The following is a 54,365-nucleotide window of genomic DNA, read 5'->3' as shown; positions in this document are numbered from 1 at the left end:
AGATGTGTATAAGAGACAGGGCAAGGGTGGTTCCCTTGCCAAGCGGCGCGGGTGCCTTGGCGGCCCTTCCTGACGTCACCCTATCTACAGATATCTTTCGTGACGGCCGAGCCTGTCTGTCCGCAGGTCTTCGGTCCGCCGGCTCAACAGACGGCCAGTCTGCCTTCGCCGACGGCCCTGTGACCTGCGAACAGACAGGCTCGGTGGTGGCGGCGATAATTAATCAGAGGGTCCCCCTGGCTTCCAGCCAGGCGAGGTACGGCGCATGGCCTTCCACGAGGGGCAATGCGACCACCTCGGGTACCTCGTAGGGATGGTTGGCGAGGACGAACGCTTCGACCTCCGGGAACGCCTCGCGGACCGTTTTCACGATCAGCAGGTCCTCGCCTTCGGTCACCACCTCGCCTTTCCAGCGGTAGGTGGACCGCATGCCCGGCAGGTGGTTCACGCAGGCGGCCAGTCCGGCCTCCACCAGGCCGCGCGCCAGGGAGGCTGCAGGTTCGCCTTGCGGGCAGGCAATAAGGACGGCGATGGGTTGGGACATGAGGGTATTTTGCACCGATGCCCTTGAACGAGTGTCGCGCGGCGCCATCTGTCGGTGATCGAAGGGGCCTTCCGGTTGGGAGGTTCCTTTGGCTAGAATTCTGGCACTCACCCTGGCCAAGTGCTAACAGGGTGTACTTATTTCCTTGTCTGTCAATTACATGGTTGGAGAAGTCATGAGCAAACTGCGCCCGCTGCACGATCGCGTCATCGTCAAGCGCCTCGAGGAAGAGCGTGTTTCGGCCGGTGGCATCGTCATCCCCGACAGCGCCACCGAGAAGCCGACCCGCGGCAAGGTCATCGCCGCCGGTACCGGCCTGCTGCTTGCCAGCGGTCAGCTCCGCCCGATGGGCGTGAAGGAAGGCGACGTGGTCCTGTTCGGCAAGTACGCCGGCCAGGAGATCAAGGTCGACGGCGAAGAGCTGGTCTTCCTGAAGGAAGACGACATCGTGGCGATCCTGGAAGGCTGAGCATCCGCTCGCTCCGGTCCCTACCGAACATCTCAAGCATTCAAATAAGGATTCACAGTCATGGCAGCTAAAGAAGTCCGCTTCGGCGAAGACGTGCGCGCTCGTATGCTGAAGGGTGTCAACACCCTCGCGAACGCCGTCAAGGTCACCCTGGGCCCGAAGGGCCGCAACGTCGTGCTCGAGAAGAGCTTCGGCGCCCCGACCGTCACCAAGGACGGCGTCTCGGTCGCGAAGGAAATCGAACTCGCCGACAAGTACGAGAACATCGGCGCGCAGATCGTGAAGGAAGCCGCCTCGAAGACGTCCGACGTTGCCGGTGACGGCACCACCACCGCGACCGTCCTCGCTCAGGCGTTCATCCAGGAAGGCCTCAAGGCCGTTGCCGCCGGCATCAACCCGATGGACCTGAAGCGCGGTATCGACCAGGCCGTCGCCGCCGCCGTCGGCGAGCTGAAGAACCTCTCTAATCCGACCGCCGACGACAAGGCCATTGCCCAGGTCGGCACCATCTCGGCCAACTCCGACGCCGACATCGGCGACATCATCGCGAACGCGATGAAGAAGGTGGGCAAGGAAGGCGTGATCACGGTCGAGGAAGGTTCGGGCCTCGAGAACGAACTCGACGTCGTCGAAGGCATGCAGTTCGATCGCGGCTACCTGTCGCCGTACTTCATCAACAACCAGCAGTCGCAGCAGGTCGAGCTGGATGACCCGTTCATCCTGATCCACGACAAGAAGATCTCGAACGTCCGCGAACTCCTGCCGGTGCTCGAGGCTGTCGCCAAGGCTGCCAAGCCGCTGCTGATCGTTGCCGAGGAAGTCGAGGGCGAAGCCCTGGCCACCCTCGTCGTCAACACGATCCGCGGCATCGTCAAGGTCGCCGCCGTCAAGGCGCCGGGCTTCGGTGACCGCCGCAAGGCCATCCTCGAAGACATCGCGCAGCTCACGGGCGGCACGGTCATCTCCGAGGAAGTGGGTCTGGCGCTCGACAAGGCCACGATCAACGATCTGGGCCGCGCCAAGCGCGTCGTGATCACCAAGGAAAACACCACGATCATCGACGGTGCCGGCGATGCCGAGGGCATCCAGTCGCGCATCAAGCAGATCAAGGCGCAGATCGAGGAAACCTCCTCCGACTACGACCGCGAGAAGCTGCAGGAGCGTGTTGCCAAGCTTGCCGGCGGCGTGGCCGTCATCAAGGTCGGCGCCGCGACGGAAGTCGAAATGAAGGAAAAGAAGGCTCGCGTCGAAGACGCCCTGCACGCCACGCGTGCGGCGGTCGAGGAAGGCGTGGTCCCGGGCGGCGGCGTGGCCCTGATCCGTTCGCTCAAGGCTCTCGACGGCCTGAAGGGCAAGAACCCGGACCAGGACCTCGGCATCGCCATCACCCGTCGTGCCCTGGAAGCCCCGCTGCGCGCCATCGTCGCCAACGCCGGCGAAGAGCCGTCGGTGGTGCTGAACAAGGTCAAGGAAGGCCAGGGCAACTTCGGCTACAACGCCGCGAACGGCGAGTTCGGCGACATGATCGCCTTCGGCATCCTGGACCCGACCAAGGTGACCCGTTCGGCCCTGCAGTTCGCCGCCTCGGTGGCCGGCTCGATCATCACGACCGAAGCGGCCGTGACCGAGCTGCCGAAGAAGGACGAAGGCCACTCGCACGGTGGTCCGGGCGGCATGGGTGGCATGGGCGGCATGGACTTCTAAGTCCTTCCGTTCCTAGCCATAGCGTTCGAACGAAGAGCCCGGCGAAAGCCGGGCTTTTTTTATTCCGATATCCGCCGCTACAGGCTCGGTTTCGCCATTGCGTTTTGCTTGTGCGCGTAGCGGCGGGGAGCCGTCGTGCGCCATTTTCGTCACTAAGTCCTCCTCCGGCCTTCGCCTCCGTGCGGAATCGTTCCGAAAACGGCACCCGACGGCTCCTCCCAACGACGCGGTGTCATGCGGGCATGGCTAAAAGCAGGCTTTGTAGGAGCCGCTATAGCGGCGAGAAGACCTCGCGACGACCTCGTGACAGGTTGGGCCTCCGGCTTCTTACTGTCCGGCGCCTGCTGCTGCGCTCTCTTCGGCGGAGCCCGGTTGGCGTGCGATCGCGCTCGCGTCGGGTACCGCGTACTGCGCCATCAGCGGATCGAGCTTCTTCTTCAGCCGCAGCATCGCGATGTTGCGCATCGAGACATCCGCATATGTCTGCACGGCGTCTTCCGGCGGCGTAGGCGCGTCGGGGGCGTGAGTGAGTGCGGCGAGCTTCGGTGCCACCACCTGGGTCAGGGCGAAGTAGGCGTCGTCGTGTACGCCCGCCTGTTCGAGCAGCTTGCCCGGAAGCATCCACGCGGCGACGTCTTCCCGCTCGGGCGGCGGGCCGTCGCCGTGCGCGTCGATGAGGATGTACGGCACCGTCTGGTTGAACATGCTGCCGCCGCCCGCGAAGCCCACCTTGTCGAAGGTCTCGGTGAGGGCCGGTAGGTGATCGCCGTAGAACAGCAGCAGCGTCGGGCGCTCGCGATGCTTCAGCAGGTCGGCGAGCCGGCCGAGTTCCGCGTCGGCGTGGCGCATGTGATAGACGTAATTGCGGAACTGGAGCTTCGCGTCGTCGCTGATGCCATCCGGTGCCGGAATCGCATCGCGTTCCTTCGCATCGATGTTGGCGGAGCTGTCGTACGGCCCGTGCGCTTCCATGCTGATGGCGAAGACGAAGCGCGGCGGCCCCGAATCGTGGAGCTGGCTCATGATTTCATCGGTCATGGCGCTGTCCGCCATGTACGCGCCGTCCTTCCGGTAATCCTTCGGGAAATCGGGCTGCGACACGAAACGGTCGAACCCAAGCGACTTGAAGGCACCCGTGCGGTTCCAGAACCCTGCATCGTTGCCGTGCACCGCGATGGTTTCGTACCCATGCGAACGGAGTGTGCGCACCATGCTCGGCACCACGCCGCTGTGCATCTGCAGGTAGGGGAACTGCATGTCCGGGAAATAGCGGAGCGAAAGACCGGTCAGCACTTCGAACTCGGTACGGATGGTGCCGCCGCCGAACGTCGGTACGTGCAAGCGGCCGCTGCTCGCGTGCTTCGCCAGGCGGTGGAGGTTCGGTGTGAAGTTCTCGCCTTCCAGGCCGCGGATGACGGAGGGATCGAAGAACGATTCGCTCTGCACGACCACGATGTCGGGCGTCTGCCGCTGGTTCGCGGCCGCAGAGTCCATGTGCTGGCGCAGGTCGCCGTCCGTATCGGCGATGAAGCGGCTGGCTTCCGCGGCATCGGGCTTCGATTTCTTTCCTGCGTTCTGCAGGCGGAACTGCATGATCGTGGTGACGACGCCGTTGTAATGTGCGTTGCCGGCCGCGGACCACGGCTGGAGGCCGAGACGATCCTTGTCGTACAGCGTGGACCACGCCGGCATGCCCGCCAGCAAGGTGCCGATCAAGGTGACGAGGGCGGCACCGGCGACCAGCCGCCGGCCACGTGTGCGGCGCGCGAACAGCGGCGGTTCGAAACGGGCGACGAGCACGACGATTGCGACGACCGCGAGGATGGCGAGATAGGGCAGCGGGTTCGAAGGCAGATAGCCGCCGAGGAGGTGCGCGCCGCCATTCTTCAGCTGGCCGACCATGCGGAAGTCGGCGGGAAGCAATGGCGAGCCGAGATTCTTCATCTTGATGTCGCTCACCACGAGCACGGCGCCCTGCGCCATGAAGGCGATGCCGAACGACAGCCAGGGGCGGCGGGTGAGCACCAGCAGGAGCCCGGCCAGCAGCAGGCCCGGGAAAGCGTTGGCGAGCAGGTGAAGCGGGCGCGACGACCATTCCAGGCTGGCCACGCCGGGATTACCGTCGAGGAAGCCGGTGTAAAGAACGAACGCGACGGCGAGGCACAGGAGCAACGCCACGCGGCCCGCGACATCTCGCCAATGGGTCGATTCAGCCGTCATCACATCCTCTTATCAACTGCGTCTTGCTGTCCGGACATAAGACTGTAACGCGACTGACATGAATAGGTTGTCCGGACGACGGTGCGGGTTCATGCGGGGTTTTGCGGCCCGAAAACCGCGGCATAGGTGCCGCGCGGGGCTTGAGGCACAATGCGTCGGATGACCCCATCCGTCCCAGCCCGGCGTGAGAGCGACCCGCTACGCACGCTCATCGACCAGCGCTACGCCGATCTCATGGCGGCCTGCCGCGCGGCCCGCATCCCGGTACATGACGACGCGGGCGTCGCGGAGCGCATCCGCCGCACCTTGCTCGCGTCGGACTTCGCCTTCGACATACTGCGACGGCAGCCCGAGCTCCTTTCGCCGGCCGGGCTCGAGCGCCTGCGTGCGAACACCGACGCCGCGACGCGCGGTGCCACGCTGGAACTGCCGGAGGACGAGGAGCGCTGCATGGCCGTGCTGCGCCGCTTCCGGCATGCCGAGGCCGTGCGCATCGTGTTTCGCGACGTCAACGGCCTGGACGAACTGGACGACACCCTGTCCTCGACCAGCGCGCTCTACGAGACGTTGCTGGAGGCGGCCCTGCGCTGGTCGGAAGCATCGCTGCACGCGCGATACGGGCAGCCCCGCGATGCTGCGGGCCAGGCCCAGCGCATGGTGATCCTGGGCTTCGGGAAGCTCGGCGGCAACGAGCTCAATTTTTCATCGGACATCGACCTCGTGCTCGCCTATGCCTCGGGCGGGGAGACGGACGGGGCGCGTCCGCTGGACAACGGCGAATACTTCGTGCGCGAGGCGAGACAGCTCGTGCGTCTGCTTGCCGAACCCACCGTGGATGGCATCTGCGCGCGCGTGGACTTGCGCCTGCGGCCGTTCGGCCAATCCGGGCGCCTGGCATTGCCCTTCTCGGCGATGGAGCAGTACTACCAGCGCGAAGGACGGGACTGGGAACGCTATGCGTGGATCAAGGCGCGCCCCGTCGCCGGCGACCGCGTGGCGGGGCGCGAGCTGCAGGACATGCTTCGACCCTTCGTCTACCGCCGTTACCTGGATTACACGGCCTTTGCGGGCCTGCGAGAAATGAAGGCACTGATCGACGCGGAAGTGGCCCGCAAGGATCTTGCCGGCAACCTGAAGCTCGGCCCGGGCGGCATCCGCGAGATCGAATTCATCGTGCAACTCACGCAGATGATCCGTGGCGGGCGCGACCCGGCGCTGCGCGTGCGTGGCCTGCTGCCCGCGCTGCGGGCTTGCGAAGCGCGAGGTTACATACCCGCTGCTCGCGCCAGGTCGTTGCGGGCGTCGTATGTCTTCCTGCGTCGTCTCGAGAACCGCGTGCAGATGCTGCGCGATGCACAGACGCACGACATCCCGGACGACGCGCTGTCGCGCGAGCGCCTCGCGCTCGGCATGGGCCATGCCAGCTGGGACGAACTGGCACTGGAACTGGCGAAACACCGCGACGCGGTCTCCGCCGAATTCGCGGCAGTGCTCATGCCGGATGCGGGCGACAAGGCATCCGTGCCGGTGGCCGACGTCGTCCTGTGGCAGGCGGCGCGCGACGAGACGCTGAGCGCCGCCATGATGGAAGCCGCGGGTTTCGTACCGGGCCAGGAAGTAGCCGACGAACTGGTCAAGCTTCCCCGGGCGGCGTCCGTGCGCTCGATGTCGGCGCGGTCGGCGGAACGGCTGCAGCGCCTGATGCCGCAGCTGATCGACGCGGCGCACGAGTCGGTGGCGCCTGCCGCGAGCCTCCTGCGCCTCCTGCGGCTCGTGCAGGCGGTGGCCCGCCGCTCGTCGTACCTCGCGTTGCTCGACGAGCAGCCGAACGCCCGCCGCCGCGTCGCCACCGTGTTCGCCGACAGTGCCTTCCTCGCGGAGCGAGTGATCGCGCAACCCCTCCTGCTCGACGATGTGCTGGACCCGCGCATCGACCAGCTTCCATTGAAGCGCGCCGACATTTCCGCCGAGATCGCGCGAACCCTCGGCGCGCTCGACGAGCGTGACGCGGAGCGGGAACTCGAGCGCATCAACGAATTTCGCTCCAGCATCGCCTTCCGTCTCGGGCTGGCGTTCAACGACGGTCGTGCCGACGCGACCGCGACGGCACGTCGCCTCGCGGGTCTTGCCGAGGCCGTGGTCGCCGCGATCCTCGCGCTCGCGACGCGCGAACTCACGGCGCAGCACGGCCGCCTTCCGGGCGAAGGCAGCGGCTTCGCCGTGCTCGGGTATGGCAGCCTCGGCGGAGAGGAGCTCGGTTTCGCCTCCGACCTCGACCTCGTCTTCGTCTACGACGGGAAACGCGCCAACGCGATGAGCGACGGACCGCGGCCGGTGGACGGCACGCGCTGGTACCAGCGCCTCGCGCAGCGCGTCATGCATTGGCTGAGCGCGCAGACGCACGCCGGAAGCCTCTACGACGTGGACACGCGCCTGCGTCCCGACGGTTCGAAGGGCCTGCTCGTGGCGAGCGTGGATGCCTTCGAGGCCTACCAGCGCGACCGCGCATGGACGTGGGAGCACCAGGCGTTGCTGCGCGCGCGACCGGTCGCGGGCGATCCCGCCATCGGCGACGCGCTCGCGGCGATCCGCCGCGACATCCTGGGCACGCCGCGCGACCCCGAGCGCGTGCGTGCCGAAGTCGGGGCGATGCGTGCACGCTGGCGCGGCGAACGCGACCGTTCGGATGCCGCGCGCATCGACCTGAAGCAGGGCAGGGGCGCGCTGATCGACATCGAGTTCATCCTGCAGGGGATGGTGCTCGCGCATGCATCGGCGCATCCCTCGATCCTGGACACACCTGCCAGCAGCGTGCTGATCGATGCGCTGCGCGACGTGGAACTGCTATCAGGACCGCAAGCCGACACCCTGCACGTCGCACACGCCGACCTGCTCCAGGCGGGCCTGGCCTGCACGCTCGACCTGCGTTCCCGCATCGCGGCGCGTACGCCGGCACTGGAGGCGCTTTGCGCGGGCGTGGAGCAGGTCGCCGGGGAACTCGGCTTCGACTTCGGTGCGCGCACCGAACCGGCGGCGCAAGGTGCCTGATCGCGCGGCGGGCGCTATGCTGTGCGGCCTTCACGGAAAGCCACCCCGATGAACCGAGTTCCGTTGCTGATCGACACCGACCCCGGCGTGGACGACGCGCTGGCCATCCTGATGGCGCACGAGCACGCGGACGTTGCCGCGCTGACCGTTGCCGCGGGCAATGTCGGCCTCGGTCATACCGTGCGTAACGCCCGCACCCTTGTCGAGCTGCTCGGGGCGCGCACGCCCGTCTATCCCGGTTGTCCGTCGCCCCTCGTGCGCGAACCGGACGAAGATGCGGCCTTCGTCCATGGCGCGGACGGTTTCGGCGATGTGGGCTTCGCCGAGCCCGCGCACCCGGCCGAGGCCGAACATGCGGTGCTGGCCCTGGTCCGGCTGACCCGCGAGCGCCCGGACGAGCTCACCCTCGTCGCGCTCGGCCCGCTCACCAACCTCGCCCTCGCCGTGCGCCTGGACCCCACCCTTCCGCAGCGCGTGAAGCGCCTGGTGATCATGGGGGGCGCCGTGACCGGCCATGGCAACACGGGCAAGGTGCCGGCGGAATTCAACATCGGTTTCGACCCCGAGGCCGCGCACGTGGTCTTCGAGGCGTTCCCGATGTTCGACCTGGTCGACTGGGAAGCCACGGTGCGCCATGCCTTCCCTGACGACATGTACGAACGCTGGGTCGCTTCCGGTGACCGTCGCGCCACCTTCTTCGAGAAGATCTTCGGCACGGCACGGCGCTTCAACGCCGAGCATGAACGCACGGGCTTCATCGCGGCCGATGCGCTGGCGATGGCCGTGGCCCTGGACCCGGCCATCGTGCAGAGGGCCGAGGCCCGGCACGTGGCCATCGAACTGGACGGCCGGCTCACCCGCGGCGCCACCGTGGTGGACTGGCATCGCCGGCTGGGAGGTCATGCCAATGCCCGGATCGTGCTCGAGGTGGACCAGGCCCGTTTCGGCGACCTGATAGCCCGGGCCCTGGGCGTTTCCTGATCCCCGGCCGCTGGCGGCGGGTTGCCAAGCGCTGGGCCGCTGGCTACAATGCCGCTCTTTTCACCCCGCTATTTCTCAGGTTCAAGCCATGAAAGAGAACATCCACCCGAACTACCACCCGGTGGTCTTCCAGGACCTCTCGTCCGACTTCGCGTTCCTTACGCGCTCGACCATGTCCAGCAAGGAAACCGTCAAGTGGGAAGACGGTAACGAATACCCGGTGATCAAGCTCGACATCAGCAGCCACTCGCACCCGTTCTACACGGGCAAGCAGAAGACGCTGGACGTCGGCGGCCGCGTCGACAAGTTCCGTCAGCGTTACGGCAAGAAGTAATACCGAGACATCCGCGCGCCGCCTGCGGGGTGGCGTTTCGCGAGGATCGAGGACACGGGGCGAGCCGAGGCTTGCCCCGTGTCTTTTTGCGTCCGGCGCACACGAACCTCTAACGGACGTTTGAACTACCTCTGTGCGATAATGGGGAACTTCGGCCGCACGCAGTGGCCGGTACGACGCCTTCCCCAGGGCGCCGTTTCCCAATATCCCTACGTCGTTTCGCCTGGCGGGACGGCGGGAACAGAGAGAAAGAGGAGCTCGCCGTGTCCGACGCCAAAACCGTCAAATTGGTCGATGAATCCAACAAGCCCGTGAGCGAACTGCCGGTCATCGGCGGCACGCTCGGCGCCGAGTGCGTCGACATCGGCACGCTGTACAAGGACACCGGCTACTTCACCTACGATCCGGGCTACGGCAGCACCGCCAGCACCAAGAGCGCCATCACCTACATCGACGGCGACAAGGGCGTGCTGCTGTATCGCGGCTACCCGATCGAACAGTTGGCCGAGAAGTCCACCTTCCTCGAAACCTCGTACCTGCTGCTCAATGGCGAACTGCCGAACAAGGCCGAGTTCGCGAAGTTCGAGCACGACATCACGCATCACTCGATGATGCACGAGAACCTGAAGTTCTTCCTGCGTGGCTTCAACCACGACGCGCACCCGATGGCCATGCTCGCCGGTTCCATCGCCTCGCTGTCGGCGTTCTACCACGACAAGCTCGACGTCGATAATCCGGAAGACCGCAAGCTCGCCGCCATCCGCCTCATCGCGAAGATGCCGACGATCTCGGCGGCCATCTATCGCCATTCGATCGGCTGGCCCACGCGCTATCCGCGCAACAACCTCGAGTACGTCACGCGCTTCCTGCACATGATGTTCGAGGTGCCGAGCGAGCCGCTGGAACTGAACCCGGTGGTCGCCAAGGCGCTCGACCTGCTCTTCATCCTGCACGCCGACCACGAACAGAACGCATCGACCTCCACGGTCCGCCTGGTCGGCTCGACCGGAGCCAACCCGTATGCCTCCATCGCCGCCGGCATCACCGCGCTGTGGGGTCCTGCCCACGGCGGCGCGAACGAGGCCGTGCTGAAGCAGCTCGAGGAAATCGGCTCGGCCGACAAGGTCGAGACCGCCGTCAAGCGCGCGAAGGACAAGAACGATTCGTTCCGCCTGATGGGCTTCGGCCATCGCGTGTACAAGAACTTCGATCCGCGCGCGAAGATCATCCGCGAGATGTGCCACAAGGTACTGAACGAGCTGGGCGTGAACGACCCGCTGCTCGACGTGGCCATGAAGCTGGAAGAAGCCGCGCTGAAGGACGACTACTTCGTCGAGCGCAAGCTGTACCCGAACGTCGATTTCTACTCGGGCATCATCTACAAGGCCCTGGGCATTCCCACCGAGATGTTCACCGTGATGTTCGCCATCGCGCGCACGTCCGGCTGGATCTCGCACTGGATCGAGCAGCACGAAACCCCGGGATCGCGCATCGGCCGTCCGCGCCAGATCTACACCGGCGCCGACGTTCGCGACTACGTTCCGGGCGACAAGCGCTAAGCGTTAAAACGTCAAATATCGTCATCGAGCCCCGCGAAAGCGGGGCTTTTTTTCATTGCCAGGTTACGGGCGTCGCTTGCTGTAGCGGCATCAGCTCGATGCGTTGAACGCCTCGATGTCCTCTTCCGCCAGCAACTCCTGCACCATCGCCGCCGTGGCCCGGCGCATGGGGCGTTCGTCCACGCGGTCGAGCGGGGCCTGGCGCAGGGCGTCGAGCGGCAGCACGGTCAGGTCGAACGGAATGCCGTCCGCGCCGAACAGCAGCACGGGATGTTCGCTCTGTTCCGTGGGCGACCAGCGCAGGCGGCGCGTCTGGATTTCCAGGGGAATGCCTTGCTCGCGCAGGAATATGCCGGGCGCGTCGGGATCGTCGCTGAAGACGTGCAGGCAGACGGCGGAGTGTTCGTCCGCGGTGCCTTCGAGCACGGCGCCCACGAGGCGCGCGTCGAATCCGCGCAGGAAACGCATGGCCTCGACAGCGGCCTCGCGGCGCGCGCGCAGCGCCTGCGGTTGGGTGTCTGCGTGGAAGAGGCGCTGGTGTTCGCGCAGCGCGTCTTCGATCTCGTTGTTGCGGGGCAGAGCCTGTGTGTCGACGATGCCGAGCCGCTCCGCGGCCTTCAGCTTCGCGTGGTGGAAGTCACGGATGCCATGCTCGCTCATCAGGCGCGCCGCCTCCTGGGCGACGAGGACGCGGTTGCGTTGCGTCCGGTCCTGGGCATGGATCCTGTGGTGTTCGCCTCGTGCCATGACTCACCCCCGTATGGTGTGTTCGTGTGCCGGACGCGCCGAAAGTTCGGGGACGCGTCAGAAGATGTCGTAGGCGTGTTCCTGCTGTTCCTCCTGTTGCTTCTGCGTCGCCTGGTCGCGAAGACGATCGACGTCTTCGACCTTCATGATCTCGTTCATGCCGCCGGGCGAGGGCAGCCCCGAACCTGGATCGACCTGCACGGTGGCAATGCCGGGCGGCATGGCCAGTGCATGGGACGGCTTGTCCTTGAGGACGGCGCCCATGTAATCCATCCAGATCGGCAGCGCCGCCTTCGCGCCGAACTCGCCGCGGCCGAGCGAACTGAAGTCGTCGAAACCCACCCAGACCGCCGTAGACACGTCGCCGTTGAAACCGACGAACCATGCGTCGCGATGATCGTTCGTGGAGCCCGTCTTGCCGGCGATGTCGTCGCGGCCGAGTGCCTTGGCCGCGGCGCCGGTGCCGCGCTTCACCACGTCCTGCATGAGCGAGGTTACGAGGTAGTCGTTGCGCACGTCGATGACGTGCGGCGCGAGCTTCGGTGCTTCCGACGCGTCGGCGTGCGCATCCGCCGGCAACACGGCGTCGCCGGTGCCGCTGCCGGCGGCGGTGCCCGCCGTGGCGGGACGCGCAGGGATCAATGCCGTGGACGCCTGTGTCGGCGGGCCGGGCGGCGTCGGGTTGAGCAGGCGCTCCTGGCAGTCGGCGCAGGCACGCTCGGGGTTCGCCACGTAAACGGGATTGCCGTCGCGGTCGTCGATGCGCGAGATGAAATAGGGCGTGACGAGGTAGCCGCCGTTGGCGAACACGGCATAGCCGCGCGCCATGCTCATCGGCGACACCGAGGCCGTGCCCAATGCCAGCGAGAGGTTCTGCGGCAGGGCGTCCGGCGTGAAACCGAAACGCGTCATGTACTCGCGCGCGTAGCGCAGGCCTATCGCGTCGAGCAGCCGCACCGAGACGAGGTTCTTCGACTTCACCAGCGCTTCGCGCAGGCGCATGGGGCCATCGAACTTGCCGTCGTCGTTCGAAGGGGTCCACATGCCGTCGGGGCGCGACGGATCGGGGAAGGCCACGGGCGCATCGTTCACGATCGACGCGGGCGTGAACCCGCGGTCGAAGGCGGCCGAATACAGGTAAGGCTTGAAGCTGGACCCTGGCTGGCGCGCCGCCATCACGGCGCGGTTGAACTTCGAGCGCACGAAGCTGAAGCCGCCGACGAGGGCGCGCACCGCGCCGTCTTCCGGATCCAGGGAAACCAGTGCGGCCTGCACCGCCGGAATCTGCGTGAGACGCCATTCGAGCTTGGGCTCGGGCTTTGCCGCGGCAGCGGCGTTGCCGTCGGTGGCGACGTCTTCATTGACCTCGTCCTTGGCGGCGCGGAACAGCCGGACCACATCGCCGCGCTTGAGCACGGCGTCGACCCGTGTCGGTGCGGCGCCGGCGCGGCCTTCGTTGACGTAGGGCCGCGCCCAGGCCATGGACTCCAGGCTGAGCGTGACCGTCTCCTTGGGCGAGAGGTACACCTTGGCCTCCTTCGCGCCTGTCTCCGTGACGATGCCGGGAATCATGCCCGCGACGCTTGTGTAGCCCGCGAGAACGCGGTCGAAATCCTCGGGGCCGGCCTGGGCCGGCAATTCCTCGTGTCCCTCGGGGCCGCGGTAGCCGTGCCGGCGGTCGTAGGCGGAAAGCCTGCCGCGCAGCGCGTCGTTGGCGGCCGCCTGGCTGTCGCTGGGCACGGTGGTGTGCACGACGTAACCCTCGGTAAGGGCGTCGTTGCCGAGTTTTTCCAGCACCTGCTGGCGAACCATTTCGGCCAGGTACGGCGCATCCACCTCTATCTGCTGCTCGTGCGGGAAGGCGTCGTTGGGTTCCTGGATGGCCTGTTCGTATTCGGCCTGGGTGATGAAGCGGTTGCTCAGCATCTGCCCGAGTACCCAGTTGCGGCGGGCGAGCAGCCGCTTGGGGTTGTTCAGCGGATTGACCACGGACGGCAGCTGGAACGTGGACGCGAGCGCCGCGCACTCGGCGACGGTGAGCTGATCCAGTGTCTTGCCGTAATAGTAGGCCGCGGCCGCGGCCAGCCCGTACGAACGATGCCCGAGGAACATCTTGTTGATGTAGAGCTCGAGGATCTGGTCCTTGCTGAGTTCGTTCTCCATCCGCAGGGCGATGAACATCTCCGTCAGCTTGCGCGAGTAGAGCTTCTCGGGGCTGAGGAAGAAGTTGCGCGCCACCTGCTGGGTGATGGTGGAACCGCCCGGGCCCTTGTCGCCGCCGGAGACGATGACATGGATGCCGGCGCGGGCGATGCCATGCCAGTCCACGCCCGGATGGCTGTAGAAATCGGCATCCTCGGCCGAGAGCACGGCGTTCTTCAGCCGGGCAGGCACATCGGCGATATGGACCGGAATGCGCCGGGTCTCGCCGAAGGAGGCGACGAGGCGCCCGTCGGAGCTCAGTACGCGTAGGGGTACCTGCATGTGGTAGTCGCGGAGCACCGCCACGGAAGGCAGGCGCGGGGCGAGCAGCCAGTAGGCAACGCCCACGGCGCCAACCACGAAGAGGATGCCGGCCAGGGCCAGGTACAGCGCGTAGCGCAGCAGACGCTTGAGAATTCGCATGGAGGGGAAGGGGTCACCGCCTTGTGTGTCGGGGCCGAGTATAGAGCCAAGCCGCCGGCCGGGCGGGGGTCCGGGAATTCGACCGAGTGTTAAGGGCGTCCGCTAACCCAGTGACTGGATTTGTGAATTAGTGCCGGTAAGCCCCCCTATGCGCCCGTTGCCAATCCGTTAAGGTTTAGGTTTAATGCCTTCGCGCCGAAGACTAATTCCGACAAGGCGCGGGGAAGGGGGACATCGTGGGGCTCTTTACACCGAAAGCGGCGCCGTTGATCGGCGTCGATATCAGCTCGACCGCGGTAAAGCTGCTTCAACTCAGCCAAGCCGGCGGGCGCTATCGCGTGGAGCATTACGCCGTCGAGCCATTGCCGCCCAACGCGGTGGTGGAAAAGAACATCGTCGAGGTCGAGGCGGTCGGCGAGGCCATCCGCCGCGCCCTGGCCCGGTCTGGGGCCAAGAGCCGGCACGCGGCCGCCGCGGTGGCCGGGTCCGCCGTGATCACCCGCGTCATCCCCATGTCGGCCGACCTGTCCGAGGACGACCTCGAAGGGCAGATCCAGGTCGAGGCCAACCAGTACATCCCTTATCCCATCGAGGAAGTCAGCCTCGATTTCGAGGTGCTGGGCCCGGTCCGCGACAATCCGGAAATGAACAACGTGCTCCTGGCCGCGTCGCGGACGGAGAACGTGGACATGCGCATCGCCGCGCTCGACCTGGGTGGCCTGACCGCCCGGGTCATCGACGTCGAGGCCTTCGCCATGGAGAACGCCTTCGGCATGGTGGCCGACCAGTTGGCGGTGTCCCGCGATGCACTGGTGGCCGTGGTGGACATCGGCGCCACCATGACGACGCTGGCGGTGCTCAAGAACCAGCGCACCATTTATTCGCGCGAGCAGGTCTTCGGCGGCAAGCAGCTCACCGACGAGATCATGCGGCGCTATGGCCTGTCCTATGAGGAAGCCGGCCGCGCCAAGCGCAAGGGTGGCCTGCCGGAGTCCTACGAGGCCGAGGCCCTGGAGCCGTTCAAGGAGTCGCTGGTGCAGCAGGTGAGCCGCCTGCTCCAGTTCTTCTTCGCCGGCAGCGAGTACAGCCGCGTCGACCAGGTGGTGATCGCCGGCGGCTGCGCCGCCATCGACGGCATCACGGAACTTCTCGAACAGCAGCTGGGCGTGCCCTGCGTGGTCGCCAACCCGCTGGCCCGGATGTCGCTGTCCAGCAAGGTGCAGGCCCAGACCCTCGCCCAGGACGCGCCCGCCTTGATGATCGCCGTCGGCCTGGCCATGAGGAGCTTCGACTGATGGCACGCATAAACCTGCTCCCCTGGCGCGCCGAGCGCCGCAAGCAGCGCGAGAGGGAGTTCTACATCCAGCTTGGCCTGGCCTTCGGTGCCGCGCTCGTGGTGCTGATCGCCTGGTCGTTTTGGATGGACGCGCGCATCAGCAACCAGGGCGATCGGAACACCTACCTGCAAGGCGAGATCAAGCAGCTCGACGATCGCATCGCGAAGATCAAGGACCTGGAGAAGGTTCGCGCCGACCTGCTCCAGCGCAAGCAGATCATCGAGCAACTGCAGGCCAACCGCTCGCAGATGGTCCACCTGTTCGACGAACTGGTGAAGACGATCCCGGCCAGCGCCCGGCTGTCGGGTATGAAGCAGTCCGCCCAGTCGATGTCGCTGGACGGCGTGGCGCAGTCGAATTCGAGCGTGGCGGAATACATGCGCAACATCGAAGCCTCCCCATGGATGGGCCATGTCGACCTGCGCAAGACAGAAAATACCCACGACGGTTCCCGCATGCCGTATCGCTTCGGTCTCGACGTGCGCCTGAACAGCCCGGCCGACACCGCAGGGGACGCCGCCCCGGCGGCCGGCGGCACGTCCGCAGCAACATCTGCCGGCCCGGCCGCCGTGCCGGCGCCGCTTGTCCAGGCCGCCCAGTCCGCTACCGGCACACCGACGCCCGCCGCAGCGACCCAGGCGTCAGCCAAGCCTGACGCCGCCGCTCCGGCCGCGCCGCCTGCCGCGTCCGCGCCAGCGGGAGCCAAGCCATGAAATTCCTTGACGATCTGCGCAACCTCGATCGCCATAACGTCGGTGGCTGGCCGAAATCGATCAAGCTCTTCTTCACGGGCCTGGTATTCGTGGTGGTCCTGCTCGCCGGCTGGTATTTCCAGATCAGCTCCCAGCAGGACGACCTGGCCAATGCCGAAAGCCAGGAAGAACGGCTGAAGAGCGAGTTCTCGACCAAGCAGGCGAAGTCGGCCAACCTCGAAGCGCTGGAGCAGCAGCTCGCCGACATGCAGGACATGCTGCGCACCCTGCTGCGCCAGCTGCCCAGCAAGACCGAGATGCCGGAACTGCTCATCGACATCTCGCAGACGGCGCTTGCTGCCGGCATCGAGAACGAACTGTTCCAGCCCGGTCCCGAAACGCCGAAGGACTTCTACGCCGAGAAGCCGATCACGCTGCGCATGGTCGGTACGTACCACCAGTTCGGAACCTTCATCAGTGGCGTGGCCTCGCTTCCACGCGTCGTGATCTTGACGCTGCACGACGTCTCGCTGAGTCCGAAAGACCTCGGCAAGGATGGCAAGGGTGGTTCGGGCCTGCTGGTCCTGCAGGGCACGGTGAAGACCTACCGCTACCTCGACGACGACGAACAGCCGAAGAAGCCGGCGAAGACGGAGAAGGGGAAGAAGAAGTGATGACCCGCCCCTCCACCATCCTGCGCCCCCTCGCTCTCAGTGCGTTTGCCCTGCTGGCCCTGGCCGGCTGCACGCGCGGCACGTCCGACCTGCGCGAATGGGTCGATGCCGAAAAGCACAAGAAGGGCGTGCCCATCCCGCCGTTGCCGGTGATCCGCACGTTCGAAACGTTCGCATACCAGGACCAGGGCGCCCGCGACCCGTTCAGCCCAAGCTCGGCCGAGATGGACACGGCGGCCTCCAGTGGGCCGCGGCCGGACGAGAACCGCCCCAAGGAACCGCTGGAAATGTTTTCGCTGGACAGCCTGAAGATGGTTGGCACGGTTGGTGCTGGTTCCCGCCTCGAAGCACTCGTGAAAGACCCGGGCGGGGTGATCCATCGGGTCCACCGAAATGAATACATGGGGCAAGCCTACGGCCGTATTACCGCCGTCGGGGAGGACCGTATCGATCTGGTCGAGCTGGTGCCGAATGGCGCCGGCGGTTGGATGGAGCGTCCGGCAAGCATCGCGGTCGGTGAGAAATAAAACTCGGGGATGACGCACATGACGACCAATTTCAATCATCTGCCGGGTAGCGCGCGCCATCGGTCGCGCCGCTGGATCCTCGGCGCCACGCTGGCCTTCGCGGGTGCCTTCGCCGGTAATGCCGCGGCGGCCAACGCATTGCAGAAGGTCAGCTACGACGCGCAGCCAGGCGGACGCGTGGAGCTGACCCTGGCTTTCTCCGAAAGGGCGCCGGATCCCAAGGTCTTCACGACCAGCAATCCGCCGCGCATCGCCATCGACCTTGCGGACACCACCAACGCCTTCAGCACACGTCACATCGATATCGGCAAGGGCGCGACCTCCGGTGTTTCCGTGGTGTCCGCCGGCGGCCGTACCCGCGTCACCGTCGAGCTGTTCCGTGACTCCGCCTACAAGACCCGTGTCGACGGCAAAAACCTCGTCGTTACGGTCAACAACGGCCCGTCGGGCGCTACCACCACGACGGCCATCGTTTCCGATCCGACGAAGGCCCTCCCGTCCAGCGCCGGCGCTCCGCTGTCGAACATCGACTTCCGTCGTGGCCAGAACGGCGAGGGCCGTGTGCTCGTTACGCTCGGTTCGGCCGCTTCCACGCCGGAGATGCGTCGCGAAGGCGACCATGTCGTGGTGAGCCTGCCCGGTACGTCGTTGCCTGCAAAGCTCAACCAGCGCCTCGACGTGCTCGACTTCGCCACGCCGGTACAGTCGATCGAACCCAGTTCGCGGCCGGGCGGCGCCCGCCTCGATATTCGTACCCGGGGCGAGGTCGAGGTCTCGGCCTACCAGAACGGCACCGAATATGCCGTGGAGATCGCGCCGAAGAAGGCTGCCGCACCGACGGGCAAGGCCGCCAAGGGGCAGGAACCGACGTATTCGGGTTCCCGGCTGACCTTCAATTTCCAGGACATCCCCGTCCGCTCCGCGTTGCAGCTCATTGCTGACGAAGCCAAGCTCAATCTCGTCGCTTCCGACAGCGTCGGCGGCAGCGTCACCCTCCGCCTCGTGAATACCCCGTGGGATCAGGCGCTGGACGTGATCCTGCGCGCCAAGGGCCTGGACAAGCGGCGTAGCGGCAACGTCATCTGGATCGCCCCGCAGGCCGAACTCGCCACTTACGAGCAGAGCCTCGCCGACGCGCGTCAGAAGGCCGAAGACTCCGCCGAACTGGTGTCCGACTACATCCCCATCAGCTACGGCAAGGCCGAAGATATTGCCAAGCTGCTTACCCAGGGCAGCATGCAGGGCGGTGGCGGCTCGGGCGGCGGCGGTAGTCGCGGCTTCCTCTCGCCGCGCGGCAGCGTGTCGTTCGACGACCGCACGAATACCCTGCTTATCAACGACACGCCGGACAAGATCCGCGACCTGCGCGAACTCATCGGCACGCTCGACCGTCCGGTACAGCAGGTGTTGATCGAATCGCGCATCGTCGTGGCCACCGACCAGTTCAGCCGCGAACTGGGTGTCCGCTGGGGTGCCCAGGGTTTCAATCACAACAACGCCAATCAGATCATCGGCACTACGCCGGACCTGAGCAGCGGCGGCACCGGTACGACCGGCGGCGGCACGGGCGGCCTTGTCACCAGCGTCCGCAACAGCGACGTCAACTACGCCAACGCGGTCAACCAGTACCTCGCCAACGGCTCGACCGGCACCTTGCCGACCCGTCAGCCGTATACGCTACCGGGTGGCTACAACGTGAACCTTCCGGTCTCCAATCCGGCGGGTAGCATCGGTCTTGCGATCCTCGGCGCCAACTACATGGTCGACCTGGAATTGTCGGCAGCGCAGACGGAGGGTCGCAGCGAGGTCGTTTCCAGTCCGCGCGTCATCACGGCCAACCAGCAGGAAGCCGTGATCAAGCAGGGTACGCAGATCGGCTACGTGACCTACCAGGCATCGGGTTCGGGCGGTGGTGCGCAGAACGCCACGGTGCAGTTCAAAGATGCCGTGCTCGAACTGCGCGTGACGCCCACGATCACCGCCGACAGCCGCGTCTACCTGAAGATCAATGTGAAGAAAGACGCCCTCGCCGGCAACACGCCGTCGCCGGGCGGTGGCTTCGTCCCGTCGATCGACACCCGTGAAATCAACACGTCGGTGCTTGTCGACAACGGACAGACCGTGGTGCTGGGCGGTATCTACGAGATCACCAAGACGAACACCACGAACAAGGTGCCGGGTCTTGGCGATATCCCCGGCCTGGGTGTCCTGTTCCGCCGCACCAACCGTGGCAACAACAAGGCCGAACTGCTCATTTTCGTAACGCCGCGTATCCTCAGCGATACGCTGCAATAAGCCGCTCATCGTTGCAGTGAGAATGCAGAACGCCCGCGCAAGCGGGCGTTCTCTTTTCAACCGGCGGGATGAAATGCCGAAAACGGGCTACGGTCGAATCTCCCAGTAGGATTGGATGTGAGGTGTGTCTCATTAGCTCAAGGATGCATCACGTAGCTTCTCGGATGCCCACTACAGGAGGTTCGCAATGGCATTCAAGAAGTTCGGCATTTACGTCACGCTGTGTGCCATTTCTTTGTTCGCGATTTTCTGCTCCCCGCACGCCCGAGCGAATGGGGAAACGACCAACGCAACCGCGCTTACGATTTGTAGCAACCAGGGACTTCCGGCCGGTTATGTTGTGACGGCCTCCGACATAAATGGTGCCTGTCCAGGCATCGCGGTCTATCGATGGACGATCGCTCCGGCGACCAACGGTATTCAGGCTTGTTTTGGCTCGGGATACCCCGCGCCATATGTCATTACCGGCATCAATACAGTGAGTTCGATCTGCGCGGGCTTTCAGGGGGCGATGACGCTCAGTCTTCCAACCAACAACATCGCGATCTGTTCCCCCAGTGTCATCTGGAATCCCTGGGTGATCACAGGCAACGGGATTACGACAAACCAGTGCGGTGGCTATGGGATTTCCACCATCGCTCAAGCATCGGAAGGACTGGCTGTATGCAGCAACACGCCGATTCCCGCTGGTTGGACGGTGACAGGCGGCACGCCGTCCGTACAGTGCCAGCCTTATCTCATCCAGACATTGCATAGGGTGGCAGCGCGCCAAGACGGCATGGAATCAATGCATTACCTGCCGCGCGGGGATGTTGCCGCGCCGGATAAGGCTGGGGGGGCTTAAAAGCGACCCGTGCCTCTCGGCCCCGGCCGTTTCCGGGGCCATTTTCTGATACTTCGCTTCACACGTCGCCCCGGCATACACTACCGGCGGATGACGGGCGGAAGCGGTGAACTGGTTCAAACGCCCTCGCGTGACGCTGCGGATATGACGCAGGCGAACTTGAGCCCCTGACCTTCAGCCCTAAACTTCTTGGCAACTCTGTGGTCTGATCGGGCCTTCGCCTTGTCCGGGATTCCCTCAGATGTCCGCCACACCGATCGCCGCCACGCCGCTCCAGGACGCCTTCGTCCGCCTGCGCGAGGACCTGGCCCGGAGCATCATCGGCCAGCCGCACCTGGTCGAATGCCTGCTCATCGCGCTGCTGGCCGACGGCCACCTGCTGGTGGAAGGCGCCCCGGGACTGGCAAAGACCACGGCGATCAAGGCGCTGGCCACCCGCGTGGAGGCCGACTTCCATCGCATCCAGTTCACGCCCGACCTCTTGCCGGCCGACCTCACCGGCACCGACATCTTCCGGCCGCAGACCGGCGGGTTCGAGTTCGAGCGCGGCCCGCTGTTCCACAACATCGTGCTGGCCGACGAGATCAACCGCGCCCCGGCGAAGGTGCAGTCGGCGCTGCTGGAAGCCATGGCGGAGCGGCAGATCACCATCGGGCGACGCACCTGGCCGCTACCCGACCTCTTCATGGTCATGGCCACGCAGAACCCCATCGAACAGGAAGGCACGTTCGCGCTGCCCGAGGCGCAGCTGGACCGCTTCCTCATGCACGTCACCATCGGCTATCCCGATGCCGACGCGGAACTGGCGATCCTGCGCCTCGCCCGCGAACAGGCACGCGCGACGTTGCATCCGGCAGCCACAACCGTGCACATGCTCCGCCCGGCGGACGTGTTCGCCGCTCGCGACGCCGTGCTCGCGGTACACATGGCCGAACCGCTGGAGCTGTACATCACGCAACTCGTGGTCGCGTCCCGCGAGGCCGGGCGCTACGGCCAGGAACTGGCGCGCTGGATCGCCTGGGGCGCCAGCCCCCGTGCCACCATCGCGCTCGACCGCTGCGCGCGTGCCCATGCGTGGCTCGCCGGCCGCGACTACGTGGTACCGGAAGACATTCATGCCATCGCGCACGAGGTACTCCGGCACCGCGTGCTGCCGAGTTACGAGGCGGAAGCCGAAGGCGTGCGCATTGACACCGTGATCGACCGCCTGCTGGACCTCGTGCCGCTGCCGTGAGCACCGTGGCTCCCGTCGCCGATGGGCGCGTCCATGTGTCGCTCCCCGAACTCATCGCCCTGCGTTCGCGCGTGGCACGGGCGCCCGCGCCATCCGTCACGTCGCGTGTGCAACGCAGCGGGCAGCGGCCCAGCCGCCTGCATGGCCGTGGCATGGATTACGCCGAATCGCGCGTGTATCAGGCCGGCGACGACGTGCGCCGCATGGACTGGCGCCTGACGGCGCGCAGTGGCGTCGCGCACACGAAACTGTTCCAGGAAGAACGGGAAGGGCGGCTGCTGATCCTGCTCGATACCAATGCCAGCATGCGCTTCGGCACGCGTACGCGGTTCAAGTCCGTGCAGGCGGCGCGAACTGCTGCCATGGCCGCGTGGTATGCCGTCCGCGGCGCCGACCGCGTGGGCGTGCTGGCTTTTGGCGGACAGCGTCAGTTGTTGCGTCCGCAAGGCGGATCGCGGGGCGCGCTCGCCGTCGCCGGTGCCCTGGCCGCGTGGGACGCCCTGCCGCCTGGCGAGGACGAAACCCTCTCGGCAGCTTTGCAGCGCGCCGGCAGGCTCATGCACGGCGCATCGCGTGTGTTGCTCGTCAGTGACGGCTTCGCGGTGGACGCTGCGGCGCGCGGGCGCATGCTTGGCCTCGTGGCCAAGGCGGAAGTCTCCGTGCTTACCGTCGCCGATCCGCTCGAATTGTCGGAGCCCCCCGCAGGCCGCTATCCCTTCGCCCACCGCGGGGTGCACTACGACGTGGTGTTGCAGGGCGAGCGTCAGCGCAGCGACTTCGCACGCAGCCTCGGCGAAGGCCATCGCCGCCTGGACGAGTTGTGCGACGGTCTCGGTCTGCGCCATCGCACACTCGACACGAGTGCCGATCCGCTCGACGCCATCGTGGCCCTGCTTGGCACGGCAAGGGCACGCTGATGCCAGGCAACGGTCCCGAGCTGCGCGACATCCACGTGCCACAGGTCTCCCTGTGGTGGCCCCTCGCGCCGGGCTGGTGGCTGCTGCTCGCGCTGCTGGCGGCTGGCGCCGTCGTGCTGGTCGTTTTCCTGCGCAGGCGGGCGGCCTGGCGCCGGTTTGTCGAGGCATCGCTCGCCGACCTGCGCGACGCATCGGCACGGCATGCGCGCGATGGCGACACCCTTGCCTTCGCCGCAAACGTAAGCCAGCTGGTGCGTCGCGTGGCGCGCTTTCGCGATCCGCGTAGCGTCACGTTGTCCGGCAGCGCGTGGCGCGATGCACTTGCCGCGATCGGCCCCGATCGGGACGTGTCGCGGCTCGTGGCCCTGGACGAAGCCAAGTACCAGCGCTCGGCGGATATCGACGTGCGCGAGACGTCGGCGGCGGTCGAGGCGTGGGTGCGCAAGGCGCTGCAGCGGAGGCGACCACATGTCGCTGCCTGAATTCGCATGGCCCTGGATGTTCCTGGCGCTGCCGTTGCCCTGGCTGCTGCGGCATGTGTTGCGTCCGTTGAAGCCGGCGCAGGCGATGAACCTGCCGCAGCCCGGGCTTTCCCTGGTACAGGCGTCGCTCACCCGCGCGCCGTTCGCGGCCACGTTGCTGCTGGCGCTGGCGTGGCTCTGCCTCGTCGCCGCCGCCGCGCGTCCGCAGCACCTCGGGCCACCGGAACCGCAGCGGCGCAGCGGCCGCGCGCTCATGATGGCCGTGGACCTCTCGGGCAGCATGTCGCTCGACGACATGCAGCTGGCGGGGCGGCAGGTCACGCGTTTCGCGGCCGTGGAAGCGATCGCCGGCGACTTCATCGACCGGCGCGCGGGCGACGAACTCGGACTCATCCTGTTCGGTTCGCAGGCCTATCTCGTCACGCCGCTCACGTACGACCTGGATGCCGTGCGCGCGCAGTTGCACGGCGCCGTGGTGGGCCTGCCCGGTCGGGAGACGGCCATCGGCGATGCCCTCGCCGTAGCCGTGAAGCGGCTCGCCGACATGCCGGAAGCGGCGCGGGTCGTGGTACTGCTCACCGACGGCGTGAACAACGCCGGATCCATCGCACCCCGCGAGGCGGCGCGTGCCGCCAAGGCGGCGGGTGTGCGTGTGTACACCATCGGCATCGGTGCGAACGCCATGCGCGTGCCCGACTTCTTCGGTACCCGCGTCGTGAATCCTTCCGCCGACCTCGACGTCGGCATGCTCACCGACATCGCCAATCAGACTGGCGGGCGTTTCTTCCGGGCTACCGATACGAACGAACTGGCGAAGGCCTATCGCGCCATCGACGAACTGGAGCCGGTGCCGCAGCAAGGTGCCGCATTGCGGCCCCGCTTCGAACTCTTCCGCTGGCCGCTTCTCGCGGCGCTGGTTCTGTTCGGACTCGCGGTGCTCCCGCGGTACGTGGGGAGGAGGGCGGCCGCATGAAGACGTGGCTCGCCAACTTCCATTTCATCGAACCGCGCTGGCTCTGGCTGCTGCTTCTCGTACCGGTGCTGGCCTGGCTCGTGGCGCGGCGAAAGATGGGGGAGCGCATGCTCGCGCGCCTCGCCGACCCAGCCCTGCTGCCCTACCTGCTCGACGGCACGCCGTCCGCGTCGCGTGGGCCGGTGGCGGCGTTCGTCGGCGCGGCGATACTGGCCATCCTCGCGCTGGCAGGCCCCACGTGGGACAGGCAGTCGCAGCAACTGTTCGCCGAGCGGGCCGCCCAGGTCGTGGTCGTTTCGATGTCGCCGCATATGCTTTCGCACGACATCGTGCCCGACCGCCTCAGCCGCGCGCGCTACAAGGTGCGCGAGCTGTACGCGGCCAACCGCGACGGCATGAATGCGCTGGTCGCGTATACCGGTGAAGCCTTCACCGTCGCGCCGCTCACGACGGACGCCCATAGCGTGGACGACCTGCTCACCGCACTGGCACCGGACACGATGCCGGTGGACGGCGACGATCCCGGCAAGGCGATCGACCTTGCCGCCGATCTCATTCGCCGGGCGGATTTGCGTGGCGGCTCCATCGTGCTGGTGACAGACCGTGCGGATGCCAGCGCGGTGGCCGCGGCCCGCCGCGCGCGTGCCGCCGGCGATCGTATCTCCGTGCTCGGTATCGGCAGCGTGCGCGGCGGCCCCATCGCCACGGACGATGGCGGTTTCCTGAAGGATGCGCGTGGCGACATCGTGATGGCACCACGCGACGACGCGTCGCTTGCCGCCGTGGCGGATGCCGGAGGCGGGCGCTTCGTCGCCGTCGCCAACGACGCTTCGGACGTGACCGCCCTGGCGGGCATGGCACGCGGCGAAGGCGACAGTAAGGCCGTGGAAGGTGCCACCTCGGGCCAATGGCAGGATCGCGGTCCGTGGTTGTTGCTGCCCTTGTTGCCGATCGTGGCGCTCGCGTTCCGGCGCGGCTGGATGCTCGTGGTCGCGCTGGCCCTGTTGCCGCTGTCGCCCGCGCGCGCGGATGGCGTCACCGATGTCTTTCGCACGCGCGACCAGCAGGCCGCCCGCGCGCTTGCCGCCGGCGACGCGCATCGTGCGCAGGCATTGGCGCAGGACCCGGCATTGCGTGGTGCCGCCGCTTATCGTGCGGGCGACTACGCCTCGGCCGAGAATGCGCTCGCGCAGCGCGGCGACAGCGATTCGCAATACAACCTCGGTAACGCGTTGGCGAAGCAACAACGGTACGAGGACGCCATCGCCGCCTACGACCGCGCGCTGAAGGCGAATCCGCATAATGAAGACGCGGCGGCGAACCGCAAGGCCGTGGCCGATTTCCTGAAGCGGCAGCAAGAACAGAAAAAGCAGCAGGACAAGCAGAGCGGGCAGGGCGACAAGGACAAACCCCAGAAGGGCCAGTCCGGCGACAAGGATCAGCAGCAAGGCCAGCAGGACGGCAAGGATGGCAAGCAAGGCGAAAGCGGCAAGCAGTCCGGCGCCGATGGCAACGAGAACGGCCAGCAGCAGGGCGATCCGAACAAGGCCGGCGAAGGCGAAGGCGGCGACCGCGGCAAGGACAACGGGAAGGCGCAGGCGCCGCAGGGCGATGCGGAGAAAAAATCGCAGGCGGAACGCGCACAGGCGCGTGAAGCGCAGCAGGCGTTGAAGCAGAAGATGGACGAAGCCCTTGCGGGAAAGAAGGCGGGCGATGAAGGCAACCAGGAGCACGACCTGGGCGCCGTCTCCAGCGACGATGCTTCTTCGAAGCTGCCTGCCGACGTGCAGCGCGCGTTGATGCGCGTGCCGGACGATCCGGGCGGCCTGCTACGGAGGAAGTTCATGCTCGAATACCAACGCCGCCACGGCGCGGAGCCGGAAGAATGAACATGCGCGGGATCTTGCTCGGCATCATGCTGGGATGTTTGCCATGGCTCGCCTGGGCGCAGGACGCGTCGCCCGTGGCATCGCTCGACCGCAGCAAGGTCGGCGTGGGCGAGACGGTCACGCTCAATATCGAGATAGCCGACCAGACCACGGAGTCACCGGATCTCTCGCCCCTCACGCCGGACTTCGTGGTGCTGGGCACCTCCACCAACCACACGCTGAGCATCGTCAACGGCAGGCGCGAATCGCGCACCATCCTCGGCATCGCGCTGCGCCCGCGACGCGAGGGCCACCTCACCGTACCGGCGCTGACTATCGGCGGACAGCAGACCCAGCCCGTGTCGCTCGACGTGGTGGCCTCCACCGACACGAACGCCGCACCCGCCGATCGGCCCATCGTGCTCGAGGGAACGGCCGATCCCGCGAAGGCCTATGTGGGCCAGCAGATCGACTACACCTTGCGCCTCTATTTCGCGGTGAACCTCGCCGACGGCCAGCTGGGGGATCCTTCCGCCGAAGGTGCCGAGGTACGGCGCATCGGTCAGGATGCGAACTATCAAGCGACGCGTGGCGGCCGCCGGTTCAACGTGGTCGAGCGGCATTACGCCATCTTCCCGCAGCGCCCCGGCACGCTCGAGATCCAGCCGCCGACGTTCCAGGGCACGGCTGTGGATCCTACGGACGCGAACTCCTTCTTCGGTGCCGGCGAGCCGGTGAATGCCGTCGCGGAGAGGCTGCGTGTCGAGGTGAAGGGCCGCCCCGCGCCGGTCACCGACGGTGCCTGGATTCCGGCCCGCGATCTGAAGCTGTCGCTCGACGGCCTGCCCGCCGACGGGAAGGGTCGCGTCGGCCAGCCCATCACGCTCACCATGCGGCTGACCGCCACCGGCATGCCTTTCGAAGCACTGCCTGCGCTGTCCCTGCCGAAACTCGACGGCGCCGACGTCTACCCCGACAAGGCGGTGACCGGCGGCGGTACCAGCGGCTCCTGGATCACAGGCCGGCGGCAGCAGGGCTTCGCGGTCGTTCCGACGCGAGCAGGCACATTGCATATTCCCGCCACCACGCTGCACTGGTGGAACGTGGTCACGGACAAGCCTGAAGTCGCCACGGTACCCGCGCACGACATCGTGGTGGAGGCGGGAAGCGTGACGGGTGCCGCTCCAGCGGTAGGCCCTGCCGCGAAGGCGTCCGTCGCCGGAGCGCCTGCTTCCGCGGCAACGACCGGGACCGTCGCCCCGGCGGCCGACAGCAACATCCCCTGGCGCTGGTTGTTCGTCGGCGTGCTCGCCCTATGGCTCGTGACGATCGCCGCGTGGTTTGCCATCGCGCGCCGCGGCCTATCACGCAAGGTGAAGGTGCCGGCGGCCGACACCGAGGCACCCGTGCGTGAGCGCACGGCGCACCAGCGGTTCCTGCAGGCGGCGGCGGGTTCCGATCCCGTGGCCATGGAACATGGGCTGCTTCAATGGGCGCGTGCGGTCCGGCCATCGGTCCGTTCGCTGGGCGAGTTGTCCAGCCAACTCCGCGAGGGCCCGCAACGCGACACCATTGCGGCGCTGCAACGCGCGCGCTTCGCGGACGGAGCCGTTCCCGGTGCCGCTTTGCGCGACGCATTCGCCCATGGATTCGACTGGATGCCGTTGCCATCGGCTCATACAGGGGCCAGCCTGCCGCCGCTTTACCCGCGCTAGGTGCGCTGCAACAAGGCTTGGTAAATGGCGGTCATGCGCGCGCCGAAGGTGCAGAAGACTACGCGTCCGGGCGTCCAGGCGGCGTTGCGAACCGTCGTCACGGCGATGGCCGCCGCCGCGTCGGGCGGGTAGCCGTAGATGCCCGCGCTGATGGCCGGGAACGCGATCGAATCCAGCGCCAGTTGCCGTGCCGTTTTGAGGCAATTCGTATAGCAATCGGCCAGAAGGGCGGGCTCGCCGCGGTCACCGCCGTGCCAGACCGGGCCGACCGTGTGGATCACGAAGCGGGCGGGCAGGTCGAATCCGGGCGTGTAGCGAGCCTCTCCCGTCGGGCACCGCACGCCCCTGCGCACTTCCGGCAGGGCGCGGCATGCGGCGAGCAGCGCCGGCCCGGCGGCGCGGTGAATCGCGCCATCCACGCCACCCCCGCCAAGAAGGGATTCGTTCGCCGCGTTCACGATCGCATCCACGTCCATTGTGGTGATATCCGCCTCGATCACTTCGACTTTCATAGGAAAACTCCTTGTGACGGCCAGGTGGCATTTGGCTACGATGTCCTGGACAACCAAACGATCCAACCGAAGGCCATGGCCGAACTCAAAGTCGAAGATATCTCGTTCGCATACCTCATCAACGATGTGACCTTGCTTTTCCGCAAGCACTTCGACCGGCGGGCGGTGCGCTTTGGGCTCACGCGTGCACAGTGGCGCGCGCTCAAGGCGCTGCATCGCCGCCCCGGCATGCGCCAGAACGAATTGGCCGAGCAACTGGACATGGAGCCCATCGCGGTGGGCCGCGTCATCGACCGCCTGCAGTCGGCGGGCTTCGTGGAACGGCGGGCGGATCCGAAAGATCGCCGCGCCTGGCGCCTGCACGACACCGACCAGGCCCGCGGTGTCATCGACGACATGGAAGACATCGCCCGCGGCCTTCGCCGCGATGCCACCCAGGGCATTTCCACGGCAGAATTGCAGACCATGCTGGCCGTGCTCGACCGCATGAAGGAAAACCTCCAGGGGCTGGACGGTCCGGCCGAAGAAAGCTGAACGGCAGTCAACCCATTGTAGGCATGTGCGTTAGCTTCTACGGATAACCGCCCCCTGAACCCAAGGCCGCGCCTCCCCAGCGCGGCGACCGAACCGGAAGGATTCGGCCGGAGCCCACATGCAGCGATCCCCCGGGAAGAAACTCCTCCTCATCGTCGGCCTCCTGGTCGTCGCTGCCGTCGTATTCGGCATGTGGCGCCAACACGGAGGCGGCAGCAAGACCGCGGGCGCCAACGCCACTGCGAACGGCGCCGCGTCCGGCGTGCCCGTGACGGTTGCGGTGGCGACGCGGGGTGAAATCGACCTTTCCCTCAAGGTGATCGGGCGCGCGGAGGCGTATTCCACGGTGAACGTGCGGTCCCGTGTCAACGGCCAGCTGGAATCGCTGGCCTTCACGCCCGGAAGCCACGTGAAGAAGGGCACGCTGCTGGCCAAGGTCGACCCGCGCCCGCTGCAGGCCGCCTACGACGAAGCCATGGGCAATGTGGCCCGCGACCAGGCCCAGCTGGCGAAGGCCGAGGCCGACCAGGCCCGTTATCAGAACATGCTTGGCAAAGGCTTCGTCAGCCGGGCCGACTTCGACCTCTACAAGGCCAACCTGGGCGTAGCCCGCGCCGCCCTCGAGAGTGACCGGGCCGCCGCGCGAGCCGCCAAGACCCAACTGGATTTCACCACCATCGTGGCGCCCTTCGACGGCGTGACCGGCGCGCCATTGGCCTATCCCGGCGCCACACTGAGCGCCGACACCACCGACATCGTGGTGCTCAACGAGGTGGACCCGATCCGCGTGGCCTTCTCCATCCCCGAGGACAGCCTGGCGGCGGTGCGCAACAGTGCGCGGCGCGGCCCCCTTCCCGTGCACGCGAAGATTCCCGGCGACGATGGCGAGCCGCTGAAGGGCGAATTGGAATTCATCGACAACGCGGTGGACGCCACGACGGGAACCATCGTCCTCAAGGGCCGCTTCGCCAACGCCGACGGGCGGCTTACGCCAGGCCAGTTCGCCGAAGTGACCTTGCCGACGACGCGCCTCTTCGACGCCGTCAGCATTCCGGTAGTGGCGTTGCAGAGTTCGACGGAGGGCACGTTCGTATTCGTGGTGAAGGCGGACGGTACGGTGGAACAGCGTGCGATCGCCACCGGCGCCACCAGTGCGGACCGCGTGGTCGTCGACAAGGGCCTGCAGGCAGGGGAGCGCGTCGTCACGGAAGGCCAGATGCTGCTCGTCGACGGCGCGCGCGTGCGCGTCGACAAGGGTTGAGGGCTCGCCGATGAACCTGCCGGAACTCTGCATCCGCCGGCCGGTGATGACCACGCTGCTGATGGCGGCGCTGGTGATCTTCGGTATAGCCGCCTATCCGAAGCTACCGGTGAACGAGCTGCCCAACGTCGACTTTCCGACGATCAACATCAGCGCCAGCCTGCCCGGCGCCTCGCCGGAAACGATGGCGTCGTCGGTGGCCACGCCCCTCGAGGCGCAGCTGTCGACCATCGCCGGCATCGATTCGATGACCTCGTCCAGTTCGCTGGGCTCTACATCCATCACCGTCACCTTCGCGCTCGATCGCAGCATCGACGGCGCGGCGCAGGACGTGCAGGCGGCGATTTCCGCCGCGACGCGCCAACTGCCGCGCGACATGCCCACGCCGCCGACCTACCGCAAGGTGAACCCGGCCGATGCGCCGATCCTCTACCTCACCATGCAGTCCACCACGCTGCCGCTTTCCACGGTGGACGACTACGCCGAAACGGAACTGGCGCAGCGCCTTTCGATGGTCGACGGCGTGGCACAGGTGAACGTGTATGGCTCGCAGAAGTATGCGGTGCGCATCGCCGTCGATCCCGACCGCCTCGCCGCGACGGGCATCGGCGTGGACAAGATGCGCGACGCCATCGCCGCCGCCAACGTGAACAAGGCGACTGGCTCGCTCAACGGAAAACGCCAGTTGCTGTCGATCCGTTCGGACGGCCAGCTGATGCGCGCGGCGGATTACGGACAGATCGTCGTGGCATACCGCAACGGCGCGCCCGTGCGCCTTTCCGACATCGCCACGCCGCACGACAGTGTGCAGGACGACCAGAAAGCCAGCTGGTTCAACGGCGGCCGTTCGATCACCCTCGCCATCCAGCGCCAGCCGGGTGCGAACACGGTGGAGACGGTGGACAACATCCTCGGCCTGCTGCCCGGGTTCACCGCGACGTTGCCGCCCTCGGTGAAGTTGAACGTGATGTACGACCGTTCGGAGTCCATCCGCGATTCCGTGCACGACGTGCAATTCACGCTGGTGCTCGCGGGCGTGCTCGTGGTGCTGGTGATCTACCTGTTCCTCGGTAACGCGTCCGCTACCCTCATTCCCGCCGTGGCGCTGCCCATTTCCGTATTGGGCACCTTCGGCGCGATGTTCGCGCTCGGCTACAGCCTGGACAACCTGTCGCTCCTGGCGCTCACGCTCGCGGTGGGTTTCGTGGTCGACGACGCCATCGTGATGCTCGAGAACATCATGCGGCACATCGAGGCCGGCGAGGCACCGTTCGACGCGGCCGTGAAGGGCGCCAACGAAATCGGCTTCACCATCTTCTCGATGACCTTGTCGCTGGTGGCGGTGTTCATCCCCGTGATGTTCATGGGCGGCATCGTCGGCCGGCTGTTCCACGAGTTCGCGGTCGTCATCAGTGTGTCGATCCTCATCTCGGGTTTCGTGTCGATCACCCTCACGCCGATGCTGTGCAGCCGCTTCGTCAAGGCGCATGCGCACGAGAAGCGCAGTTTCATCGTCCGCTGGTTCGACCGGGGCTTCACGGCCGTATCGAACGGTTATGCGAGTTCGCTGGGCTGGGGCATGCGGCATCCGCGCACCGTCCTCGGCGTCTTCGCGCTCAGCCTTGTCGCGACGGGCGTGCTTTTCGTCATCACCCCCAAGGACTTCATCCCCGCGGGCGACAGCGGCCAGTTGCGCGTGACCACGGAAGGGCCCACCGACATTTCCTTTGCCGCGATGTCGGTTCGCCAGCAGGCGCTGGCCACCATCGCGCAACAGGACCCGAATATCGAGGCGGTGATGTCGAGCGTCGGCGCGGGCGGTCCGCGTGCCACCGCGAACGCGGGTTCCATGCTCCTGCGCCTGAAATCGCCGGCCGATCGTGGCCACACCACACCCGATGAGGTCACTCAGGACCTGCGCCGCAAGTTCGCCGAGGTGCCGGGCATCCGCACCTACATCCAGAATCCCCCCGCGATCCAGGTCGGTGGCCGGCAGTCGAAGGCGCAATACCAGTACACCGTGCAATCGACCGACCTGCATGCGCTCTACGATTGGTCGGGCCGACTCGCCGTCGCATTCCAGAAGCTGCCGGGTTTCCAGGACGTGACCACCGACCTCGACCTCAACAGTCCATCCATGGTCGTTACGGTGAATCGCGACAAGCTGGCGCCGCTGGGCCTCACCATGGACCAGGTGCAGACAGCGCTCGGCTCCGCGTTCGGCGAGAACCAGATCTCGACGATCTATGGCGCCGCCACGCAGTATTGGGTGATCCTCCAAGTAGAACGGCGCATGCAGGACGACCCCGCCGTGCTGTCAAGACTCTATGTCACCTCGGACAGCGGCAAGCTCATTCCCCTGAACACGGTGGCGAGCTTCAAGCGGACACCGCAGGTACTCACCGTGAACCACCAGGGGCAGTTGCCTGCGGTCACGGTGTCGTTCAACCTCGCGCCCGGCGTGTCGCTGAGCGACGCCGTGTCGAGCATCGATCGCGCCACCACCGAGATGAAGCTGCCGCCCACGCTGAGCGGTGCGGTGCAGGGCACGGCGCAGGCATTCCAGGATTCCGTGAAGGGCATGGGCCTGCTGCTCCTGCTGGCCGTGTTCGTGATCTACCTCGTGCTGGGCATCCTCTACGAGAGCTTCATCCACCCGTTGACGATCCTTTCCGGATTGCCGGCGGCGGCGGTGGGCGCGCTGCTCACGCTGGTGATCTTCAACGCATCGCTCGACCTGTTCGCGTTCGTCGGCATCATCATGCTGGTGGGCATCGTGAAGAAGAATGCGATCATGATGATCGACTTCGCGCTGGAGCGTCAGCGCGAGCCGGGCCTGGCACCGTTCGACGCCATCTACGAGGCATGCCGCGTGCGTTTCCGCCCCATCATGATGACGACGATGGCGGCCTTCGCGGGCACGTTGCCGATCGCGCTGGGCATCGGCGCCGGTGCGGAAACGCGCCGCCCGCTGGGCCTGGCGGTGGTGGGCGGATTGATCGTTTCGCAGATCCTGACGCTGTACCTCACGCCGGTGATCTACCTCTACATGAATCGCCTGCAGGACAGGCTGGCGCCGGCGAAGAAGCTGGAAACCACGCCGGCGCACTGAGGCGCTCCAGGGCCTCTTGCATCTGTGGGAGCCGCTTCAGCGGCGATCCCGCGGCAGCGGGCAGCTTGCCGTGAGCACCCATCGCCGCTGAAGCGGCTCCCACATCGCGTCACGGGCCGACTGTCTCAGTCGTGCGCGCCGTCGTTCTTGAAGGCGCCCGGTGCGGAACCGAAATCGCCGTTCGCCTGCGCGGCCATGTATGCGAACGCCGCATACACCGCCACGTTCTGTGCGAGCGCCTTCGGGTCGATCTTGTCGAGCGTGTCGTTGGCGTTGTGGTGGTAGTCGAAGTAGTCCGTACCGTCCTGCGTGAGCGACAGCGCAGCCATGCCCTTCGCATGCATCTGCGACAGGTCGGAACCGCCGCCACCCGGCTTGGATGCGTCGTACGCCACGCCGATCGGCTCGATCACCTTCGCGATCTGCTCGATGGCGCCGCGCGCTTCCGGCTTCACGCTGGCGGTCATGCGCCAGATGCGGCCGGCGCCGAAGTCGGACTCGGTGCCCAGCTGGAACTTCGAGACTTCCTTCGCATGCGCCTCGGCGTAGGCGCGGCCGCCCCACAGGCCCATCTCTTCGTTCGCGAAGGCGATGACGCGAATGGTGCGATCCGGACGCTGCGGCATGTCCTTGATCAGCTTCGCGGCGGCCGCGGCAATCGCCACGCCGGCGCCGTCGTCGATGGCACCGGTACCGAGGTCCCACGAATCGAGGTGGCCGCCGATGGCGACGACCTGGTCGGGATGCTTGCGGCCGGTGACTTCCGCGATCACGTTCTCGCCTTCATACGTACCCGCGAAACCGACGTCGAGGTCGAGCTTCAGCGACACCGGCTTGCCTTCCTTCAGGATGCGCTCGAGCTGATCGGCGTCCGGCAGCGAGAGCGCCGCGGCGGGAATGGCCTCCTTCGGGTCGCGGAAGCCCGTGACGCCCGTGTGCGGCGTGCGGCTGTGCGGATCGGTGCCGGCGGAGCGCAGCAGGTACGCCGCGGCACCCATCTTCGCGGCGATCACCGCGCCCATCGTGCGCGTGGCCGAGCCCATGCCGTAATCGTGGCCGTCCTTCTGCCGCTGCATGTGCGTGCCGACGTAGACGATCTTGCCCGTGACCGAGGCCGGGTCGGCTTTCTTCAGGGCGTCCAGGTCGTCGAAGCCGACCACTTCGGCGGTGAGGCCGCCCTTGGGGGTGCCGGCGGAATAACCCAGCGCCGTGAGCAGCAGCGGCTGCGGGAACGGCGCGACGATCTCGGCGTGCTCGCTGTGGCGCTGCCAGAGCGGGTAGCTCACCTTCTCCGTATAGACCTTGTCGAAGCCCATCGCCTTGAATTTGGCCACCGTCCAGGCTACGCCACGCGCATCGGCGGCGCTGCCGGCCACGCGGGGGCCGACCTCGGTCGTCAGCTGGCTCACGAACTCGTAGCCGGTGTTGTCGTTCATCGCCCGGTCGCGCAGTTCGGTGGCGGCGGCGACGGCCTTTTCCGGAATCGTGGTGGCCTTGTCGGCGGCGTGGGCGGAAAAGGCAAGCGCAAGGCACGCGGCCAGCGCGTGGAGACGGAGCGTATGACGCATGTGTAACCCCCGGGGACGGAAACGTCGATTATTGCGCCGGGGCAAAAACGGCAGATAGGCCGGAAGTCATGGAATGCGGACCTGTGGGAGCCGCTTCAGCGGCGATCCCGCGGCAGCGGGCAAGCTCCCATCGCCGCTGAAGCGGCTCCCACAGAGTTTCAGGGCGTGCGGTTCTGCTGCTTCAGCAGGTCGCGGATTTCCGTGAGCAGCGCCACGTCCGCCGGCGGCGGGGCAGGCTTGGCTTCCTCATGGCGGGTGAGGCGGTTGATGGCCTTGACCACCAGGAAGATCGCGAACGCGATGATGACGAACTGGATCAGCACGTTGATGAAGACGCCGTACTGCACGGCCACTTCGGCCGTCTTGGTGGCCGGGTCGCCGGGCTTCAGCACCCATTTCCAGTCCGAGAAGTCGATGCCCCCGATGGCCCAGCCGAGCGGCGGCATGATGATGTTGTCGACCAGCGACGTGACGATCTTGCCGAACGCGGCGCCGATCACGACACCGACGGCGAGGTCGACCACGTTACCGCGCAGCGCGAATTTCTTGAATTCCGCGATGAAGCTCATCGGCCCTTCTCCTCATGGCATGGCAGCGTACGAAACAAAGCTAACGATCCTTATGTCGGCACATCGCGAAGTCAGACCACGCGCCCCTCCAGCGTGGCGATACCGTCGAGCGTGGCGCGGAAGCGATCGCCTCGCGCCAGGGCGGCCACGCCGGCGGGTGTGCCGGTGTAGACGATATCACCGGCCTTCAGTTCGAACAGCCGCGACAGTGCACTGAGGATTTCCGGCACATCGAGCACCATGTCGCCGAGCGTGGCCTGCTGGCGCATTTCGCCGTTGACCTCGAGCGCGATGCGCGTTCCTGCCGATATCGCAACGTCGCCGGCGGGAACCAGTGCCGATACGGGCGCGGAATGATCGAAGGCCTTGGCGACGTCCCAAGGAGCGCCCTTCGCCTTCGCCTGCGCCTGCAGGTCGCGCCGGGTGAGGTCCAGGCCCACGCCGTAACCCCAGACGAGCTTGCCGGCTTGCTCCACGGACAGGTCGGAACCACCGGCGCCGAGGGCGACCACCATCTCCACTTCGTGGTGCAGGTCGTTCGTGGCGGAAGGGTACGGGACGTCCGCGCCGTCGGTCACGATGGCATCGGCGGGCTTGGTGAAGAACATGGGATTGGCCTTGTCCACCGATGCGCCCATTTCGCGGGCGTGGTCGGCGTAGTTGCGGCCGATGCAGAAGACACGGCGGACCGGGAAGCGCTCGGCGCGCCCGGCGACGGGAATGCTCGGCTGGGCCGGCGAAGGGATGACGGTATTCATGTGTCCAAGCCTAGCAGGTGACACCTGTCACGGCAGATGACTGATGGGCGGAAGTGGTGCACGGTCCCCGCGGGAACGCATGATCTTGCTGCCGACATGGCCAAGGGGAAAGAGGGAAGATGACTTCGAACACCGAGCTGCTGCGGCAGCTGAAGATCGACAAATCCGCCAGGGAGGCGCAAGGGGGAGGTGCCGGCGGCCGCGGCATCCTGATCGGCGCGGCGGTGCTGGTCGCGCTGCTGGCGCTGGCCGGCGGCACCTGGTTCTACCTTGCCCATCGGCCCGTGGAAGTGCGCACCGCCACGGCCGTCGCGCCCAGCGCGGGCAGCGAGGCGGGCGCGGTGCTCCAGGCCACCGGTTACGTCACCGCGCGCCGCCAGGCGACGGTATCGGCGCAGATCACCGGCACGCTTACGGAAGTCCTGATCGAGGAAGGCGACCGGGTGAAGAAGGGACAGGTACTGGCCCGGCTCGAGGACAACGCCTTGCGCGCGAGCCTCGACTCCGCCCGCGCCAGCGCCGCCGCCGCGCATGCCAGCGTGTTGCAGACCGAGGCACAGCTTGCGCAGGCGCGCCGCGACGCCGATCGGCAGGAAGCCCTCGTGGGTCGCGGACTGGTCTCGCGCCAGCTCGCCGAGCAGACCCGCACCCAAGCCGACACCTATCGCGCGCAGCTCAACACGGCACGACGCCAGGCCGAAGCCGCCGATGCGCAGGTGGGCGTGGGCCAGGTCAATCTCGATTACACCGTGGTGCGCGCGCCGTTCGACGGCGTGATCACCGACAAGGCCGCGCAGGTGGGCGAAATCGTGTCGCCGCTTTCCGCGGGCGGCGGGTTCACGCGCACGGGCGTGGGCACCATCGTCGATATGGATTCGCTGGAAATCGACGTCGACGTCAACGAGGCCTATATCGGCCGCGTGCAGCCCGACATGCCGGCGGAAGCCGTGCTCGATGCTTATCCGGACTGGCGCATTCCCGCGCACGTGATCGCCATCGTGCCCGCCGCGGACCGCGGCAAGGCCACGGTGAAGGTGCGCGTCGCGCTCGAACAGAAAGACGCCCGCATCGTGCCCGACATGGGCGTGCGGGTCTCCTTCCTCGAACGGCGCGCGCCCGCCCAGGCAAACGTTCCCAACGGCGTGCTCGTGCCGGCGGCGGCCCTCGTCCGCCGCGACGATCGCGACGTGGTCTACACCGTTGCCGACGGCAAGGCCGCGAAGCGCCCCGTGAAAGCCGCGAACCAGACCACCGGGGACCTGCGCCTGGTCACCGAAGGAATCGCCGCCGGCGACACCGTGATCGTGTCGCCACCTTCCGATCTCGCCGACGGCGCCGCCGTCCGCGTCGCCACTACGCCCTGACATGCACGGAGACACCACCATGGCCACCCTGATCGACATCCAGGATCTTTCCAAGGTCTACGAGCGCGGCCGGCAGAAGGTCGAAGTGCTGCATGGCGTGAACCTAAAGATCGAGGAAGGCGACTTCCTCGCGCTGATGGGCCCGTCGGGTTCGGGCAAGACCACGTTGCTGAACCTGATCGGCGGACTCGATACGCCGACCGGCGGCAGCATCACCGTCGCGGGCGACCGCATCGACCAGCTCGGGTCCGGTGCGCTGGCGAAATGGCGCGCGGCGCACGTGGGCTTCGTCTTTCAGTTCTACAACCTCATGCCGATGCTCACCGCGCAGCGCAACGTGGAACTGCCGTTGCTGCTCACGAAGCTGTCCGGCGCGCAGCGGAAGCAGAACGCGTCCATAGCCTTGCAGCTGGTGGGCCTTGCCGACCGCGCCACGCACAAGCCGTCGGAGCTCTCGGGCGGACAGCAGCAGCGCGTGGCGATCGCGCGCGCCATCGTTTCCGATCCCACCCTGCTGGTATGCGACGAGCCCACGGGTGACCTCGACCGCCAGTCCGCCGAGGAAATCCTCGGCCTCCTGCGCGAACTCAACCGCGAGCATGGCAAGACCATCGTGATGGTGACGCACGATCCCAAGGCCGCCGAGTACGCCAACCACATCCTGCACCTCGACAAGGGTACCCTCGTCGAACAGGCCCTGGTGTGACGGGGAGGATGCCGGCATGAAGTACCTGCACCTCATCTGGGCCGCGCTGTTCCGGCGCAAGGCGCGCACCTTCTTCACCCTGGTGTCGATCCTCGCGGCATTCCTCCTGTTCGGCATGCTCGACGCCACCCGCGCCGCGTTCTCTTCCGGGGGCAGCGTGATCGGCGTCGATCGCCTGATCACTACCTCGCGCTATTCCATCATCCAGTCGCTGCCCGCCAGCCTTGCGACGCGCATGCAGGCGGTGCCGGGCGTGAAGAGCGTGGGCTACGCGAACTGGTTCGGCGGTATCTACCAGGACCCGAAGAACTTCGTGCTCAGCTTCGCGGTGAGCGACAACTATCTCGACATCTACCACGAGATCGTGCTGCCTCCCGAACAGCGCAAGGCCTTCGAGAACACCCGCACGGGTGCCATCGTCGGCGAGGCGCTGGCGAAGCGCTTCGGCTGGAAGGTGGGCGACAAGATTCCGCTGCAGTCCACGATCTTCCCGCAACGCAACGGCGACAAGACGTGGCCGTTCGACCTCGTGGGCATCTACACGCCCGCGAAGGGCGCCGCCAACGGCACCGACCAGCAGTTCTTCTTCCACCACAAGTACTTCGAGGACGCCAACGCTTTCCAGACCCTAGGAACCACGGTGGGGTGGTATGCGGTGAAGCTTACGTCCGCCGACAAGGCCGACGCCGTGGCCAAGGCCATCGACGCGCTCTCGGCCAATTCCGACCACGAGACGAAGACGCAGACGGAGCAGGCGTTCAACGCCTCGTTCGCCAAGCAGCTCGGCGACATTGGCCTGATCGTGTCGGCGATCATGGGCGCAGTGTTCTTCACGCTGATCCTGCTTACCGGCAACACCATGGCGCAGGCGGTGCGCGAACGCACGAACGAGTTGGCCGTGCTGAAGACGATCGGTTTCTCCAGCGGCAGCGTGCTCGGCATGGTGCTGGCCGAGGGCGTGCTGTTGCTGTTGCTTGGCGGAGTGCTCGGGCTGGGCCTCGCGGGCGTCCTCGTGCCGATCGTGGCGAAGGGCAGCGGCGGCATGCTCAACCTCCCGCCCATCGGCATGCAGACCTGGATCCTCGGCATCGTGCTGATGCTGGTCATCGGCGCGCTCGTCGGCGCGCTGCCCGCCATCCGCGCCATGCGGTTGAACATCGTCGACGCGCTCGCCGGTCGCTGAGGAGACACATCGATGAAAAGTGCAAAGACATTCGGCGTTCGTGTCCTCACCCTGCTTGTGGTGGCGGTGTTCCTCGCGGTCTGGATCGTGCTGCCGTGGCCCGGCATCGTCGCGCTGGCCGTGGCGCTCGCCCTATGGATGGCGGCCACCCGGCGCGGGCGGCAGACATGGGAGGTGACCAAGGTGGGACTCGCCACGGTCACCCAGCGGCTGGGCTCCTCGTCGGTCGTGGTCGTGGGCATCGCTGGTGTGGTGGGCGTCCTCGTGGCGATGCTCGCCATGAGCGAAGGCTTCGCCGATACCCTGCGGGCCACGGGCAACGACCGTACGGCCATCGTGCTGCGCGGCGGATCGCAGGCGGAGCTCAACTCCATCCTCGACCGCGACAGCGCCAACGTGGTGATCCAGGCGCCCGGCGTGAAGAAGGACGCGCAAGGCAGACCGATCGCCTCCGGCGAACTCGTCGTCGTGGCGAACCTGCCGCGCAAAGGCGATCCGAACAGCGATTCGAACGTGCCGATCCGCGGCGTGAGCGAGGACGTCTGGAGCCTGCGCGACCAGGTGAAGATCGTGGAGGGTCGCAAGTTCAAGCCGGGCCTGCGCGAACTGATCGTCGGCAAGGGCGCCCGGGAGCAGTTCGAGGGGCTGGACGTCGGCAAGAGCATCCGCCTCGCCGGACAGACCTGGACCGTAGTCGGCACCTTCGCATCGAACGATGCACTGGAATCGGAACTCTGGGGCGACACGCAGAGCGTCGCCTCGGCGTACCGCCGCGGCAGCAGCGTGCAGTCGGTGACGGTGCTGCTCGATTCGCCGAAGGCGTTCGACACCTTCAAGGCCAGCCTCGCGGCGGATCCCCGCCTGAAGGTGGACGCGAGCACCACGCGCGAGTACTTCGGCAAGCAGTCGGAAGGCCTGACCAAGGTATTGCGCGCGGTGGGCATCACCGTGGGCATCATCATGGCGATCGGTGCCGTGTTCGGCGCGCTCAACACGATGTTCGCGGCCATCCAGGCGCGTGCACGCGAAATCGCCACGCTTCGCGCCATCGGTTTCCGCGGGTTGCCGGTGGTGGTGTCGGTGATGCTGGAGACGATGCTGCTCGCGTTGCTCGGCGGCGTGATAGGCGCCGGTATCGTCTGGATCGTCTTCAACGGCTATACGGCATCCACGCTGGGCTCGAACTTCAGCCAGGTGGTCTTCCGCTTCCACGTGAGCGGTAGCCTGCTCTGGACCGGCATCAAATGGGCGCTCGCCATCGGTTTCATCGGCGGACTGTTCCCGGCCCTGCGCGCCGCACGGGTGCCGGTGACCACGGCGTTGCGGGAGCTGTGATCTTTGCGGCGCACTCGTGCGTGCAGCGGCGCGGCTTACTCGAATGAGCCGTCACCGCCCTTGGTCGCTATCGCATTCCCTATTGGGGAGGCTCGACGAACACGCGGGCATACGCGCGGCTGACTGCGAAGGACTTTTATAACTGGATGCGATAGGCAGAAGTCCCGGCGTCGCCTGTCCTGACACCAGGATGTGTCTCGCTTCCAGCAGCCGCAGTTGCCTCTGGTATTGGCGGTGTCATTAAGGGTGCCATGCGCCCAGGTGGCCGACATATCGCCGCATATGGAAGATGCAAACACGCAAGCTTTGAGGCGTCGCTGCCGGAAATGCGCATTTATAGACGATGTTCTTCCTCGAATAGCGCAAATTGTAGGGGTACACCTACAGACTCAAGTCTCGTGATTCTGCTATACGGGATGTGAAACGGGGCCGCTCACAATTGATCAGAAAGGAGCATCGTCTATGCGAGCAATGCAAGCCATAGTCACAGTCACTCTGGCGTTAATTGCTTTTATTCCGCTGGCGGTAGCCAGGGCAGCCACGGTGGAACCGATAACGGTTGTACTGTCATCTTCGCCGGACCCTGCAGATGCTGGAACTGCAAAGATTATCGTCACGATAACCAATAACGGTGATGCGCCAGTTACTTTGTATAAGTACCGTCTTCCATTCGACTGGAATGGTCCATTGCCCAATAGTCAGTTCGAAGTTAGATCTCCCGAAGGCCAAATCCAAGAGTATGTTGGAGATTTTGACTACGTTGTTGGTACAAGCCCAAGCAACTTCGTCCAGTTGCAGCCCCATCAAACCTTAAGTGGGAAGGTTGACCTCTGGTTGTCGTACAGATTTGATTTGCAGGTATTCAACCGATTCAAGGTCCGTTACCAGCTTCCCTTGGGAATCGTAATGGAGGGGGACGAAGCAGACGAGAATGCGCCCGATTACGAGAACAATCCAAATCGGAGGCGGCTGGTTGAGAGCAATGAACTTCAAATAACGGTTATTCCAGGTGCGGGCATCAACGCACCAGGTCCGTCTCACCGTCGTGGTGCTGACACAATCAATTTGAATACCTTTTCGTCCGGGTATGCAATCAACGATCCTGATGGCACATGTAAGGACGGTCAGCCTGAGATGGTAATTAATGCCTTCCTCGGAGCCAATGATATTGCGTCATCATCGGTTTATTATACCAGCACGATCTTCGGTCAAAACGGATATGATTCAACGAAGGAAGCGGCGAAGACTTGGACCGAATACTTCGGCTCCTATGACGGCGATGGAAAAATGCCGGGCAGTGGAGGTTCTTATTATTCCAGGTTTGGCACGACAGTAGCGAAGATGCGTGCCCTGCTTTACGACTCTGCGGCGCATTATCCAGGACTTACATTTTCACCAACAATACAATGCACCTGCCCGCCCAATACCATGCCTGATGTGGCGGCGAAGGCCCGTCCTTACCACACAATCTTGCTATGTCAGAAATTCTTTGAGCTTCCAGCCAAGGGTGGCCCGAATTCGCAGGCTCTTACGCTTTACCATGAATTAAGTCACTACAAAACCGCCATCGATAATGGTAGCGGCGGAACTGTGCAAGTCCCGGCAACCGTTGATTACGGATATACCGACGCTTGGGACCGGTCTCTTGCTCGCGATCACCCGGATCAGGCCGTAGCTAACGCTGAGAATTATGAGAAATTTGGTATCGCTGCAATGCGATATCTCCAGCGTCCGGGTTGGTAACTCGCCGATAAACGTGACACGTGATCTGTGTCGTACAGGCCAGGTGGTCTTCCGCTTCCATATGAGCGGCAACCTGCTCTAGAACGGCATCAAGTGGGCGCTGGTCATCGGCTTCATCAGCGGACTGTTCCCGGCCCTTCGCGCCGCGCGGGTGCCGGTGACCACGGCGCTGCGGGAGCTGTAATTGTCGGGGGCCGCACCGTGTTGACTGGGCGCTCCTACGGTAACGTACACTTCCGGCACGCTGCCCTCTTCCTTTACACCTATGTCCTGTTCCTCATCCGGATCGGGAGTGCGGCATCTGCCCTCGTGGGCATGGCCCTGTTTCTTGGCCATACCGGGTTCTTCGTGCACGCGCTGACGGCGCGCAAGAGACGCTCGTTGCCGACAGCCGCCCAGCCTAGCCCGCCGGATCTTCCCCGTTCCTGATCGCCACCGCGTCCCTGCGCGGTGGTGACCCGAACATGCGCGCGTATTCGCGACTGAACTGGGAGGGGCTTTCGTAGCCGACACGATAGGCGGCGGTTTCGGCGTTGGCTTGCCCAGCCACCAGCAGGTGCCTCGCTTCCAGCAGCCGCAATTGCTTCTGGTACTGCAGCGGCGTCATCGACGTCAGCGCCTTGAAGTGTCGGTGGAACGCCGACGGACTGAGCTGGGCGATGCTCGCCAGTTCATCGATGTGCATGGGTTCGGCGAAGTTGGCGCGCAAGGTTTGCACGGCGCCGAGCACGCGTCGCGTGCCCGGATCGCCGAGCGTCACCTTCGCCACATCGGCAGCGTGCGGCCCGGTGAGCAACCAATAGGCGATTTCACGCTTGATCAACGGCGCCACGTGGGGAATCGCTTCCGGCGTATCCAGCAACCGAACCAGGCGCAGCACGCAGTCCGAAAGCGGGCCGTCGTAGTGCGTGACGAAAACCCCGCGTGCCACGCCCGGCGACGGCCGTACCGGTGTCGGCAGTTCCTCGATCACCTGGCCCAGCATCTTCGGATCCAGACCGACGGCGATGCCCAGGAACGGCTCGTCAGGGCTGGCTTGAACGACGCGGCTGAAGGCCGGCATCTCGACGCTGACCACCAGCGCCTGCCCGGCGCCGTATTCGTAGCGCCGCCCACCGAAGGCGCTCCACTTAGCGCCCTGGGCCACCACGCACAGCGATGGACGAAACAAGACCTGCGACTGGTGCGGCAGGTCGGCACGCATGATCACCACGTCGTCGATCGCGGTGAACCACGGCGACGTGCCGCCTTGGCTATCGGTGTAACGCTTTATGGCGTCGAGCAGCGGGCGCGACATGGGGCCATCCGAGGGGGTGGTCGATGCAAAGCATCCTATCCCGGTGAGCATTCTTTCGCCGGTTGGGTGACAGGATTGGGCAAGAACGTGCTCGGTTTCGGCATATGGGCTCGCCGCTCTCCTTCAAGCTGGGGCCCCATCCATTACGCCTTTTCGGCAATTGAGTCGCAAAGTCTTGCGATTTCTGCGCAGGGGCTCGTATAACCCTGCGACACGAAGTGCGCGCGAGGACCGGGCCATCTAGTCTGTTCTCGCTTTGAACAAGCGTTCGACAGGGAGCAGGTGGGTGGGTGTTTTCCGGGGGTCTCTTACGCGCGCGCACGAATGCATCCCCAAGTCATCTGACCCCTTGGCAATGAATTACGCGACCAAGATGACATTGGACCGGCTGGTAACTCATCGCTACGAGCCAGCAGATGAGTGCGGAAGGGTTACCCCTCTATCGGTCGTGCGGGCGGTCCGGAGCCTGGACGCGAAAGTGCATACCCTTCTAAGTCTGGAAGGCGACGATGAGCGGTATCCAAAGTTGATGATCGGTGGAGGATCCGGTCGATTTATCGTCGCCTACGCGGAGGGCGGAGGCCAGCCGGAGTGGTGGAGCGTTGTTGATCGCAGCAAAGATGATGGCAGTGAGGTGTTGATTGTTGGGGGGCAGGAGGGCGAGTACCCGTCCAATCTCCTCGTTGAACTTGATACGGCAGAAAGGATTGCGCTTCACTTTCTGGAATCCGGAGATATGTATCCCGGGGTTCAATGGGAATGCCAATGAAACCTAAGTCCATCGTAAACCCGGGGCAGAAATGAAGGTCACTCCTATCGCGCTTGAGCTTACGGACGAGCAGAAGGCTTATTTCAAGCCGATGCTCCCCCCAATCGAAATGATTCGCGCCTATCTGTCAAGAAAGTGGGCGGGCATCGTCAAGCGCGGATCCATCGAAGCAGACGAGCAGTTCTAGCGTGACAATGACTTCTTTCTCCAGAGCCATCGTTCGTCTATATGGATGTTTCCTCGTGCTGGTGGTGTCGATATCGCTGTATGCCTGTGAAAAAAAACAGGACGAAGGTTATTCGCCGAATGGCAGTGAGCCATCTCTACGCGAACAGTACAGCAGCTTTCCGGCCTTGCCCGCGACGCGCGATGCCTTTGATGCCGCGGTAGCTGGGGTAGGACTCAGAGTTGAGGAGCGGGTTAAGAATTACACGGAAGGTGGCCCGCTGACCTGCCCCGCACCGCTCAGGGCTCCGGAAGAAATTCGGCGCCGCATAGCGAGTTGTTTAATGATCTACGGCAAGGATACCCCGGAGTTTTCTGAACAATATGTGGCGTTTATCGACGGCACCGGCTCCGTCATCTATGTGGAGAACGCTTACGGATACCCTTCTAGATAAGTAATCGTGGCCTTGCGAAGTGACCGCCTTCAAGATCAGGCAAGAAAACGCCCACTTCCGGCATTCGATCCCGACGCACCCGCGCCTAATCTTCCCGTCATCATTCAACGGGAGTGCGTCATGCAAGGTTCCGAATCGAAAGGCCGCGTCGCCGTGGTCACCGGCGGCAGTCGCGGGCTGGGGCGCAATACGGTGCTGCAACTGGCCCGACGCAGGGTGTTCAGCGTCTTCACTTATCACTCCAACGAGACGGAGGCCAAGGCTGTCGTCGAGATGGCCGCGGCGGAAGGCGCCAAGGCCGTGGCGCTTCAGCTCGACACCGGCAATACCGCCGCGTTTCCGGATTTCACGCAGCGCTTGCGGGAGGCCTTGCGGCAGCTGGGAGCCGAGAGCTTCGACTACCTCGTGCATAACGCGGGCACCTCGCATCACGCGCCGATCGCGGACACCACCGAGGCGCAGGTGGATGCCCTCTACCAGGTGCATTTCAAGGGCGTGTTCTTCCTGACCCAGGCGTTGCTTCCCCTGCTGCGCGATGGCGGCCGCATCGTGACGGTATCCAGTGGCCTGACGCGTGTAGCCATGCCGGGCAGTGCTCCCTACGCAGCCATGAAAGGCGCGGTGGAGGTTCTCACCCGCTACCTGGCCAAGGAGCTGGGACCGCGCGGCATCACGGCGAACTGTGTCGCGCCAGGTGCTGTGGAGACGGACTTCAGCGGCGGCATGGTGCGGGACAACCCGGAGGTGAACAAGATGGTGGCCGGGTTCACCGCGCTCGGCCGCGCCGGCGTGCCGGACGACATCGGCCCCATGATCGCGTCGCTCCTGTCGGACGACAACCGATGGGTTAACGGCCAGCGCATCGAAGTATCGGGCGGCATGCTGCTCTAGTCCGGCGCCCGCACGCCGGATCAATCGCTCCAGGTCAGCTTCGCGGAGCCCAAGGTGTCGGTGCGGCGCACGCACTGGCGCGACTCCATGGACCACGACCCGCCGCTGTCCAGGCAGGCGTCCACATCGGCGAGTTCCTGCGCCAGCCCGCGCGGATCGGGTGCTTGCGGGTGGAAGCGCTGGCAGGATGCGAGCGCGGCGATGGCCACGCCGAAAACCGTGATCATGCGCGCCATCCACCAGCGTCGGCTTTGCGGGCAGCCGAAAGGTATCGATCCGGTCCGAGCCAAGGCCTCACTCCCGTAACGAGGCAGGCCAGCCTAGGGAGTCGTGAGATCAACGGACATCGAATAATTCTGAAAACGGGCGCGGTGGGCCTACTGTGGGACCCACGTCACACTCGTGTCAGGCTTTGCGCACCCGCATCATCGTGATAATGCCGACACCCACGAGGATGATGGCCATGCCGGTGAGATCGAACGCGCCCACATGCTCGCCGGCGAGGGCCACGCCGAACAGCACGGCCACCGGCGGGTTCACGTAGGCATAGCTGGTGGCAAGCGCGGGCCGCACCGTCTTGAGCACGTAGAGGTAAGCGCTGAAGGCGATGATCGAGCCGAAGACGACGAGATAACCGAGCGCCGCCGTGGCGCCCGCTTCCGGATGCGCCGGAATGCGTTCGCCGTGCAGCAGCGCGATGATCGACAGCGAGACGCTGGCGCAGAGCATCTGCGCGGCGGTGTTCATCGGCCCCTTCGGCATGTCCTGGCGCTTCGACCACACCGAGCCGAAGGCCCACGACATCGCGGCGACGATCAACGCGATGGCCCCCAGCGGCGAGCCGGCCAGGCCGGCGCCGAGGTTCAGCACGATGACGCCCACGAAACCGAGCAGAAGCCCCACCGTTTCGCCGCGCGACGGCCACTCGCCGTAGATGCCGCCGAACACCGCGGCGAACAGCGGCATGCTTGCCACCGCCACGGCGGCGATGCCCGAGCCCACCGACTGCTCCGCGAAGCAGACCAGGCCGTTGCCGCCCGCCAGCAGCAGCGTGCCGACGATGGCGGCGTTCTTCCACTGGCGCGCGGTGGGCAGGGCTTCACCACGTACGCGCAGTACGGCGAACAGGAGCACGCCCGCGACGGCGAAGCGGATGGCGGCCAGCATGAAGGGCGGATAGCTCACCAGCGCATAGCGGATGGCGAGGTAAGTGGAACCCCAGATCACGTACAGCGCGAACAGCGACAGCGGCACCAGCCAGCGCGGATCGGCCACGGCGGAGACGGGGGCTTGGTTGGTACAGGCAGTGTCTGACATGGGGAAATCCGGGGTCGTTCGCAGCGCGTCGTGCGTTGCGAATCACGCAAGATATCGCTGCCGGCCTCGCCGCGGTAGCGAAACCTTTCGAGGTCAGCCTTGAATGGGTTTCATGGCCCGCTCGGTGGCGAGCAACTGCTGTTTGATGTCCAGGCCCCAGCGCCAGCCGCCCAGGCTGCCGTCCTCGCGGATGATCCGGTGGCAGGGCACCAGCAGCGCCAGTTTGTTGCTGCCGCAGGCTCGCCCGATGGCTCGCGCGGCCTTCGGCACGCCCAGCTTCGCGGCCAGTTCGCCGTAGCTCAGGGTCTCGCCGCGGGGAATGCGGGTAAGGGCGTCCCAGACACGCCACTGGAAAGCCGTGGCCGCCACGTCCAGGGGCGGCATGGCCGGTGCGTCGCGATCGCTCCAACCCAGCTCGCTGGCCACGCGGCCGATCACCGCGTCGAGCCATTCTTCGCGGCCTTCGTCCACGCGTTCGCGTTGGGCAAGGGGAAACTCCGCCGCGAGACGGGCTTCGAGTTCGGCATCGGTATCGCCCAGCGTGACCGAGCAGATGCCCTTCGCGGTGGTAGCCACCAGCAGCTGCCCCAGCGGTGTGCTCGTGGTGGTGTAGCGAATGGAGGCGCCCGCGCCGCCGGCGCGGTAGCTGGCTGGGGTCATGCCAAGGCGGCGGTCGCTTTCCTCGTACACGCGGCTGCCAGAGCCGAACCCGGCTTCGTAGACCGCGTCGGTGACGGCCGCACCGTCGCGCAGCGCGTCACGCAACTGGCCGAAGCGGCGGGCGCGGGCGTATTCGGCCGGGCTGACCCCGTAGCGGCGGCGGAAGGCCCGCTGCAGATGCGTGGGGCTCAGGCCCGCAATGCCTGCGAGCGTGGCGAGATCGGTGGCGCCGTCGCCGCGCTCGAGGGCGGCGCGGACGCGTTCAAGGGCATCGTCGGCGGTGGGGCGCATGGGGCGGATATGGGCGTTCATCGTGGCCTCCTTGATGGAGACCAGCGTAGGACGAGGGCGCCCCCGTCACCATCCGCTTCTTGCGCGGATCAGTGATGGACCGGCCGGCCCTGGCGGATGACGACGAATTCGCCTTCCAGGACATCCGGCTGCTTCGCCGTGGGGCGGGCGCCGCCCGCCATGCGGGTACGGGAAAGCTTCCACTGGCGCACGGCCAGGAAGACCAGGCCGCCCGCGAACAACACGCCGAGCACGACCACGCCGAACACCAGCAGCACGCCCACCACGGCAAGGCCCAGCACCAGCGACAGGGCGCGGACAAGAGGATTGCGGGAACGGCGAATGGGCGGGAAGACGAGGCGCATTGGTTAAAAATCCGTATGTGGCACAATGACATGCATGCGAGCCCCTGTACCTTGGGGCATCCCGTCCCCATAGACAAGTGCCATGACGACTACCGCCCAAGCCGCCCCTCTCTGCCAACTGGCGGACATCCCCGATGGCAACGCCATCGAAGTCGAAGCCGTAGTGAACGGAGAGACGGAATCCCTGATGGTGTACCGCCATGGGAACGAGGCCCGGGCCTATTTCAACGTCTGCCCCCATGCGGGCCGGCGCCTGGACTACGTTCCCGGCAAGTTCCTGGTCCGTGACGGCCGGATCATCTGCGCGGCCCATGGGGCCACCTTCACGGCCGACACCGGCGACTGCACGGCGGGCCCCTGCCGGGGCGACCGGCTCCGTACCGTGGCGGTTGCCGTGACCAACGGATTCGTTCACCTCGCCTGACGACGGTATTCCGGGAATGTGTGGGAGCCGCTTCAGCGGCGATGGGTACTCGCGGCAAGCTTGCCTGCTGCCGCAGGATCGCCGGCATAGCCGGCTCCCACAGGATTTCAGCGGTACATGAGGTTGATGGTGACGAGGGTCAGCGTCAGGATCAGGATCGTCAGCGGCAGGCCCACGCGCAGGAAATCCTTCGACCGGTAGCCGCCGGGGCCGGCCACCATCATCAGGGCCGGGTGGCCGGATGGCAGCAGGAAGGTGTTCGACGAGGACACCGCCACGATCAGTGCGTAGGCCGACGGGTTGCCGCCCGTGGTGACGGCGACGCTGATGGCGATGGGTACCATCATCACCGTGGCACCCACGTTCGACATGACCTGCGAGAACAGCAGCGTGAGCACCGCGATGGACAGCTGCAACGTCCACTGCGGCGCATGGCCGAGGATCTGCAGTACTTCCTGCGCGATCCACGACGCGGTACCGGTGGAGTCCATCGACCAGCCCAGCGGGATGAGGCAGGCGGTGACGAAGATGGTCTTCCAGTTGATGGCCTTGTAGGCCTCGTCCATGTTCAGCACACCGGTGAGCAGCATGCCCACGGCGCCCGTCATCATCGCCACCGACAGGTCGAGGTGGGTGAACAGCGCCAGGCACTTCGCCAGCACGAAGAAGCCCACCGCCTGCCAGATCTTGCCGGGGCGCTGTTCTTCCTTCGGGATGTCGGTGACCACGACGATGTCGCGGTCTTCTTCCGCCAGCATGAGGTCGCGCCACTTGCTGTGCAGCACGAGGGTGTCGCCGGCACGCAGGGTCACGGCGCGCACGTCCTCGCGGAACACTTCGTCGCCGCGGTTCACCGCCAGCACGGAAATGCCGAAGCGCTTGCGCAGGCGCAGGTCGCCCACGCTCTGCTTGATGAAGCGCGAGCTGGGCGGCACCACGGCTTCGGAAATACCCGCGCGCGTGGTGTTGAACTGCTCGCCCAGCTGGCGCATGCGCATGGACACGCGGCACAGCTGGTTGTTCGCGAACGCCATGATGGCGTCGCGCGGGGCGAGCACACCCAGCACCGTGCCCACCCAGATCATCTGGTCCGACGGCGGGGCCACGCGGCTTTCGTTGCCGTTCTTGATGGCCAGGATCAGCGGCGCGCCGTGCAGCTGTTCCACTTCGCCGATGCTCATGCCCACCAGTGGGCTTTCCGCCGTGACGGTGAGCTCGGCCGTCTCGCCGGCGATGCCATAGGTGTCGGCGAAGTAACTTTCCGTGCGCCCGGGCGTGACCTTCAGGCGATCGTCTTCGCGCTCCGGCAGCAGCTTGCGCGTGAAGAGGTAGAAGAAAAGCACGCCGGTGACGGCCAGCACGAGGCCCACCGGCGTGACGCTGAAGAGCCCGAACTTCGGAATGGTGTGCGCACCGGGGGGGAGGTTGCTGTTCGCGCTGGCGATCAGGTCATTGAGGACGATCAGCGGCGAGTTCGCGATCAGCGTGGTGTTCGTGGCCGTGAGGATGCAGAAGGCCATCGGCAGCAGCAGGCGCGACATCGGCACGCCGGTGCGGGCGGACAGGCGGCTGGTGACGGGGATCATCAGCGCGGCCAGCGCCTGGCTGGGGATCACGGCGCTGAAGAGGCTGGTGACGCTGTTCACCACCACGCCCAGGCGGGATTCCACCCCTCGGGCCATGCGCATGACGAAGGCGGCGGTGAGGTTCAGCACGCCGGCGCGGTCGAGCCCCGCGCCCATGATCATGATGGCGATGATCGCGATGACGGCGTTGCCGGCGAAGCCGTTGAACACCTGGTCGCCGGGGATCAGGCCGGTGAGGCCAATCGTGACCACCACGAGCAGGGCGACCATGTCGGCCCGGATCCACTCCAGAACGAGCATGAGCATGGTGAAGCCCACCAGGCCCAGCACGAGGATCATTTCGGGAGTGAGTGTGAGAGCCACTAGCCGGCTATCCGGATCCGGTCGGTTGGAACATGCGGTGGCATGGTGCTGCCAGGCTGTGGAGTTGCCGCAGGAGTATACGCGCTGGGTGTGGACAAGGGCTGAAGCTGACGATTGTGGGAGCCGGCTATGCCGGCGATCCCGCGCAGCGGGCAAGCGCATCGCGAGCACCGTATCGCCGCTGAAGCGGCTCCCACTTCCGTGGGTCAGTGATCAGCCTTCAACTCGCTCGTACAGGAAGTCCCACACGCCGTGGCCGAGGCGCGTGCCGCGACGCTCGAAGTGCGTTTCGATGCGCCACGCCGGACGCTCGGCGGTTGCTCCCGGCCCGACCCGGTTGCGCCAGCCCGGTGCCGCTTCCATGGTTTCCCGCATGTGCTCGGCGTAGGCCTCCCAGTCGGTGGCGAGGTGGAGCAGGCCGCCGGGCGCCATGCGCGAGGCAAGCAGTTCGACGAACGCCGGCTGGACCAGGCGCCGCTTGTTGTGCCGCTTCTTGTGCCAGGGGTCCGGGAACCAGATGCGCACTTCCGACAGGCTGCCCGCGGGGATCTCGTGCTCCAGCACTTCCACGGCGTCGTGCTTGTAGAGCCGCACGTTGCCCGCATCGCGCGCGGCCAGGGTGTTCATGACGCGGCCCACGCCGGGGCCATGCACTTCCACGCCGATGTAGTCGCGGGCAAGGTCGTGCTCGCTGGCCCAGGCCAGCGCCTCGCCGTTGCCGAAGCCGATCTCGAGCACGCGCGGCGCGCTACGCCCGAAGGTGGCGTCGAGGTCGCGTTCCGTGCCGGTGTAGTCGAGCCCGAAGCGCGCCCAGTGGTCGTCGAAGGCGCGTTGCTGGGCCGGGGTCATGCGGCCCTCGCGCAGCACGAAGCTGCGGATGCGGCGATGGAACGGGGCGTCGCCCGTGGTTTCGTCGTCGTGCGCCATCGTCAGCCCACCAGTCCGTCGACGGGGCTCGAAGCCGAGGCGAAACGCTTGCGGGGAATGCGGCCGGCGCGAAACGCGGCACGGCCTGCCTCGACCGCCAGCTTCATCGCATGCGCCATCAGCACCGGGTCCTTCGCGCCGGCGATGGCGGTGTTCATCAGCACGCCATCGCAGCCCAGTTCCATGGCGATGGCCGCATCCGAGGCGGTGCCCACGCCGGCATCCACGATCACCGGCACCTTCGCGTTCTCCACGATCTCGAGCAGGTTGTAGCGGTTCTGGATGCCGAGCCCCGAGCCGATCGGCGCGGCGAGCGGCATGATGGCGGCACAGCCGATCTCTTCCAGGCGACGCGCGAGGATCGGGTCGTCGGAGGTGTACACCATGACGTCGAAGCCGTCGGCCACCAGTTTCTCCGCGGCGGCCAGGGTCTGCACCACGTCCGGATAGAGCGTGCGCTCGTCGCCCAGCACTTCCAGCTTCACCAGGTTGTGGCCGTCGAGCAACTCGCGCGCGAGCCGGCAGGTGCGCACGGCGTCGTCGGCCGTGTAGCAGCCGGCGGTGTTGGGCAGCAGGGTGAAGCGGTCCGGCGGCAGCGCGTCCAGCAGGTTCGGCTGGCTGGCGTCCTGGCCGATGTTCACGCGGCGGATGGCCAGCGTGACGATCTGCGCCCCGGCCGCATCGGTGGCGCGGCGGGTCTCGTCGAAATCCTTGTACTTGCCGGTGCCGGTGAGCAGGCGCGAATGGAAGGTGCGGCCGGCCACGGTGAGGAGGTCGTCGGCGGCGGGAGCGAAGTGGTTCATGCGGGTTTCCGTCGGGGCGTGGCGTCAGCCGCCGCCAATGGCGTGGACGATCTCCACCCGGTCGCCTTCGGCGAGCAGGTGCGTCGCGTGCGCGCTGCGCGGCACGATTTCGAGGTTCACTTCCACCGCCACCCGTTTGCCGGCATAACCGGCGGCGTCGAGCAGGGCGGACACGGACGTACCCGGCGCGCAGTCGCGCGCATCACCGTTGAGCGTAATCAGCATCCGCCGATTCTAGCGAGCCCGTCACTCCGGGTGTAGGCGCAAGCGCTTCAGCGGCCGCGCCACCCGTCGCCACCGCGCATCGGAATGCCCGTGCCCGGCTGGTTCCCCGAGCCCATGCCGGTTCCCGGCTGCGGCGCCCGGCTGTTCGTGTAGCCCGTGCCCGGCTGCACCGGCGGGGTTCCGTAGTAGCCGTGGTTCCAGCCACGGTTGCGATCGCGGTCGTTCCAGCCTGGCTGACGCTCGGGCGCCAGTTTCACGCCCGCGCCGCCACCGGCAGAGGTAGTGCCACTGCCGGCAGCCAGGCTGAGCGATCCGCCGCGCCCGTCGTCGTGGCCGCCGTGCCCATGGCCCGGGCCGTCGTGATCGTGGTCGTGTCCTGGCCGGCCATGGTCGTGGTCGCGCCCGCCACGGCCGTCGCGGTCGTTCCAGCCGTAACCGGGGGGATAGCCGCCATAGCCATAGCCATAGCCATAGCCGTAGCCGTTGTCCACCACGGTGCCGTTGCCGCCGTAGTCCGTGCGGTCCTCGTAACCGCCACCACCCACCGAAACCTGGCCGCCCACATAAAGGCGAGCCGGCTGGGGCAGGGTGCCGGTGCTGACGGTTTCCTTCCGGACCGGCGCCGAGGGCCCCGAGATATAGCTGACGCCCGGTTTCGGCATGTCGGCGGTGGACACCGTCCGCGATTGCGCCACGACCCCGCCCGCGGCCAGCGCGAGCCCGACGGCGATGGAAAGCGAAAGCGATCGATGCATGGCCCGACCCTCGTAAGGATTCCCGTAGCCGATTATGCGCGCACCCCTTCCCGGTGGCGTAAGAACCCGCCGCCATGTTCAGCCACCCGCCACCTTTGCCCCCGCCGCCGCACTCGTATTACCATCCGAGCCCGACGCGGGTGTAGCTCAATGGTAGAGCTGTAGCTTCCCAAGCTACTGACGAGGGTTCGATTCCCTTCACCCGCTCCAGTTTGGGCCCGCTACGCTACACAACGCCTCCCGGGTCACTGTCACTGCCAATTTGTCCTTGGTAAAATGGACAGATGTCGGCACTGCTCCGACGCATAGCTTGCGGAGAATCGACCGGTGAAAGCGCCAACGTTGAAAGACAAGGCCGCGTACTACGCCAAGGTCCGCGCCGCGAATTATGCCGACAGCCTTCGCCTCGAAGGGTTCGATGTGCGTCGCAAGGAAGGCAAAAAAGCTCCGTCAGCGGCTGCGGCGATCAAGAAGCGGTCCCGGACATCCATGTGAGTCAGGATAAGTACGGGGTTGACGACGATCCGTACTGTTACGCGGGCTCAACGATCCCAGGTTCCCCACTGACCAGGTAACTCTTCGCGGCGTAACATCTGCGGTAGTTCACATTCTCCTGGAACTGTCTCTTATACACATCT

50 protein-coding genes, 1 tRNA gene and 1 pseudogene are annotated in these 54,365 nt (G+C 66.0%); 34 read left to right on the top strand and 18 right to left on the bottom strand.

Annotation, left to right across the window (positions count from 1 at the left end; all coding sequences use genetic code 11):
• Positions 1-223: 223 nt before the first annotated feature.
• On the bottom strand, positions 224-544 hold the full coding sequence (gene cutA / locus ACPYOD_RS12370; RefSeq protein WP_481302030.1) for a divalent-cation tolerance protein CutA: 321 nt from the start codon (positions 542-544) through the stop codon (positions 224-226).
• Between the two features lie 175 nt (positions 545-719).
• On the opposite strand from cutA, the gene ACPYOD_RS12365 reads away from it, so the two are divergent.
• Together ACPYOD_RS12365 and groL are read left to right on the top strand one after the other, a co-directional pair.
• The gene (locus ACPYOD_RS12365) at positions 720-1,013 is read left to right on the top strand and encodes a co-chaperone GroES (RefSeq protein WP_029213271.1); all 294 of its coding nucleotides are present in this window, start codon (positions 720-722) and stop codon (positions 1,011-1,013) included.
• 60 nt (positions 1,014-1,073) lie between these two features.
• Positions 1,074-2,717 carry a chaperonin GroEL gene (gene groL / locus ACPYOD_RS12360; RefSeq protein ID WP_481302029.1) on the top strand — a complete coding sequence of 548 codons (1,644 nt, stop codon included), beginning with the start codon at positions 1,074-1,076 and terminating at the stop codon, positions 2,715-2,717.
• Between the two features lie 327 nt (positions 2,718-3,044).
• Here the strand turns inward: groL and ACPYOD_RS12355 are convergent, their stop codons facing one another.
• Complete coding sequence (locus ACPYOD_RS12355) at positions 3,045-4,937, bottom strand: LTA synthase family protein (protein WP_481302028.1); 1,893 nt, start codon at positions 4,935-4,937, stop codon at positions 3,045-3,047.
• A gap of 159 nt (positions 4,938-5,096) precedes the next feature.
• On the opposite strand from ACPYOD_RS12355, the gene glnE reads away from it, so the two are divergent.
• The 4 genes from glnE (at position 5,097) to ACPYOD_RS12335 (ending at position 10,859) form a co-directional block, all read left to right on the top strand.
• Positions 5,097-7,985 carry a bifunctional [glutamate--ammonia ligase]-adenylyl-L-tyrosine phosphorylase/[glutamate--ammonia-ligase] adenylyltransferase gene (gene glnE, locus ACPYOD_RS12350; RefSeq protein ID WP_481302027.1) on the top strand — a complete coding sequence of 963 codons (2,889 nt, stop codon included), beginning with the start codon at positions 5,097-5,099 and terminating at the stop codon, positions 7,983-7,985.
• A gap of 48 nt (positions 7,986-8,033) precedes the next feature.
• Entirely contained in the window at positions 8,034-8,966 is a 933-nt protein-coding gene (locus tag ACPYOD_RS12345) for a nucleoside hydrolase (RefSeq protein WP_481302026.1), read from the top strand.
• An 88-nt stretch (positions 8,967-9,054) separates the two neighbouring features.
• Positions 9,055-9,300 carry a type B 50S ribosomal protein L31 gene (locus ACPYOD_RS12340; RefSeq protein ID WP_481302025.1) on the top strand — a complete coding sequence of 82 codons (246 nt, stop codon included), beginning with the start codon at positions 9,055-9,057 and terminating at the stop codon, positions 9,298-9,300.
• 263 nt (positions 9,301-9,563) lie between these two features.
• Positions 9,564-10,859 carry a citrate synthase gene (locus ACPYOD_RS12335; RefSeq protein ID WP_481302024.1) on the top strand — a complete coding sequence of 432 codons (1,296 nt, stop codon included), beginning with the start codon at positions 9,564-9,566 and terminating at the stop codon, positions 10,857-10,859.
• 90 nt (positions 10,860-10,949) lie between these two features.
• Here ACPYOD_RS12335 and ACPYOD_RS12330 read toward each other — a convergent pair whose 3' ends face one another.
• Positions 10,950-11,606, bottom strand: coding sequence for a hypothetical protein (locus ACPYOD_RS12330; RefSeq protein ID WP_481302023.1), 657 nt, complete (start codon positions 11,604-11,606; stop codon positions 10,950-10,952).
• A gap of 57 nt (positions 11,607-11,663) precedes the next feature.
• Positions 11,664-14,231, bottom strand: a complete 2,568-nt coding sequence (locus ACPYOD_RS12325) for a penicillin-binding protein 1A (RefSeq protein WP_481302022.1) — start codon at positions 14,229-14,231, stop codon at positions 11,664-11,666.
• A gap of 236 nt (positions 14,232-14,467) precedes the next feature.
• On the opposite strand from ACPYOD_RS12325, the gene ACPYOD_RS12320 reads away from it, so the two are divergent.
• From ACPYOD_RS12320 to ACPYOD_RS12265, 12 genes are all read left to right on the top strand, one after another.
• The gene (locus tag ACPYOD_RS12320; RefSeq protein ID WP_481302021.1) at positions 14,468-15,526 is read left to right on the top strand and encodes a pilus assembly protein PilM; all 1,059 of its coding nucleotides are present in this window, start codon (positions 14,468-14,470) and stop codon (positions 15,524-15,526) included.
• Positions 15,526-16,281, top strand: a complete 756-nt coding sequence (locus tag ACPYOD_RS12315; RefSeq protein WP_481302020.1) for a PilN domain-containing protein — start codon at positions 15,526-15,528, stop codon at positions 16,279-16,281. Before ACPYOD_RS12320 ends, ACPYOD_RS12315 begins: the two co-directional genes overlap by 1 nt.
• The gene (locus tag ACPYOD_RS12310) at positions 16,278-16,934 is read left to right on the top strand and encodes a type IV pilus inner membrane component PilO (protein WP_481302019.1); all 657 of its coding nucleotides are present in this window, start codon (positions 16,278-16,280) and stop codon (positions 16,932-16,934) included. Before ACPYOD_RS12315 ends, ACPYOD_RS12310 begins: the two co-directional genes overlap by 4 nt.
• Positions 16,934-17,461 (top strand): pilus assembly protein PilP, encoded by a 528-nt coding sequence (locus tag ACPYOD_RS12305; RefSeq protein ID WP_481302018.1) that lies wholly within the window; start codon positions 16,934-16,936, stop codon positions 17,459-17,461. The genes ACPYOD_RS12310 and ACPYOD_RS12305 overlap by 1 nt, the downstream gene beginning before the upstream one ends.
• An 18-nt stretch (positions 17,462-17,479) precedes the next feature.
• A complete protein-coding gene (locus ACPYOD_RS12300; RefSeq protein ID WP_481302017.1) occupies positions 17,480-19,756 on the top strand; it encodes a type IV pilus secretin PilQ in 2,277 nt (758 codons plus the stop codon).
• A 187-nt stretch (positions 19,757-19,943) separates the two neighbouring features.
• Entirely contained in the window at positions 19,944-20,600 is a 657-nt protein-coding gene (locus tag ACPYOD_RS12295; protein WP_481302016.1) for a hypothetical protein, read from the top strand.
• Positions 20,601-20,841: 241 nt separating this feature from the next.
• On the top strand, positions 20,842-21,834 hold the full coding sequence (locus tag ACPYOD_RS12290; protein ID WP_481302015.1) for an AAA family ATPase: 993 nt from the start codon (positions 20,842-20,844) through the stop codon (positions 21,832-21,834).
• The gene (locus ACPYOD_RS12285) at positions 21,831-22,751 is read left to right on the top strand and encodes a DUF58 domain-containing protein (protein WP_481302014.1); all 921 of its coding nucleotides are present in this window, start codon (positions 21,831-21,833) and stop codon (positions 22,749-22,751) included. Before ACPYOD_RS12290 ends, ACPYOD_RS12285 begins: the two co-directional genes overlap by 4 nt.
• The gene (locus ACPYOD_RS12280) at positions 22,751-23,233 is read left to right on the top strand and encodes a DUF4381 domain-containing protein (RefSeq protein ID WP_481302013.1); all 483 of its coding nucleotides are present in this window, start codon (positions 22,751-22,753) and stop codon (positions 23,231-23,233) included. Before ACPYOD_RS12285 ends, ACPYOD_RS12280 begins: the two co-directional genes overlap by 1 nt.
• Positions 23,226-24,206 carry a VWA domain-containing protein gene (locus ACPYOD_RS12275; protein ID WP_481302032.1) on the top strand — a complete coding sequence of 327 codons (981 nt, stop codon included), beginning with the start codon at positions 23,226-23,228 and terminating at the stop codon, positions 24,204-24,206. The genes ACPYOD_RS12280 and ACPYOD_RS12275 overlap by 8 nt, the downstream gene beginning before the upstream one ends.
• Positions 24,203-26,095, top strand: coding sequence for a tetratricopeptide repeat protein (locus ACPYOD_RS12270; protein WP_481302012.1), 1,893 nt, complete (start codon positions 24,203-24,205; stop codon positions 26,093-26,095). Before ACPYOD_RS12275 ends, ACPYOD_RS12270 begins: the two co-directional genes overlap by 4 nt.
• Before the next feature lie 2 nt (positions 26,096-26,097).
• Entirely contained in the window at positions 26,098-27,789 is a 1,692-nt protein-coding gene (locus ACPYOD_RS12265) for a BatD family protein (protein WP_481302011.1), read from the top strand.
• Here the strand turns inward: ACPYOD_RS12265 and ACPYOD_RS12260 are convergent.
• Entirely contained in the window at positions 27,786-28,301 is a 516-nt protein-coding gene (locus tag ACPYOD_RS12260) for an O-acetyl-ADP-ribose deacetylase (protein ID WP_481302010.1), read from the bottom strand. The genes ACPYOD_RS12265 and ACPYOD_RS12260 overlap by 4 nt on opposite strands.
• Before the next feature lie 75 nt (positions 28,302-28,376).
• Between ACPYOD_RS12260 and ACPYOD_RS12255 the strand changes: the two genes are divergently transcribed.
• The 3 genes from ACPYOD_RS12255 to ACPYOD_RS12245 all read left to right on the top strand — a co-directional run bounded on the left by ACPYOD_RS12255 (position 28,377) and on the right by ACPYOD_RS12245 (position 33,208).
• On the top strand, positions 28,377-28,835 hold the full coding sequence (locus tag ACPYOD_RS12255) for a MarR family winged helix-turn-helix transcriptional regulator (RefSeq protein WP_481302009.1): 459 nt from the start codon (positions 28,377-28,379) through the stop codon (positions 28,833-28,835).
• Between the two features lie 118 nt (positions 28,836-28,953).
• Positions 28,954-30,096, top strand: a complete 1,143-nt coding sequence (locus ACPYOD_RS12250) for an efflux RND transporter periplasmic adaptor subunit (protein WP_481302008.1) — start codon at positions 28,954-28,956, stop codon at positions 30,094-30,096.
• A 10-nt stretch (positions 30,097-30,106) separates the two neighbouring features.
• Entirely contained in the window at positions 30,107-33,208 is a 3,102-nt protein-coding gene (locus ACPYOD_RS12245) for an efflux RND transporter permease subunit (protein WP_481302007.1), read from the top strand.
• Positions 33,209-33,333: 125 nt separating this feature from the next.
• On the opposite strand, the gene ACPYOD_RS12240 is transcribed toward ACPYOD_RS12245, so the two are convergent.
• The 3 genes from ACPYOD_RS12240 to ACPYOD_RS12230 all read right to left on the bottom strand — a co-directional run bounded on the left by ACPYOD_RS12240 (position 33,334) and on the right by ACPYOD_RS12230 (position 36,103).
• Entirely contained in the window at positions 33,334-34,776 is a 1,443-nt protein-coding gene (locus ACPYOD_RS12240; protein WP_481302006.1) for a M20/M25/M40 family metallo-hydrolase, read from the bottom strand.
• A 158-nt stretch (positions 34,777-34,934) separates the two neighbouring features.
• Positions 34,935-35,345, bottom strand: coding sequence for a large-conductance mechanosensitive channel protein MscL (gene mscL / locus ACPYOD_RS12235; protein WP_481302005.1), 411 nt, complete (start codon positions 35,343-35,345; stop codon positions 34,935-34,937).
• A gap of 71 nt (positions 35,346-35,416) precedes the next feature.
• Positions 35,417-36,103: a fumarylacetoacetate hydrolase family protein gene (locus tag ACPYOD_RS12230; RefSeq protein ID WP_481302004.1), complete on the bottom strand. Its 687-nt coding sequence runs from the start codon at positions 36,101-36,103 to the stop codon at positions 35,417-35,419.
• A 119-nt stretch (positions 36,104-36,222) separates the two neighbouring features.
• Here ACPYOD_RS12230 and ACPYOD_RS12225 point away from each other — a divergent pair, with 119 nt between their 5' ends.
• From ACPYOD_RS12225 to ACPYOD_RS12200, 6 genes and pseudogenes are all read left to right on the top strand, one after another.
• A complete protein-coding gene (locus ACPYOD_RS12225; RefSeq protein ID WP_481302003.1) occupies positions 36,223-37,467 on the top strand; it encodes an efflux RND transporter periplasmic adaptor subunit in 1,245 nt (414 codons plus the stop codon).
• A 19-nt stretch (positions 37,468-37,486) separates the two neighbouring features.
• Positions 37,487-38,173, top strand: coding sequence for an ABC transporter ATP-binding protein (locus tag ACPYOD_RS12220; protein ID WP_481302002.1), 687 nt, complete (start codon positions 37,487-37,489; stop codon positions 38,171-38,173).
• Between the two features lie 16 nt (positions 38,174-38,189).
• A complete protein-coding gene (locus tag ACPYOD_RS12215) occupies positions 38,190-39,356 on the top strand; it encodes an ABC transporter permease (protein WP_481302001.1) in 1,167 nt (388 codons plus the stop codon).
• Between the two features lie 12 nt (positions 39,357-39,368).
• Entirely contained in the window at positions 39,369-40,691 is a 1,323-nt protein-coding gene (locus ACPYOD_RS12210) for an ABC transporter permease (RefSeq protein WP_481302000.1), read from the top strand.
• A 462-nt stretch (positions 40,692-41,153) separates the two neighbouring features.
• Positions 41,154-42,434 carry a M35 family metallo-endopeptidase gene (locus tag ACPYOD_RS12205; protein ID WP_481301999.1) on the top strand — a complete coding sequence of 427 codons (1,281 nt, stop codon included), beginning with the start codon at positions 41,154-41,156 and terminating at the stop codon, positions 42,432-42,434.
• A 40-nt stretch (positions 42,435-42,474) separates the two neighbouring features.
• Positions 42,475-42,618, top strand: a pseudogene (locus tag ACPYOD_RS12200) (ABC transporter permease); the annotation flags it as partial.
• A 216-nt stretch (positions 42,619-42,834) separates the two neighbouring features.
• Here ACPYOD_RS12200 and ACPYOD_RS12195 read toward each other — a convergent pair.
• Positions 42,835-43,731, bottom strand: a complete 897-nt coding sequence (locus ACPYOD_RS12195; protein WP_481301998.1) for an AraC family transcriptional regulator — start codon at positions 43,729-43,731, stop codon at positions 42,835-42,837.
• A gap of 355 nt (positions 43,732-44,086) precedes the next feature.
• On the opposite strand from ACPYOD_RS12195, the gene ACPYOD_RS12190 reads away from it, so the two are divergent.
• The 4 genes from ACPYOD_RS12190 (at position 44,087) to ACPYOD_RS12175 (ending at position 46,011) form a co-directional block, all read left to right on the top strand.
• Entirely contained in the window at positions 44,087-44,500 is a 414-nt protein-coding gene (locus ACPYOD_RS12190) for an Imm1 family immunity protein (RefSeq protein ID WP_481301997.1), read from the top strand.
• A 31-nt stretch (positions 44,501-44,531) separates the two neighbouring features.
• Positions 44,532-44,687: a hypothetical protein gene (locus ACPYOD_RS12185; RefSeq protein WP_481301996.1), complete on the top strand. Its 156-nt coding sequence runs from the start codon at positions 44,532-44,534 to the stop codon at positions 44,685-44,687.
• 7 nt (positions 44,688-44,694) lie between these two features.
• On the top strand, positions 44,695-45,120 hold the full coding sequence (locus ACPYOD_RS12180) for a hypothetical protein (RefSeq protein WP_481301995.1): 426 nt from the start codon (positions 44,695-44,697) through the stop codon (positions 45,118-45,120).
• Between the two features lie 120 nt (positions 45,121-45,240).
• A complete protein-coding gene (locus ACPYOD_RS12175) occupies positions 45,241-46,011 on the top strand; it encodes an SDR family NAD(P)-dependent oxidoreductase (RefSeq protein WP_481301994.1) in 771 nt (256 codons plus the stop codon).
• Positions 46,012-46,031: 20 nt separating this feature from the next.
• On the opposite strand, the gene ACPYOD_RS12170 is transcribed toward ACPYOD_RS12175, so the two are convergent.
• The 4 genes from ACPYOD_RS12170 to ACPYOD_RS12155 form a co-directional block, all read right to left on the bottom strand.
• Positions 46,032-46,238 (bottom strand): hypothetical protein, encoded by a 207-nt coding sequence (locus ACPYOD_RS12170; RefSeq protein WP_481301993.1) that lies wholly within the window; start codon positions 46,236-46,238, stop codon positions 46,032-46,034.
• 178 nt (positions 46,239-46,416) lie between these two features.
• Positions 46,417-47,328 carry a drug/metabolite exporter YedA gene (gene yedA / locus ACPYOD_RS12165; RefSeq protein WP_481301992.1) on the bottom strand — a complete coding sequence of 304 codons (912 nt, stop codon included), beginning with the start codon at positions 47,326-47,328 and terminating at the stop codon, positions 46,417-46,419.
• Between the two features lie 93 nt (positions 47,329-47,421).
• Positions 47,422-48,300, bottom strand: coding sequence for a methylated-DNA--[protein]-cysteine S-methyltransferase (locus ACPYOD_RS12160; protein ID WP_481301991.1), 879 nt, complete (start codon positions 48,298-48,300; stop codon positions 47,422-47,424).
• 68 nt (positions 48,301-48,368) lie between these two features.
• Complete coding sequence (locus ACPYOD_RS12155) at positions 48,369-48,644, bottom strand: hypothetical protein (RefSeq protein WP_481301990.1); 276 nt, start codon at positions 48,642-48,644, stop codon at positions 48,369-48,371.
• Positions 48,645-48,726: 82 nt separating this feature from the next.
• Here ACPYOD_RS12155 and ACPYOD_RS12150 point away from each other — a divergent pair, with 82 nt between their 5' ends.
• A complete protein-coding gene (locus ACPYOD_RS12150; RefSeq protein ID WP_481301989.1) occupies positions 48,727-49,068 on the top strand; it encodes a Rieske (2Fe-2S) protein in 342 nt (113 codons plus the stop codon).
• Positions 49,069-49,175: 107 nt separating this feature from the next.
• On the opposite strand, the gene ACPYOD_RS12145 is transcribed toward ACPYOD_RS12150, so the two are convergent.
• From ACPYOD_RS12145 to ACPYOD_RS12125, 5 genes are all read right to left on the bottom strand, one after another.
• A complete protein-coding gene (locus tag ACPYOD_RS12145) occupies positions 49,176-50,993 on the bottom strand; it encodes an SLC13 family permease (protein WP_481302031.1) in 1,818 nt (605 codons plus the stop codon).
• Between the two features lie 237 nt (positions 50,994-51,230).
• A complete protein-coding gene (gene trmB / locus ACPYOD_RS12140; RefSeq protein WP_481301988.1) occupies positions 51,231-51,944 on the bottom strand; it encodes a tRNA (guanosine(46)-N7)-methyltransferase TrmB in 714 nt (237 codons plus the stop codon).
• A gap of 2 nt (positions 51,945-51,946) precedes the next feature.
• The gene (locus ACPYOD_RS12135) at positions 51,947-52,747 is read right to left on the bottom strand and encodes a thiazole synthase (protein ID WP_481301987.1); all 801 of its coding nucleotides are present in this window, start codon (positions 52,745-52,747) and stop codon (positions 51,947-51,949) included.
• Between the two features lie 24 nt (positions 52,748-52,771).
• Positions 52,772-52,972 (bottom strand): sulfur carrier protein ThiS, encoded by a 201-nt coding sequence (gene thiS / locus ACPYOD_RS12130; RefSeq protein WP_413624397.1) that lies wholly within the window; start codon positions 52,970-52,972, stop codon positions 52,772-52,774.
• A 47-nt stretch (positions 52,973-53,019) separates the two neighbouring features.
• Positions 53,020-53,727: a hypothetical protein gene (locus ACPYOD_RS12125; protein ID WP_481301986.1), complete on the bottom strand. Its 708-nt coding sequence runs from the start codon at positions 53,725-53,727 to the stop codon at positions 53,020-53,022.
• Between the two features lie 136 nt (positions 53,728-53,863).
• Between ACPYOD_RS12125 and ACPYOD_RS12120 the strand changes: the two genes are divergently transcribed.
• Together ACPYOD_RS12120 and ACPYOD_RS12115 are read left to right on the top strand one after the other, a co-directional pair.
• A tRNA-Gly gene (locus tag ACPYOD_RS12120) sits at positions 53,864-53,937 on the top strand.
• Between the two features lie 117 nt (positions 53,938-54,054).
• Positions 54,055-54,222 carry a YhfG family protein gene (locus ACPYOD_RS12115; protein WP_481301985.1) on the top strand — a complete coding sequence of 56 codons (168 nt, stop codon included), beginning with the start codon at positions 54,055-54,057 and terminating at the stop codon, positions 54,220-54,222.
• The last annotated feature ends 143 nt before the right edge of the window (positions 54,223-54,365 follow it).

The organism is Luteibacter sp. HAY1-4A, from assembly GCF_056755355.1.
Note: the sequence above shows the minus strand (reverse complement) of the source record. Positions and strands in the feature narration are given on the sequence as shown.

Bases quoted from the DNA above. Each gene is read 5' to 3' on its own strand.
- ACPYOD_RS12215 (WP_481302001.1), top strand. From the start codon at position 38,190: ATGAAGTACCTGCACCTCATCTGGGCCGCGCTGTTCCGGCGCAAGGCG.
- ACPYOD_RS12270 (WP_481302012.1), top strand. From the start codon at position 24,203: ATGAAGACGTGGCTCGCCAACTTCCATTTCATCGAACCGCGCTGGCTC.
- ACPYOD_RS12195 (WP_481301998.1), bottom strand. From the start codon at position 43,731: ATGTCGCGCCCGCTGCTCGACGCCATAAAGCGTTACACCGATAGCCAA.
- ACPYOD_RS12265 (WP_481302011.1), top strand. From the start codon at position 26,098: ATGCGCGGGATCTTGCTCGGCATCATGCTGGGATGTTTGCCATGGCTC.
- ACPYOD_RS12175 (WP_481301994.1), top strand. From the start codon at position 45,241: ATGCAAGGTTCCGAATCGAAAGGCCGCGTCGCCGTGGTCACCGGCGGC.
- ACPYOD_RS12135 (WP_481301987.1), bottom strand. From the start codon at position 52,747: ATGAACCACTTCGCTCCCGCCGCCGACGACCTCCTCACCGTGGCCGGC.
- ACPYOD_RS12260 (WP_481302010.1), bottom strand. From the start codon at position 28,301: ATGAAAGTCGAAGTGATCGAGGCGGATATCACCACAATGGACGTGGAT.
- ACPYOD_RS12240 (WP_481302006.1), bottom strand. From the start codon at position 34,776: ATGCGTCATACGCTCCGTCTCCACGCGCTGGCCGCGTGCCTTGCGCTT.
- groL (WP_481302029.1), top strand. From the start codon at position 1,074: ATGGCAGCTAAAGAAGTCCGCTTCGGCGAAGACGTGCGCGCTCGTATG.
- ACPYOD_RS12295 (WP_481302016.1), top strand. From the start codon at position 19,944: ATGGCATTCAAGAAGTTCGGCATTTACGTCACGCTGTGTGCCATTTCT.
- ACPYOD_RS12125 (WP_481301986.1), bottom strand. From the start codon at position 53,727: ATGCATCGATCGCTTTCGCTTTCCATCGCCGTCGGGCTCGCGCTGGCC.
- mscL (WP_481302005.1), bottom strand. From the start codon at position 35,345: ATGAGCTTCATCGCGGAATTCAAGAAATTCGCGCTGCGCGGTAACGTG.
- ACPYOD_RS12340 (WP_481302025.1), top strand. From the start codon at position 9,055: ATGAAAGAGAACATCCACCCGAACTACCACCCGGTGGTCTTCCAGGAC.
- ACPYOD_RS12150 (WP_481301989.1), top strand. From the start codon at position 48,727: ATGACGACTACCGCCCAAGCCGCCCCTCTCTGCCAACTGGCGGACATC.
- cutA (WP_481302030.1), bottom strand. From the start codon at position 544: ATGTCCCAACCCATCGCCGTCCTTATTGCCTGCCCGCAAGGCGAACCT.
- ACPYOD_RS12330 (WP_481302023.1), bottom strand. From the start codon at position 11,606: ATGGCACGAGGCGAACACCACAGGATCCATGCCCAGGACCGGACGCAA.
- ACPYOD_RS12280 (WP_481302013.1), top strand. From the start codon at position 22,751: ATGCCAGGCAACGGTCCCGAGCTGCGCGACATCCACGTGCCACAGGTC.
- ACPYOD_RS12245 (WP_481302007.1), top strand. From the start codon at position 30,107: ATGAACCTGCCGGAACTCTGCATCCGCCGGCCGGTGATGACCACGCTG.
- ACPYOD_RS12250 (WP_481302008.1), top strand. From the start codon at position 28,954: ATGCAGCGATCCCCCGGGAAGAAACTCCTCCTCATCGTCGGCCTCCTG.
- thiS (WP_413624397.1), bottom strand. From the start codon at position 52,972: ATGCTGATTACGCTCAACGGTGATGCGCGCGACTGCGCGCCGGGTACG.
- ACPYOD_RS12145 (WP_481302031.1), bottom strand. From the start codon at position 50,993: ATGATCCTCGTGCTGGGCCTGGTGGGCTTCACCATGCTCATGCTCGTT.
- ACPYOD_RS12355 (WP_481302028.1), bottom strand. From the start codon at position 4,937: ATGACGGCTGAATCGACCCATTGGCGAGATGTCGCGGGCCGCGTGGCG.
- ACPYOD_RS12155 (WP_481301990.1), bottom strand. From the start codon at position 48,644: ATGCGCCTCGTCTTCCCGCCCATTCGCCGTTCCCGCAATCCTCTTGTC.
- ACPYOD_RS12170 (WP_481301993.1), bottom strand. From the start codon at position 46,238: ATGATCACGGTTTTCGGCGTGGCCATCGCCGCGCTCGCATCCTGCCAG.
- ACPYOD_RS12325 (WP_481302022.1), bottom strand. From the start codon at position 14,231: ATGCGAATTCTCAAGCGTCTGCTGCGCTACGCGCTGTACCTGGCCCTG.
- ACPYOD_RS12255 (WP_481302009.1), top strand. From the start codon at position 28,377: ATGGCCGAACTCAAAGTCGAAGATATCTCGTTCGCATACCTCATCAAC.
- ACPYOD_RS12225 (WP_481302003.1), top strand. From the start codon at position 36,223: ATGACTTCGAACACCGAGCTGCTGCGGCAGCTGAAGATCGACAAATCC.
- ACPYOD_RS12220 (WP_481302002.1), top strand. From the start codon at position 37,487: ATGGCCACCCTGATCGACATCCAGGATCTTTCCAAGGTCTACGAGCGC.
- ACPYOD_RS12185 (WP_481301996.1), top strand. From the start codon at position 44,532: ATGAAGGTCACTCCTATCGCGCTTGAGCTTACGGACGAGCAGAAGGCT.
- ACPYOD_RS12365 (WP_029213271.1), top strand. From the start codon at position 720: ATGAGCAAACTGCGCCCGCTGCACGATCGCGTCATCGTCAAGCGCCTC.
- ACPYOD_RS12310 (WP_481302019.1), top strand. From the start codon at position 16,278: ATGAAATTCCTTGACGATCTGCGCAACCTCGATCGCCATAACGTCGGT.
- ACPYOD_RS12180 (WP_481301995.1), top strand. From the start codon at position 44,695: ATGACTTCTTTCTCCAGAGCCATCGTTCGTCTATATGGATGTTTCCTC.
- trmB (WP_481301988.1), bottom strand. From the start codon at position 51,944: ATGGCGCACGACGACGAAACCACGGGCGACGCCCCGTTCCATCGCCGC.
- ACPYOD_RS12190 (WP_481301997.1), top strand. From the start codon at position 44,087: ATGAATTACGCGACCAAGATGACATTGGACCGGCTGGTAACTCATCGC.
- yedA (WP_481301992.1), bottom strand. From the start codon at position 47,328: ATGTCAGACACTGCCTGTACCAACCAAGCCCCCGTCTCCGCCGTGGCC.
- ACPYOD_RS12305 (WP_481302018.1), top strand. From the start codon at position 16,934: ATGACCCGCCCCTCCACCATCCTGCGCCCCCTCGCTCTCAGTGCGTTT.
- ACPYOD_RS12300 (WP_481302017.1), top strand. From the start codon at position 17,480: ATGACGACCAATTTCAATCATCTGCCGGGTAGCGCGCGCCATCGGTCG.
- ACPYOD_RS12345 (WP_481302026.1), top strand. From the start codon at position 8,034: ATGAACCGAGTTCCGTTGCTGATCGACACCGACCCCGGCGTGGACGAC.
- ACPYOD_RS12205 (WP_481301999.1), top strand. From the start codon at position 41,154: ATGCGAGCAATGCAAGCCATAGTCACAGTCACTCTGGCGTTAATTGCT.
- ACPYOD_RS12290 (WP_481302015.1), top strand. From the start codon at position 20,842: ATGTCCGCCACACCGATCGCCGCCACGCCGCTCCAGGACGCCTTCGTC.
- ACPYOD_RS12230 (WP_481302004.1), bottom strand. From the start codon at position 36,103: ATGAATACCGTCATCCCTTCGCCGGCCCAGCCGAGCATTCCCGTCGCC.
- glnE (WP_481302027.1), top strand. From the start codon at position 5,097: ATGACCCCATCCGTCCCAGCCCGGCGTGAGAGCGACCCGCTACGCACG.
- ACPYOD_RS12160 (WP_481301991.1), bottom strand. From the start codon at position 48,300: ATGAACGCCCATATCCGCCCCATGCGCCCCACCGCCGACGATGCCCTT.
- ACPYOD_RS12210 (WP_481302000.1), top strand. From the start codon at position 39,369: ATGAAAAGTGCAAAGACATTCGGCGTTCGTGTCCTCACCCTGCTTGTG.
- ACPYOD_RS12315 (WP_481302020.1), top strand. From the start codon at position 15,526: ATGGCACGCATAAACCTGCTCCCCTGGCGCGCCGAGCGCCGCAAGCAG.